General features: G+C 73.1%; 45 protein-coding genes (2 of these 45 only partly in view). 34 read left to right on the top strand and 11 right to left on the bottom strand.

Features of this window, described 5'->3' with window-relative positions:
- The 4 genes from FRADC12_RS08485 to FRADC12_RS08470 form a co-directional block, all read left to right on the top strand.
- On the top strand, positions 1-650 hold the 3' portion of the coding sequence (locus FRADC12_RS08485) for an LLM class F420-dependent oxidoreductase (protein ID WP_045876250.1). It extends 223 nt beyond the left edge of the window; only the last 650 of its 873 coding nucleotides appear in the window; its start codon lies off the left edge, out of view; it ends in the stop codon at positions 648-650.
- A 496-nt stretch (positions 651-1,146) separates the two neighbouring features.
- A complete protein-coding gene (locus tag FRADC12_RS08480) occupies positions 1,147-2,139 on the top strand; it encodes a response regulator transcription factor (RefSeq protein WP_045876249.1) in 993 nt (330 codons plus the stop codon).
- 7 nt (positions 2,140-2,146) lie between these two features.
- The gene (locus FRADC12_RS08475; protein ID WP_045876248.1) at positions 2,147-3,565 is read left to right on the top strand and encodes a sensor histidine kinase; all 1,419 of its coding nucleotides are present in this window, start codon (positions 2,147-2,149) and stop codon (positions 3,563-3,565) included.
- Positions 3,566-3,627: 62 nt separating this feature from the next.
- Positions 3,628-4,650, top strand: coding sequence for a TAXI family TRAP transporter solute-binding subunit (locus FRADC12_RS08470; RefSeq protein ID WP_052710766.1), 1,023 nt, complete (start codon positions 3,628-3,630; stop codon positions 4,648-4,650).
- A gap of 48 nt (positions 4,651-4,698) precedes the next feature.
- On the opposite strand, the gene FRADC12_RS08465 is transcribed toward FRADC12_RS08470, so the two are convergent.
- Complete coding sequence (locus tag FRADC12_RS08465; RefSeq protein WP_045876247.1) at positions 4,699-5,949, bottom strand: multidrug effflux MFS transporter; 1,251 nt, start codon at positions 5,947-5,949, stop codon at positions 4,699-4,701.
- Between the two features lie 391 nt (positions 5,950-6,340).
- On the opposite strand from FRADC12_RS08465, the gene FRADC12_RS29380 reads away from it, so the two are divergent.
- The gene (locus FRADC12_RS29380) at positions 6,341-6,955 is read left to right on the top strand and encodes a 3'-5' exonuclease family protein (protein ID WP_198152831.1); all 615 of its coding nucleotides are present in this window, start codon (positions 6,341-6,343) and stop codon (positions 6,953-6,955) included.
- On the opposite strand, the gene FRADC12_RS29375 is transcribed toward FRADC12_RS29380, so the two are convergent.
- The 6 genes from FRADC12_RS29375 to FRADC12_RS08435 all read right to left on the bottom strand — a co-directional run bounded on the left by FRADC12_RS29375 (position 6,931) and on the right by FRADC12_RS08435 (position 16,449).
- Positions 6,931-7,776 (bottom strand): hypothetical protein, encoded by an 846-nt coding sequence (locus FRADC12_RS29375; RefSeq protein ID WP_232303677.1) that lies wholly within the window; start codon positions 7,774-7,776, stop codon positions 6,931-6,933. The genes FRADC12_RS29380 and FRADC12_RS29375 overlap by 25 nt on opposite strands.
- 454 nt (positions 7,777-8,230) lie before the next feature.
- Positions 8,231-8,689, bottom strand: coding sequence for a hypothetical protein (locus tag FRADC12_RS08455; RefSeq protein WP_045876245.1), 459 nt, complete (start codon positions 8,687-8,689; stop codon positions 8,231-8,233).
- Positions 8,690-8,706: 17 nt separating this feature from the next.
- The gene (locus FRADC12_RS08450; RefSeq protein WP_045876244.1) at positions 8,707-9,933 is read right to left on the bottom strand and encodes a hypothetical protein; all 1,227 of its coding nucleotides are present in this window, start codon (positions 9,931-9,933) and stop codon (positions 8,707-8,709) included.
- The gene (locus FRADC12_RS08445; protein WP_045879265.1) at positions 9,930-13,277 is read right to left on the bottom strand and encodes an AAA family ATPase; all 3,348 of its coding nucleotides are present in this window, start codon (positions 13,275-13,277) and stop codon (positions 9,930-9,932) included. Before FRADC12_RS08445 ends, FRADC12_RS08450 begins: the two co-directional genes overlap by 4 nt.
- 63 nt (positions 13,278-13,340) lie before the next feature.
- Entirely contained in the window at positions 13,341-14,522 is a 1,182-nt protein-coding gene (locus FRADC12_RS08440) for an exonuclease SbcCD subunit D (protein ID WP_045876243.1), read from the bottom strand.
- A gap of 85 nt (positions 14,523-14,607) precedes the next feature.
- Entirely contained in the window at positions 14,608-16,449 is a 1,842-nt protein-coding gene (locus FRADC12_RS08435; RefSeq protein WP_157488744.1) for an ATP-binding protein, read from the bottom strand.
- Between the two features lie 814 nt (positions 16,450-17,263).
- On the opposite strand from FRADC12_RS08435, the gene FRADC12_RS08430 reads away from it, so the two are divergent.
- Positions 17,264-17,860 (top strand): ATP-binding protein, encoded by a 597-nt coding sequence (locus FRADC12_RS08430; protein WP_084010522.1) that lies wholly within the window; start codon positions 17,264-17,266, stop codon positions 17,858-17,860.
- Positions 17,861-18,229: 369 nt separating this feature from the next.
- Here the strand turns inward: FRADC12_RS08430 and FRADC12_RS34010 are convergent, their stop codons facing one another.
- A complete protein-coding gene (locus FRADC12_RS34010) occupies positions 18,230-19,321 on the bottom strand; it encodes a Rieske 2Fe-2S domain-containing protein (protein ID WP_283215117.1) in 1,092 nt (363 codons plus the stop codon).
- Between the two features lie 289 nt (positions 19,322-19,610).
- Entirely contained in the window at positions 19,611-20,495 is an 885-nt protein-coding gene (locus FRADC12_RS08420) for a ZIP family metal transporter (RefSeq protein ID WP_045876242.1), read from the bottom strand.
- Between the two features lie 748 nt (positions 20,496-21,243).
- Here FRADC12_RS08420 and FRADC12_RS08410 point away from each other — a divergent pair.
- The 25 genes from FRADC12_RS08410 to FRADC12_RS08290 all read left to right on the top strand — a co-directional run bounded on the left by FRADC12_RS08410 (position 21,244) and on the right by FRADC12_RS08290 (position 52,500).
- Positions 21,244-22,713 (top strand): aldehyde dehydrogenase family protein, encoded by a 1,470-nt coding sequence (locus FRADC12_RS08410; RefSeq protein ID WP_198152830.1) that lies wholly within the window; start codon positions 21,244-21,246, stop codon positions 22,711-22,713.
- Positions 22,714-22,734: 21 nt separating this feature from the next.
- Positions 22,735-23,937, top strand: coding sequence for a cytochrome P450 (locus tag FRADC12_RS08405; RefSeq protein WP_052710763.1), 1,203 nt, complete (start codon positions 22,735-22,737; stop codon positions 23,935-23,937).
- Positions 23,938-24,036: 99 nt separating this feature from the next.
- Positions 24,037-25,134: an NAD(P)-dependent alcohol dehydrogenase gene (locus FRADC12_RS08400; RefSeq protein WP_045876239.1), complete on the top strand. Its 1,098-nt coding sequence runs from the start codon at positions 24,037-24,039 to the stop codon at positions 25,132-25,134.
- A gap of 16 nt (positions 25,135-25,150) precedes the next feature.
- Positions 25,151-26,395 (top strand): cytochrome P450, encoded by a 1,245-nt coding sequence (locus tag FRADC12_RS08395; RefSeq protein ID WP_157488743.1) that lies wholly within the window; start codon positions 25,151-25,153, stop codon positions 26,393-26,395.
- Between the two features lie 48 nt (positions 26,396-26,443).
- Positions 26,444-27,181 (top strand): SDR family NAD(P)-dependent oxidoreductase, encoded by a 738-nt coding sequence (locus FRADC12_RS08390; protein ID WP_045876238.1) that lies wholly within the window; start codon positions 26,444-26,446, stop codon positions 27,179-27,181.
- 27 nt (positions 27,182-27,208) lie between these two features.
- Complete coding sequence (locus FRADC12_RS08385) at positions 27,209-27,613, top strand: nuclear transport factor 2 family protein (RefSeq protein ID WP_045876237.1); 405 nt, start codon at positions 27,209-27,211, stop codon at positions 27,611-27,613.
- Between the two features lie 116 nt (positions 27,614-27,729).
- Positions 27,730-28,557, top strand: a complete 828-nt coding sequence (locus tag FRADC12_RS08380) for an IclR family transcriptional regulator (RefSeq protein ID WP_198152829.1) — start codon at positions 27,730-27,732, stop codon at positions 28,555-28,557.
- A 340-nt stretch (positions 28,558-28,897) separates the two neighbouring features.
- Positions 28,898-31,216 carry a CoA transferase gene (locus tag FRADC12_RS28195; protein WP_157488742.1) on the top strand — a complete coding sequence of 773 codons (2,319 nt, stop codon included), beginning with the start codon at positions 28,898-28,900 and terminating at the stop codon, positions 31,214-31,216.
- A 9-nt stretch (positions 31,217-31,225) separates the two neighbouring features.
- A complete protein-coding gene (locus tag FRADC12_RS08370; protein WP_045876235.1) occupies positions 31,226-32,056 on the top strand; it encodes an enoyl-CoA hydratase/isomerase family protein in 831 nt (276 codons plus the stop codon).
- Positions 32,057-32,072: 16 nt separating this feature from the next.
- A complete protein-coding gene (locus FRADC12_RS08365; RefSeq protein ID WP_045876234.1) occupies positions 32,073-34,316 on the top strand; it encodes a CoA transferase in 2,244 nt (747 codons plus the stop codon).
- A 25-nt stretch (positions 34,317-34,341) separates the two neighbouring features.
- Complete coding sequence (locus tag FRADC12_RS08360; protein WP_045876233.1) at positions 34,342-35,523, top strand: acyl-CoA dehydrogenase family protein; 1,182 nt, start codon at positions 34,342-34,344, stop codon at positions 35,521-35,523.
- 258 nt (positions 35,524-35,781) lie between these two features.
- Complete coding sequence (locus FRADC12_RS08355; protein ID WP_045876232.1) at positions 35,782-37,890, top strand: acetate--CoA ligase family protein; 2,109 nt, start codon at positions 35,782-35,784, stop codon at positions 37,888-37,890.
- Entirely contained in the window at positions 37,887-38,678 is a 792-nt protein-coding gene (locus FRADC12_RS08350; protein WP_045876231.1) for a citryl-CoA lyase, read from the top strand. Before FRADC12_RS08355 ends, FRADC12_RS08350 begins: the two co-directional genes overlap by 4 nt.
- Positions 38,665-40,014 (top strand): Rieske 2Fe-2S domain-containing protein, encoded by a 1,350-nt coding sequence (locus FRADC12_RS08345; protein ID WP_052710760.1) that lies wholly within the window; start codon positions 38,665-38,667, stop codon positions 40,012-40,014. The genes FRADC12_RS08350 and FRADC12_RS08345 overlap by 14 nt, the downstream gene beginning before the upstream one ends.
- A gap of 7 nt (positions 40,015-40,021) precedes the next feature.
- On the top strand, positions 40,022-41,215 hold the full coding sequence (locus FRADC12_RS08340) for a Gfo/Idh/MocA family oxidoreductase (RefSeq protein ID WP_045879257.1): 1,194 nt from the start codon (positions 40,022-40,024) through the stop codon (positions 41,213-41,215).
- Positions 41,199-42,167, top strand: a complete 969-nt coding sequence (locus tag FRADC12_RS08335; RefSeq protein ID WP_045876230.1) for a PDR/VanB family oxidoreductase — start codon at positions 41,199-41,201, stop codon at positions 42,165-42,167. Before FRADC12_RS08340 ends, FRADC12_RS08335 begins: the two co-directional genes overlap by 17 nt.
- A gap of 78 nt (positions 42,168-42,245) precedes the next feature.
- Positions 42,246-43,250, top strand: coding sequence for a DODA-type extradiol aromatic ring-opening family dioxygenase (locus FRADC12_RS08330; protein WP_045876229.1), 1,005 nt, complete (start codon positions 42,246-42,248; stop codon positions 43,248-43,250).
- Between the two features lie 14 nt (positions 43,251-43,264).
- Complete coding sequence (locus FRADC12_RS08325; RefSeq protein ID WP_045876228.1) at positions 43,265-44,344, top strand: amidohydrolase family protein; 1,080 nt, start codon at positions 43,265-43,267, stop codon at positions 44,342-44,344.
- A complete protein-coding gene (locus tag FRADC12_RS08320) occupies positions 44,341-45,015 on the top strand; it encodes an RraA family protein (RefSeq protein WP_232303676.1) in 675 nt (224 codons plus the stop codon). Before FRADC12_RS08325 ends, FRADC12_RS08320 begins: the two co-directional genes overlap by 4 nt.
- A gap of 81 nt (positions 45,016-45,096) precedes the next feature.
- Positions 45,097-45,759 (top strand): RraA family protein, encoded by a 663-nt coding sequence (locus tag FRADC12_RS08315; RefSeq protein WP_198152828.1) that lies wholly within the window; start codon positions 45,097-45,099, stop codon positions 45,757-45,759.
- Positions 45,756-46,436, top strand: coding sequence for an RraA family protein (locus FRADC12_RS08310; RefSeq protein WP_198152827.1), 681 nt, complete (start codon positions 45,756-45,758; stop codon positions 46,434-46,436). The genes FRADC12_RS08315 and FRADC12_RS08310 overlap by 4 nt, the downstream gene beginning before the upstream one ends.
- Before the next feature lie 42 nt (positions 46,437-46,478).
- Positions 46,479-47,276: an SDR family NAD(P)-dependent oxidoreductase gene (locus tag FRADC12_RS08305; RefSeq protein WP_052710758.1), complete on the top strand. Its 798-nt coding sequence runs from the start codon at positions 46,479-46,481 to the stop codon at positions 47,274-47,276.
- A gap of 453 nt (positions 47,277-47,729) precedes the next feature.
- On the top strand, positions 47,730-48,968 hold the full coding sequence (locus FRADC12_RS28190) for an ABC transporter substrate-binding protein (RefSeq protein ID WP_084010519.1): 1,239 nt from the start codon (positions 47,730-47,732) through the stop codon (positions 48,966-48,968).
- 33 nt (positions 48,969-49,001) lie between these two features.
- Entirely contained in the window at positions 49,002-49,709 is a 708-nt protein-coding gene (locus FRADC12_RS08295; protein WP_045876226.1) for an ABC transporter ATP-binding protein, read from the top strand.
- Positions 49,710-49,734: 25 nt separating this feature from the next.
- Positions 49,735-52,500, top strand: coding sequence for a branched-chain amino acid ABC transporter permease/ATP-binding protein (locus tag FRADC12_RS08290; RefSeq protein WP_052710756.1), 2,766 nt, complete (start codon positions 49,735-49,737; stop codon positions 52,498-52,500).
- An 82-nt stretch (positions 52,501-52,582) separates the two neighbouring features.
- On the opposite strand, the gene FRADC12_RS08285 is transcribed toward FRADC12_RS08290, so the two are convergent.
- Complete coding sequence (locus FRADC12_RS08285; protein ID WP_045876224.1) at positions 52,583-53,821, bottom strand: hypothetical protein; 1,239 nt, start codon at positions 53,819-53,821, stop codon at positions 52,583-52,585.
- A gap of 74 nt (positions 53,822-53,895) precedes the next feature.
- Between FRADC12_RS08285 and FRADC12_RS08280 the strand changes: the two genes are divergently transcribed.
- The 3 genes from FRADC12_RS08280 to FRADC12_RS08270 all read left to right on the top strand — a co-directional run bounded on the left by FRADC12_RS08280 (position 53,896) and on the right by FRADC12_RS08270 (position 57,028).
- Positions 53,896-54,651 carry a glycosyltransferase gene (locus tag FRADC12_RS08280; RefSeq protein WP_045876223.1) on the top strand — a complete coding sequence of 252 codons (756 nt, stop codon included), beginning with the start codon at positions 53,896-53,898 and terminating at the stop codon, positions 54,649-54,651.
- A 2-nt stretch (positions 54,652-54,653) separates the two neighbouring features.
- Positions 54,654-55,022, top strand: coding sequence for a hypothetical protein (locus FRADC12_RS34820; protein WP_232303675.1), 369 nt, complete (start codon positions 54,654-54,656; stop codon positions 55,020-55,022).
- A 797-nt stretch (positions 55,023-55,819) separates the two neighbouring features.
- The gene (locus FRADC12_RS08270) at positions 55,820-57,028 is read left to right on the top strand and encodes an MFS transporter (RefSeq protein ID WP_198152826.1); all 1,209 of its coding nucleotides are present in this window, start codon (positions 55,820-55,822) and stop codon (positions 57,026-57,028) included.
- A gap of 93 nt (positions 57,029-57,121) precedes the next feature.
- Here the strand turns inward: FRADC12_RS08270 and FRADC12_RS08265 are convergent, their stop codons facing one another.
- A protein-coding gene (locus tag FRADC12_RS08265; protein WP_198152825.1) for a class I SAM-dependent methyltransferase crosses the window boundary here: on the bottom strand, positions 57,122-57,671 show its 3' portion. It continues 110 nt past the right edge of the window; 550 of the gene's 660 nt are visible here — the last part of the coding sequence; its start codon lies off the right edge, out of view; it ends in the stop codon at positions 57,122-57,124.

The following is a 57,671-nucleotide window of genomic DNA, read 5'->3' as shown; positions in this document are numbered from 1 at the left end:
AGCTGCTCACCCTGGTGACCGGCGCCGTCTACCGCCATCCCGGCGTGCTGGCGAAGACGATCACGACGCTGGACGTGCTGTCCGGCGGCCGGGCCTGGCTCGGCGTCGGCGCGGCCTGGAACGACGAGGAGTCCACGGCCCTCGGCATCCCGTTCCCACCGGTCTCCGAGCGGTTCGAGCGGCTGGAGGAGACCCTCCAGATCTGCCTGAAGATGTGGTCCGACGACGACAGCCCCTACACCGGCACGCACTACCAGCTCGGCCGCCCGTTGAACTCCCCGCAGAACCTCACCCGCCCGCACCCGCCGATCATGATCGGTGGTGGCGGTGAGAAGAAGACGCTGCGGCTGGTGGCCAAGTACGCCCAGGCCTGCAACCTCTTCGCCGGCCCGGACCTCGCCCACAAGCTCGACGTGCTGCGCGCGCACTGCGAGCGCGAGGGCCGGGACTACGACGAGATCACCAAGACGTCGTACTTCGAGTTCGACCCGGGCGAGGACGGCCAGAACGTCGGCGCGATCCTCGCCGAGCTGGAGCGGCTCGCCTCCCTCGGGATCCAGGAGGTCATCGGCCGGGTGGTCGACGTCTCGAAGATCCGGCCGCTGGAGATCATCGGCTCGCAGGTGATCCCACAGATAACCGACCTCTAAGGCGAGCAGCCGGGGGCGCCCACTACACCGCGGCCTGGTAAGGCGCGGCCTTCCTGTGCCTGCTGGCGGCCTTCCTGTCGGCCACCGTCCCCACCGCCCGCTCCACCACCCCGCGCCCTCGCCGCCGAGGCCCGTTCGCCGCCGACGCGCCCCTGGCTGCCCCCGGCACCTGACGTTCACCTTGTGGATCACGGGCCAGCCCTGATTCCAGGCCCACCAGCTCTCGGTGGGCTGGTCGCATGGGCGTTGCCGGGTGCGGGGCACCGGTGTGCGCAGGTGGTCGGCGGGCAGGTAGTACTCGGGTCGCTCAGTGTGGAGCCGGTTGACCACTCAGGGCGTGGGAACTGTGCGTGAAATTTGGGCGATCCGGAGCGGACCGGGCCGGAGTGCTAGCTTGTCGGGCGAGACGGGCGGCGCGACGGTGGGTCGGCCGGTGGGGTGATGCCAGGAGGTTGACCGCGCCACGAGGGCGCGTCGCAGCCGGACGGGAGTGCCCATGCGGCTGTTGATCGTGGAGGACGACGACCGGGTCGCCGCGGCCCTGTCCGGCGTGCTCGGTCGCCACGGCTTCGACATCGTGCGAGCCAGGACCGCCGCCCGCGCGCTGGACCTGATGCACACCCGGCCCGACCTGGTGCTGCTCGACCTGGGCCTGCCCGACCGGGACGGGTTCGAGGTGTGCGGCCGGATCCGCAAGGTGTCCAACACGCCGGTGATCATGGTGACGGCCCGCGCCGACCTCTCGGCCCGCATCCACGGCCTCTACCTCGGTGCCGACGACTACATCGTCAAGCCCTACGACCTGCGGGAGCTGATCGCCCGCATCCACGCGGTCGTCCGCCGCTCCCGGCCGGACCCGCTCGCCGCCGCCGACGGGGAGGCCGGTTCGGCCGGCGGCGGCCGGGCGGACGGGCTCGCGGGGGACGGCGTCGGCGACCTCCCGAACGCCGCCACGGCTGTGGGCCGCGTGGTCGAGACCCGTGGCCTGCGCATCCACCTGGACAGCCGGGAGGTGACCGCCGGCGACGGGCGGGTGCTCGCGCTGACCCGCAAGGAGTTCGACCTGCTCGCCGAGCTGGCCCGGGCGCCGGGCGTGGTTTTCCGGCGCGAGCAGCTGATCAGCGAGGTGTGGGGCTCGTCGGTGCAGTCGGCCTCGCGCACCCTGGAGGTTCACGTCGCCTCGCTGCGCGCGAAGCTCGGCGATCCGTTCGTCGTCCAGACGGTGCGTGGGGTGGGGTACCGGCTGTCGGCGGCGGGAGCTCCCCCGCCGCCGCCCGTCAGGACGGGCGACGACGCGGCGCGTCAGTCGGGTGACACTGCGGGCTACGGCCTGCCCGGCGCTCCCGTCGAACGGCTGGTCCGGGACGCGGGCGCCGCGGCCGGCGTCGTGGACGGCGGCGCCGGAGCGGACCACGGCGTGGATGACGGCGGCGTGGACGCGAGCGTGACCGGGCTCGCCACCGCGGCGAAACGACCGCGGCGAGCCTGAGCGACCGGTGCGTGCCCGGCTGCTCGTGATCCTCCTGGCGCTGATGGCGACGGCGTTGGTCGTGCTCGGCGTCCCCCTCGCGCGCAGCGTGGCCGAGGGCCTGCAGCAGACGATGTTCTTCGACCGGCTCGGCGACACCAGCCGGTTCGCCGGCCTGGCCGGGCAGAATCCCGGCCCGGACGGCAACCGGACGCTGACCGACGAGCTGGTGCGCTACGACCAGGTCTACGGCATCACCGCGGCCGTCTACGGCCGTGACTCGTCGGTCCGGGCCGCGTCCCGCCCCACCGTCCTGGCGACCGACCCGCGGGTGCGCCAGCAGCTGAACGCGGCGCTGCGCGGGCGCAGCGGCGAGGATCCCGCGCAGATCTGGCCCTGGCAGCAACGCCCCCTGGTGATCGCCGAGCCCGTGCTGTCCGGTGGCGACGTGATCGGCGCGGCGCTGACCGTCTCGCCGACCGACCGGCTGCGGGGTGAGGTACTGCGCCGCTGGCTGCTGCTCGGGCTGGGCGAGCTGGCGGCGCTGCTGCTCTGCGTCGCGGTCGCGCTGCGGCTGACCCGCTGGGTGCTGGCGCCGATCAACAGCCTGGACGCGGTGACGCACGCGATCGCCACGGGCCAGCTGTCGACCCGCGTCTCCGACCGGGTCGGACCACCTGAGCTGCGCCGGCTGGCCACGTCGTTCAACGAGATGGCCGACCACGTCCAGGAGGTCATCTCCCAGCAGCGGGCGTTCGTCGCGGATGCCTCCCATCAGCTGCGCAACCCGCTGTCCGCGCTGCTGCTGCGGATCGAGAACATCGGGCTCGGCCTGCCGGCCGAGTGGCTCGACGAGCTGGAGGAGACGCGGACCGAGGGCAGGCGGCTGACCGAGGTGCTGGACGAGTTGCTCGCGCTGGCCCAGGCCGAGCACGCGGCGGCCCGGCCGGCGGTGTTCGACGTCGTCTCGATGACCAGGGACCGGCTCGCCGCCTGGCGGCTGGTCGCGGCGACCCGGCAGATCTCCCTCGCCCAGACCGGCCTGTCCGAGGCGATGGGCTACGCCGACCGCACGGCTCTCGGCAGCGCGCTGGACGCCGTCGTCGACAACGCGATCAAGTTCTCGCCGACCGCGTCCACCGTCGAGGTCGGGGTCACCCGCGCCGCCGACGCGATCAGGATCGTGGTGCGCGACGAGGGCCCCGGCGTCGCCGAGGACGAGCTCTCCGTCGTCGGCCGCCGGTTCTGGCGCAGCCCGCGCAACGTGAACGTCGGCGGCTCCGGCCTGGGGCTCAGCATCGCCAGCACGCTGCTGGGCGCCTCCGGCGGCGCCCTCTCGGTGGCCCTCGCCGAGCCGACCGGTCTCGCGGTGACGCTGAGCGTGCCGCGGCGCCCGGCCGACGACCTCGCCGCGTCACCGCAGCCGGCGAAGGTGCCAGCCTCCTGAGCCGGTCGCCCGGACGGCCGGGCCAGCCGCCGGGCGCGGGCAGCGGGTATGGTCGGGCGGTCATGCGGCGGTTGCGACGCCCGCGCCCGGGCGGCTGGTGGTCGCGCCGCCGTCTGCTCGTCGCACTTTCCGCGGCCCTCGTCGTGGTCGTCGCCGCCACCCTCGGGTCCGTGGCGGTGAGCCGTAACGGCCAGCAGCGCCAGTATCGGCGCGGGAGCATCGTCATCCTGACCGGTGCCACCAAGGGCATCTACTACTCGTACGGTGTCGCGCTCGCCGCCGCGATCAACCGTCGGCTCGACGGTGTCGAGGCGGAGGCAATGGCGACCACCGCCTCCGTCGACAACGTCCGGCAGGTGGCGCTCTCGCCCAACGTGTTCGCGTTCACGGCGGCCGACGCGGCCTCGGCCGCGGTCGCCGGGCGCGCCCCGTTCGACCGGCCCGAGCCGATCCGGGCGCTGGCCCGGATCTACGACGACTACATGCACCTGGTCGTCCGCGCCGACGGCCCGATCCACACCCTCGCGGACCTGCGGGGCCGGCGCGTCTCGATCGGCTCGGACGGCTCCGGCACGGAGCTGATCGCCGAGCGGATGCTGTCCGTCGCGGGCATCCCGGACAAGTCGATGGCCGTGAGCCGGCTCGGTTTCAACGAGTCGGTGGCCGCGCTGGAGAACGGCGGCCTCGACGCGTTCTTCTGGTCGGGCGGGCTGCCGACCGGGGGCATCACGGACCTGGCCGCCGTTACGCAGATCCGGCTGGTCTCGCTCGGCTCGCTGGCCGAGCAGCTCCATTCCCGGTCCGACCCGGCTTACCGCCCGGGCACCATCCTGGCCGACACCTACCGGCTGGCCGGCCCGCCGACCGACACCACCACCGTCGCCGTCCCCGACCTGCTCGTCACCCGGGCCGACACCGACGCGGGCCTCGTCGAGGAGGTCACCCGCATCCTGTTCGACGCGCGGGCCGAGATCGCCGCGCAGATACCGGTCGCCAACGCGCTCGACCGCCGCAGCGCGATCGCCACCTTCCCGATCCCGCTGGCCGACGGCGCGCTGCGGTACTACCGCTCCACGAAGGACTGAGCCCGCTGAGCCCGCTCCAGCCAGACCGCAGCCGCGCCGGCCCGTGGCTCAGGAGGCCGGGCGGCCGAGCCCGCCCGAGGGCAGCGGCGGCGGTGTGGCGTCGGCCTCCGAGCTCTCACGGGCCGGGACGCGGGCGATGGCATGGCGGACCAGCAGCGCGGTGGTGGCGGTGACGGCCATCGTCCCGGCCATCACGAGCGTGGTCACGCCGCCCAGCGAGACCAGCGGGCCGATCAGGCCGCCGAGGCCGAACTGGGACAGGCCGAGCAGGCCGGACACCGCGCCGGCCCGGGCGCCGTGCCGCTCCATCGCCAGCGCCGTGGTGCTCGGCATGATCATCGACACCGAGGCGACGGTGATGCCCAGCAGCACCAGCAGCACGGCCAGGGGCAGCCGCAACGAGGCGGCGAGGGTCATCGCCCAGGTGCCGGCCACCGCGGCCGCCAGCCCGACCGACAGCATCCGGCCCGGCCCCAGCCGGCTGACCAGCAGCATGTTCAGCCGGCTCGCCGCCGCGAGCCCGAGGGCGTTGGCCGCGAAGACGAACGAGAACGCCTGCGGCGACAGCCCGTGCCCGTTCTGCAGCACGAACGGGCCCATCGAGATGTAGGTGAACAGCATGCCGCCGCCGAGGCCGAGCACGGCGGTGTAGCCGACGGCCCGCCGGTCGCGCAGCACGGTCACCAGCTGGCCGGCGGTGGCGCGAGCCCCGCCGCGCACCCGGCGCGCGGGCGGCAGCGTCTCCGGGATCCCGAGCGCCGCCGCCGCGAGCAGCGCGCAGCCGATGAGCGTCAACGCGAGGAAGAGCCCGCGCCAGGACGTCACGTGCATCAGCTGCGCCCCGAGCAGCGGCGCGAGCACCGGCGCCATCGCCATGACCAGTAGCAGCAGCGAGAACACCCGGGCCGCTGCCGCGGTGTCGAACAGGTCGCGCACGACGGCCCGGGCCACCACGACTCCGGCGCCGCCGGCCAGTCCCTGCACCAGCCGCAGCGCCGCCAGCGTCCCGACATCCGGCGCGAGGGCGCACGCCACGGACATCAGGGCCCAGCAGGTCACGCCGGCCAGCAGTGGCCGGCGCCGCCCGAACGCGTCGCTGACCGGGCCGGCGACCAGCTGCCCCACGGCGAGCCCGACCATGCAGGACGTCATCGTCAGCTGGCCCAGCGAGGCGCTGATGCCCAGGTCCCGGGTCAGCGCGGGCAGGGCGGGCAGGTAGAGGTCCATCGACAACGGCCCGAACGCGGTGAGCGCGCCCAGGATGACCAGGGTGCGCAGTGGGACGGTACGGTCGGCCATTCTGAGCACCCTCCGGCGCGGGCTGGAACGGTTGGGCGCCTCAGCCTCACCCGCCCCGCGCGTGCCCGCGACCCGTTCCGCCCGCCTGGCCGGCCGCTGCGCACCCCTCGGCCCACGGCGGCCAGCCCCGCACAGGATGCGCGCAATCGGCTGGTATTGGGAGCGTGCCTAGCAGGACTGCCGGCCCAGCGGCACGCCAGTTCTACCGGCCGCTGGCGCCGCACGGATCGCCGTCTGGCAACGGCTGTACACCCGGCGTTCCCGCGCCAGCGCCTGCCTGCGTAGATCGCGGTGGCGTGGAACGCCTCTGCGCAACGCGGCCCTGGTCGGGACTGGGTCGGCGGCGCGATAGGTTCGTGGAAACAGTATTCTGGCGGATTTGGATGACGGTGTGACCACTTTTGAGGAAGACATACCCGGCTCATTGGCCAACGATCTTGGCGCTGCCGGACTTGTCGCGTGGGACATCGAGACGTCAGGACTTTCCTGGCAAACTGACAGGATTGGCACCTGCCAGCTATTCGCCGAGGGGTTTCCGCCTGCTGTGGTTCAGGTTGGGCTTCGCCGGCCGGAACGACTCATGGGTCTGCTGGCTGACCCGAATGTCGAGAAAGTCCTTCATCATGCTCCGTTCGACCTCCGCTTTATGATCTCGCAATGGAAGGTGAGTCCCGCATCGATTTCCTGTACGAAAGTGGCCTCCAAGATTTTGGAGCCGTCCGTCGGGAACGAGCAGCACAGCCTCCAGGCGCTGCTGCGGGAGAATTTTTCCGTTGATATTCTCAAGGGCGCGATCCGAGTGAGTGACTGGACTGCCAATGCTCTAAGTGATGATCAGCTTGAATATGCCGTAACGGACGTTATCTACCTTCCGGCGCTGCTGCGGGTACTTCGGCAGAGGCTTGTCACCGCCGGCCTCGCGGACCTCTACGCGCGCTGCTGCGAGTTCCTGCCTTCAAGAGTGTTTCTTGAGATCGGAGGCTACCCGGACGTCTTCTCGTACTGAGACCTCGGGGAAGGTCCCCCGGAGTAGGGTCGCCAGGACGATGATGAGAAGGGGATGTGCCCAGGAGGAACCGGCACCGCGAGCCTAGCGAGGATGCGTAGGTGCCACAGTGCCTCTGGGCCGTTTACTCGATCCACGGTCACCCTGGCGCGGCTGAAGTCCTGGCTGCGCACGTCGTCGACCAGAAGGTCTGGCAGCCACCCCAGCGGGAAGCCGGACTCCGTGGTCGTGAGCAGAGCTCGAGCATTGACCGGGTTGTCTGGTTCCTCCTCTAGGAGCAGGGAGCTTCCCGATCCGATATCGGCCAGGACTTGCTTGAGGTCATTTCGGTGAACTATTGCCCCCGAGAGGTGTCGGCCGATGATGTGGCGTACGCCGTGAACAAGAAAAGCGCATTCCATGAGGCCCGATGGATTGACGATGGGCTCTGGGAAGAGCTGTAGCGTGTCGCCCTCGCGGCGCCCTTCCGACCGGGATATCTGCTCCCATGGGGTTGCGTCGGCGTTGAGTCCGAGGCGGGTGACGTATCGCTGGTAATCAGGTCTGGCGGGATCCATGACGCGTTGTGAAAACAGTGGAAAAAGGCGTGTGGATGTGTAGGTGTCGCGAAGGTCCGCGAACCCGAGAAGAGGTCGAAATCCATCGACGTTTTTCACGTCTTCCAGATAGTGGAAGCCATAGCGCTGGCCGTCGAACGACAGGATTCCGATCGGCTGGATCAGGCGTCTTCCTGGGTGCTGCCAGGTCACCGCGAGACGGCGGGTGGAGGGCGTCGCGGCTTCCCCATCGCGGCGTGCGACTGTCGCACTACTGATAATCACGGAGCGGCCTCCCTCGGTTGATCTGCAGGACCTTGGTCGCGAATGTAGCGGCTGGGTGTGACAGTTTTGCCGCGCCCGTGACGATCGTGGTCTCGACGGTTGAGGTCACGGCAGACAGCTTGCCCAACCAGTGGTTCCGTACCTGCGGGCTGACCATCCGTAGCCCCGTCTGGGCGAGCTGGACCAGCGTGAGGGGCTGACCTGGTACGTGTTCGAATCGCCAGGCTGTGCCGCGCTCGACCCATCGCTCGACCCCGCCCGGTTGGAGTAGGTAGGTGGTCCTGCGAGAGTCCTGGAGGTTGTATCCGAGGCATCCCGCCTGGTCGTACGCTCCGCAGAGCCTTCGAGGCTCGTCCAGGGGAAACGGTGCTGTCGGAATGAGAACTCACAGTTCTCATCGTGCCGGTCCCGATTGGCGATCCACGCATCGAGAACCAGATAGCCGGCAAAAACATCAAATGCGGTGAAAGTGGACGGGCATGGCGAGTCTGGTGGGCAAAGTGCCCCCCTCGAGCGCCAATTTGATGTTGGTCAGTGAGTGTCCAGGACGGCCTTTGATCCCCTCCGCACCTGGCCTGTAGTCCGGCAGCAGCTCAGAGAGCAGCACCGCGCCCCCCTGCATCTCATAGGAGGGCGGACGAAGGTTCCGTGAGATGCAACCCGGCGCGCCATCGCGGACCGCTAGTTCGACCTCGGCGCAGGGGACTGTCAGGAGCCTTGCCAGGCGGCTCGCGACTTTCTCGCCCCAGTCCTCCCCATGAACGTGCCCATCCTTGATCGTGGGCGGCTTGTAAAGCCAACGGTCATCGGTTTCAGGGTGCCGTAGCCAGATCTTTTCGTCCTGACCGCCCGGCTCGTCCGCGACGGCATCCCACGACGTGACGTGGATGACGGGGTATTTGTCGCGGATCACGGTCGGAAGATTACATCCTAGTTTCGGCGCACTGGCCCGGCGGCGCGGCGCAGCGAGCGGTACATGAGCTGGCGGTCGCCCAGGCGGCGGCGCAGCGCTCGTTCGAGGCCCGCGATGGGGTAGAGGTTCTGCGGGGCTCGGCCGTCTTTGAACTCGTGCGAGGCGAAGCGCGGGAGCACGACCTGGCTGAGGTCGGCCAGCCCGATCGCGTCGGCCGCGGGCAGGCTCGCCGGGCACTCGACCCGGGCGACGCCGGCCCAGGGCGCCCCGGGCCTGCTCGGCAGGCGCAGGTACCAGGTGAAGCGGTCCCAGTTGGTGCCCATCATGAAGACCGGTGTGCGTTCGCCCGGTTCGAGCCTGCCAACCACCTCATGCTGGGGCGCTTCCAGGTACCGCGAGTGGTGCGTCTTGATGAAGCCGAGCGTGCGCGGCATGTGCGTCCTGCCCCGCAACGGGCCGTCGACGACAAGCAGGGCGCTCCGATCCGGGGCCGCGTCGCCGGGCTGGTCCGTCGGGTGCTCGGCGAGCCGCTGCCGGGGCCACGGCCCGGTCGGCCCGGCAGCGAACGGGTCGCCCCATGCCGGTTGGGCCTCGGTGTCGGAAGGCCACGCCGGCCCGTCGGCGAAGGAGTCATCCGGCGCTGGTCCGGCGCCGCCGTCCGGCCCGGGCCAGACTCGGCCGTCGGCGCCCGGGACCGTGGCGTGGCCGTGGCGCGCGCCGGCGGCGGTGGAGATCTCCAAGGTCGTCATGGCCTGTTGGATGGCGAGGTTCAGGCCGTTGGGGCCGTCGTCGGTGACCGGCCTGAACCGGTAGGTGCCACCCTGCGTGGCGATGTCACCGGCATGGCGCGCCGGGGTGAACAGGCCGCGTTCCACCCGCGCGGTCAGCAGGTGGGCGCCGAGCGCGCAGCTGCAGACGACGCCGCTGGCGAACGACGCGCAGACCGCCGGGACGGCCGAGGTCGCCCGGGTGTCGGCCGGCGCCAGGTCATGGATCCAGCCGCGGGCGTCCTCCCGGCGGACCCCGTCGACGAACAACACCGCCTCGGGCGCCGCGACGAGGCGGCCCCGGGCCGCCGGCAGCGGCACCGGCCGCCAGGCGGACGGAGCCTCCTCGACCCCGGCCTCGATCTTCGCCGTGGACTCCTTGAAGTCGTCCGTGACCGAGGTGCCGTAGCTCGGGTCCCAGGGGTCGATGCTGAACTGCATCCCACCCCTGGCGGCGACCGCCGCGAGGGCGCTCATGCTGTCTCCCGGATGACGGTGGAGGTGCGTTCGTCGCGGCTCACGGCGAACCGGACGGGGACCCGTTCGGCCAGCGCCTGGACGTGGGTCACGATCCCGACCATCCGGCCACCGCCGACACCGGCGCCGCCCGCGAGGTTCTCCAGCGTGCTCGCGACGGTGTCGAGGGTCGCGTCGTCGAGGGTGCCGAAGCCTTCGTCCAGGAAGATCGAGTCGAGCCGGGCGGCGCCGGCCGCGGCCATCGTCGTGAGCTGGGCGGACAGCGCCAGCGCGAGCGCGAGGCTCGCCTGGAAGGTCTCGCCGCCGGAAAGCGTCCGCACCGGGCGCTGGGAGTCGGCGTCGGCGTGGTCGACGACGATGAAGTCCCCGTCGTCGTGGGTGAGCTCGAACTGGCCGTTGGACAGCTCCAGCAGGGTCCGCGACGCGTCCTCGACCAGCAGGTCGAGCGCGGCGGCGACCAGCCAGCGCTGGAAGCGGTCCGAGCGCAGCAGCACGCCGAGCTGGTGGGCGATTTGCTCGGCCTCGCGGGTCTTCGCGAGCTCGGCGCGTACCCCGGCCGCCTCGGCGCGCCGCTCGGCGACCCGGTCGCGCTGCGCGCGGGCCCGTTCGAGCGCCGCCGACGCCGCCCGCGCCGCTGACTCGGTGACGAGGCCGGCTGTCGGAATGCTCTGCGCGGTGAGCAGCTCGACGAGCGCCTGGGCCGTCTCGTCCCTGGCCTGCCCGGCCCGGGTGACGGCGTCCGCGAGCGCGGGAAGGTGGTCGTCCCGGGTGGTCGCCTCGGCGGCCGCCCAGCGGGTCAGGGCCGTCCAGTCAGCCAGCAGGTCCTGGCCGCCGAGCGCGGGTGCGCCGAGCGCGACCACGGTGTCCCGGGTGCTGGCGAGCGCGGACTGGGCGGCGCGCAGCGCGTCCTGGGCGGCGCGCAGCGCTGCGTCGGCGGCGTCAGCCTCGGCCCGAGCGGCGCGCAGGCCCTCGTCGGCGGCCTTGGCGTTCGCCCCGAGCCGGTCCAGCTCGGTGAGGGTCGCCGTCACGTCCGCGGCCGACGGGAGACCGGTGAGGGTCTCGCGCAGCTGGGTGACCCGGGTGGTCAGCGACTCCAGCCGGCTCGCGGCGGTGCGCTCGTCGTGCAGGGCCGCGACCTGGTCGCGTTCCGCCCGCTCCGCGGTGCTCGCGGCCTGGGCGTGGGCGGCGGTGGTGGCGCTCAGCGCGTCGCGGGCGGCGGCGTCTCGGGCCGCGGCGGCGCCCAGCTCCGCGGATCGTCGCCCGGCGAGCTCGCCGGCCCAGCCGACGAGCCGTGCCCAGCTCGCGGCCAGGTCGACACCGAGCCCGTCCCCGCCCTCGGCCATGTCGCCGTCGACCAGGCCGGGCGCGCCGAGGCCGACCAGCGGGTCGCGGGCCTCGACCAGCTGGGCGCGAGCCCGGGAGCCGGCCGTCACCAGCGTGGCCGCGGCGTGGTCGGCGGCGTCCGCGTCGACCCGGGTGGCCGCCAGCTCGCGCGCCGCCCTGGCCGCCTCGTGCTTGCACCGGGTGACCTCGGCGAGCTGCGCGGCCACCTCGGCGGCGTCCTGGGCCGCGAGTGAGCGGCGCAGCTCGTCGACCCGGTCCACCAGCTGCCGCTGCCGCAGCCGGGTCTCGTACTCGGCGCGGCCCGCGTCCGCGGACCGGCGCTCCCGCGCGTCGAGGTCCTTGGCGGCGCGGTCCAGAGCGGACCGCGCGGCGGCGAGCGCCACCGGATGGCCGGCGGCCGCGGGCAGCGTGGCGACCGCCTGCTCACACACCGGGCACGGCTCACCCGCGACGAGGTGGGGGCGCAGGGCCGCCGCCAGGTCGGCGGTCTGTGCCTGCTCCAGCGCGGCCGCCGCCGCGGCGCGGGCGTGGCGGGCCGCCTCGACGGCGGCCACCGCCGCGCCGAGCCCGCGCCGGGCGTCGGCGTGCGCCGTGTCGGCCGCGGCCCGGGCCGGCGCTAGCCGGGTGAGCTCGTCGTGACCATCGCGGGCGCGTTCCAGGGCCGCCCGGTTGGGTGCCGCGTCGAGGGCGGCTCTCGCGTCGGTGTCGGCCTGCTCCGCCGCTCGCCGCAGCGCGCCGGACTCCGCGGCGGCACGCTGGGCGGCGCGCAGCCGCGTGGCCAGCTCGACGAGGCCCGGCGGCGTGCGGACGGCGGCCAGCCGGTCGCGCTCGGCGCGCAGCCGCGCGACCTCGTCGGCGACGGCCTGGGCCGCGCGGGCGGCCTCGTCGCGGGTGGCGGCACCCGCGTCCCGGGCCGCGCGGGTCTCGGTGACGGCCGCGGTGAGCCGGTCGAGGGTGGTCCGGGCGGCGGTGTGGGTCGCCTGTGCCCCGGGCTGGGCGGCCGCGAGGCGGGCCAGCTCGGCGTGGTCGCGGCGGGCCTGCTCCAGTGGGGCGCGGTCAGGCGCCGCAGCCAGGTCCGACCGGGCCGCGCTGTCGACCCGCTCGGCGGCCAGGCGGGCCGCGGCCACCGTGGCGGCGGTCGCGGCGGTAGCGGCTAGCCGGGTCGTCAGCGTGACCACGTCAGCCGGCATCCGGACCGCCGCGAGCAGGTCCCGCTCGTTCTGGACCCGGGCCAGCTCGGCCGTCGCCAGCTCGGCCGTCGCGGCCCGGGTGGCAATCTCGCCGAGCGCCGTGTCGACGCGGGCCACCACCTCGGCCAACGTGTCCACCCGGGCGGCGGCGGCCCGCTCCGCGTCCTCGGTGGCGTCCTGGTAGCCGGCGAGCTGCTTGTCGAGCGCCTTGGCGCCGTGCCCGCTGGCCCTGGCCTGGTCGTTCGCCGCCGCCCGGATCTCGTCGTAGACGCCGAGGCCGAGCAGCCTGGTGAGGATCTTCTGGCGGTCGGCCGGCTTGGCGTGCAGGAACTCGGCGAACTCGCCCTGCGGGAGTACGACGCAGGCGCAGAAGTGTTCGAAGCTGAGCCCGAGCAGGGTCTCGACCGCCCGGCTGACCTCGGAGTCCGCCGCCACGACCTCGGTCGGCGCGCCGGGAGCGGCCAGGCCGGCGGGGTCGGCCAGCCGCTCCAGCCGCGCGTTGCGCACCGTCACGCTGCCGTTGCCGAGCCGGCGTAGCTCCCGCGCGACGACATACCGGTCGCCGGCCGCGTCGAACACCAGGCGCACGGTGCCGCGCGCGACCGTCGGCGCCAGCGCCAGCGAGACCAGCCCGCGGTGGTTCCATCGGGGCACGGACCCGAACAGCGCGAAGGTCATCGCGTCGAAGACCGTCGACTTTCCCGACCCGGTCGGCCCGACCAGCGCGAAGTAGTCCGCGTCCGCGAAGTCCACCGCCGCCGCGTCCCGGAACGAGCCGAACCCGGCTATCTCCAGCAGTACCGGCCGCATCAGTGCCCCACCCCCGCCCAGCCCGGCCGGCACGCCGCCGCCACCAGCGGCGCGGTGTTCGGGCTAACCATCCCGCTCGGCTCCGACAGTTTCGTCGTGCAGCCGGGCGAACAGCCGCTCGACCCGGTCGTCGGCCACGTTCTGGCTGCCCAGGTACTCGTGGAACAGCTCGCCCGGTCCGCGCTGGCCGGTGGACGGGCGGCTCGGCCGGCCGCCGGCCGCCGCGGCCACCTCGGCGGCGAACTCGGGGTCGATCCGGACCTCGAGCGCGTTCGGCAGCACCTCCTGGACCTGCTCGCGCAGCCCGGCCCGCGCCGGCTCCCGCACCCAGACCCGCAGGTAGGCGTCGCCGTACTCGGCGGCCCGGTCGGCCAGCTCGGCCACCGTGCCGCGCACGGTCCGCAGCCGCCGGCCCGTCGTCACCGGGACGTCGACGCCGCTGGCCGGCGTGCCCGGCGAGGCGGTGACGACGCGGACGACGGGGGTGTTGTCCTGCTCGCCGAAGTCGACCGCGAGCGGCGAGCCGCAGTACTCGACCGGACAGGGCGCCGGCAGGGTCTGGCGGCGGTGCAGGTGGCCGAGCGCGACGTAGTGCGCGTCGGCGGGGAACGCGGTCGCCGGCACGTAGTAGTCGAAGATCGACTGGGCCAGCCGTTCGCCGCCGCCGAGCTGCCCGCCGGTGACGGTCAGGTGCGCGAGGACCAGGTTGACGGCCTCGTCGGAGAACCCGGACTGCAGGGCGGTGAGCAGGTCGCGGACCACCTGGTCGTAGCGGGCCGCGTTCTGGGCCGGGGTCTGGGTGACCAGCTCGGCGGCCCGGATCGCGAAGCGCTGCGAGAGGAACGGGAGCACCGCGACCCGGACCGGCTCGCCGGTGCCGCGGGCGTTGAACGCGATCACGCCGCCCTTGTCCGCCCGCCGGGGCGTGCCGACCATCGTGATCCCGGCCGCCCCCATCAGCGGCCGGTAGGCCTCGAACGCGCGCGGGTGGTCGTGGTTCCCGGCGATCACGATGACCTCGGCGCCGGTGCGCTGGAAACCGAGCAGTGTCTGGACGGCGAGCCGCTGCGCCTCGGCCGACGGGGCGGCCGAGTCGTAGACGTCTCCCGCGACCAGCACCGCGTCGACCTCGTGGTCCCGGGCGATGCCGACGACTTCGCGCAGCACCGCCTCCTGGTCGTCGAGCCGGCTGCGGCCCTTGAGGGACTTGCCGATATGCCAGTCGGACGTGTGCAGGAACTTCATGGCGACCGGTCCTTCGTGGCGCGGGTCAGAACGGTGCTCGTCGGAACGGTGCTGGTCAGATCGGTGCTGGTCAGATCGGTGCCGGTCAGAAGGGCGGCGGGTCGTCGTCGGGGTCGGGCAGCAGGGTGAACGGGTCGGGCCGGGCGGGTGTCGCCGGGCTCGCCGATCCCGTCGCGGTGGGGGAGCCGGCGGCCCCGCCGTCCGCGCTCTCCGACGGGCGGGTCGCCCAGGCGGGGAACGGGAAGGTCACCGCCAGCGGCACCGGGATCTCCGGCTGGGTGACGAACATCGTTCCGGGTTTCGCCAACGTGGCTCTGGCCCGCTGCCCGGGTGGCAGGAAGCCGTACTCCGGCCGGGACGCCTCGGCCGGGTCCAGCCGGCCGACCACCCGGATCGCGCTGTTGGCGATGATGCGCCGCTCGACCTCGCTCGCGGTCTGCTGCGCCCCGATCAGGATGATGCCCAGCGACCGGCCGCGTTCCGCGATGTCGAGCAGCACCTCCTTGATCGGGCTGGTCCCGTCGCGCGGCGCGTACTTGTTGAGCTCGTCCAGCATCGTGAACAGCAGGCCGCCGGGCCCGGCCTCCTCCTTGCGCCGGGTCTCCGCCGCCAGCACGACGCCGACGACGAAACGCTGGGCCCGTTCCGGCAGGTTGTGCAGGTCCACGACCGTCACCTGGTGATCGGCCGTGCTGACCCGCCGGCCGGGCGCGTCCGTGATGTCGGCCCGGATCAGCGGCCGCAGTGCCCGAAGGGACGATCGCAGCCGGCGCACGAACGCGTTCACGGTCCCGGCTCCGGTCGCCTGACCGGCCCAGCGGACCCGGGCGTCCTCGTCGTTGACGCGCTCGATGATGAAGTCGACGAGGTTCTCGTACGTCTTGAGAACCTCGCCCTCCAGCTTCACCGCGCCGTCGTCGCCGTAAGGCACCGCGTCCTGCCGCAGCCGGTTCGTCACCTGGTGGACGACCATCGTGTACTGCTGGCGGTCGTCCTCCGCGTCGGCGAAGACGTAGGGGAGCAGCTCGCCCTGGCAGAACTCCAGCGGCGTCCACCAGAACGCGCTCACCCCGGAGGTCCGCGTCGCCACGTTCGGCCGGCCGGTGGTGTCGGCGGGCATCGGCGGGGCGTAGAAGCCGGCGGACGCGAACGGCTCGGCCGGCAGGCCGAGCCGGTCGTAGACGTTGCGGATCTCGTCGGTCAGCCGGTTGTTCGGGTGGTCGAGGAACAGCAGGTCCTCGCCCTTGACCGAGAAGACCAGCGCCTTCGCGTTCACCGCGGCCCGGCCGAGCACCCCGCACCGGAAGATCGAGTAGAGCAGGAACAGCGCGAAGCTCGTCTTCGTCGCGACGCCGGAGATTCCGCTGATCGAGACGTGCGCGCCGCGGGTGCCGTCGAGGAACTCGAGGTTGACGTAGATCGGCGTGCCGTCGCGGCCGAGGCCGACCGGGACGCGCCGGTCCATCTGGTCGAAGTACAGTGCGGTCGCCCGCTCGTCCCCGGTCGCCCGGCGGACCAGCGCGCCGGGCCGCGGCGGGACGTAGATCTCTGGCTCGACCCGGGTCGTCGTCACCTCGGCGATCTCCTGCACCTGCGCGGGCAGCACGCCCTCGGCGATCAGGAAGACGTCCGAGTCGAAGCTAGCCCCCTCGTGCCGCGCCTCCACCTGGGTGACGACGCCGGCGGTCATCACCGGCCCGATGCCGGGAACCTGCCGGACCGTGACGACCACGTCGTCGAGCTGCAGGTAGCTGTCCCCGTCGAGCGCGACGTGGAACAGCAGCGGGGTGGTCTCCTCGGTGCCCATCACCCGGCCGACCGGAGGGCTCGACAGCGTGTCGGCACCTGGGGCGGCCGCCGCCGCGGCCCCGGGCGCGGCCCCGTTCGGCGTGGCGCCGCCCCGACCGCCGGTCTCTGTCACCGTCACCGGGACCGCACCTCCACCCCTGCTCGCTCGCCAGGCCACGCCGGTCGAATTATCCGGCTCGCGGGAGGACGCGCCCGATCTGCCTCGCTTCGGCGTGTCTCGACCCGCGCCGGCAGGGCGCGGACACGCTATGTCTCCCGCAGGCGGCCTTGCCTGGCGCGGGCGGCCTTGCCTGGCGCGGCGGCTCGTCGCTGCCCGCGAACGTCTTCCCTTGCCGAGTTCGACCGGGCAGCGGCCGACTGGCCAGGCGGCGCGACGGAGCTGCTGCGGCACCTCGCCGCAGCGGCATCCCCTGGCTCCCGCGACGTCCTGCGCATGCTCAGCAGCCGCCACCCGGACGCCACCGTCGCCCGAGCCAGCCGTACCGCGCTCCGCACCGGTCCCAGGCCGACGGCTGGGCGCGAGACGGGTCCTGCCCCGGAAGGGCGGACACCAGCACGCAGCCCGGCAAAGCGGCGACGCCGCTGAACCCACGCTCGGCGGATCGTGCGTCGCCGCCAGGCGCCATCGCGAGATTCGTGCCAGAACCGGCCCGAATTGGTCAGAGCGGCGCTGGCGCTGAAGGCCGCCGAGCCCGTGATCCTCGGCGGGTACGGCAGAGTCGGTCGGTGCGGGCGATCAATGCGCTGGGTCTCGACGCACGTAGCCGACCGCGCGATTCGCCAGATCACGGCTGTAGACATTTCTAGATCACGGGCGTCCGATTAGCTAGATCACGTCTGTGGAAATTTCTAGTCGAGGCAAAGTCGCGGTCACGGCGGTCCCGTTCCGTGATCTGGTGGCGCGGCGGTTGGCGGGCGTTGTCGAGGCCAGGATGGTCGACGAGCCGGTCATCCTCCTGCAGGGCCCGCGTGCGGTTGGTAAGTCCACGCTGTTGCGCGAGCTCGCTGCGGCCGTGGGCGCCGAGGTCATCGATCTGGACGACCTCGCCGTCCGGGACGCGGTCGGGCGGGATCCCGGGCTCTTCGTCGGTGGCGATCGGCCCACCTTCATCGACGAGTACCAGCGTGCTCCGATCGTGCTGGAAGCGATCAAAGCCGAGCTCAACAGGGACAGCAGACCCGGCAGATTCGTCCTGACCGGTTCCGCCCGCCACGAATCGCTGCCCACGGTCGCCCAGGCGCTCACGGGGCGCCTCCACCGTCTCCCGGTCTACCCGCTCTCCCAGGGGGAGATCGGCCAGGTCCACGAACGGCTGCTCGACAATCTGTTCGCGGACGCCACGTCCGTCGTGCGTGCCGGTGCGCCCTCTTCGGCGACGCGCGCCGACTACATCTCCCGGGTCGTCGCTGGCGGCTTCCCGCTCGCGCTCGCCCGTGGCAGCGCCACCGCCCGTAACCGCTGGTTCGACAAAAGCGATCTTCACGAGGGGCGCTCCGAGGTCATGGCAACGTTGCCGAACTCACGCTAACCGAGATCGTAACGGAAACCATTTTCATTGGAGGCGCCACGCCGGGCACTCAGACCGGAGGCCGCCGGGAACGGAGGGCCGGTCATCGCGGTGTATGCCGCGCGGGAATCCAGCCCGGAGTTGAGTGACCAGCGCGCGTGCCCGGCGGGAGCCAACGTGGAGACGTTCTCCCAGGGTTTCGGCGGAGATCGGGCGGTGGTGGTGCTGTCGGTGCAGCACATCCTCGGCAGCGCGGCACTTGATCGCCAGCGTCCCCCACGTAGACGCCCCCGGCGCGGACACGGCCGGGGCGGTCCTGGTGCTGATCTTGAGACCGTTGACGGCGCGGCGAACCGGGGGCGGTCAGCACCGTGAGGCACATCCCGCCGGCTATCCGAAGCTGCGTGGTCCGCCGACCCGGACGATATCGCCATCCAGGCGTACCGGGAGCCGGGTGAGGGGCGCGGGGGCTGGTCCGCTGATGACGGCTCCGCTAGCCGCGGAGTACACGGCGCCGTGGCAGGGGCAATCGAACCCCTGGTCTGGGGCGTTGAACTCGACAGCGCACCCCGCGTGGGTACACACGGCTGAGAAGGCGGCGAACCCGCCGGCCGCGAGGTGGATCAGCCAGGCCGGCTCGCCGGTACGGGCGATGGTGAACCGTCTCGCCGATCCCTGGTCGATCTCGTCGGTACGCGCCACCGGAATGTCGCCGGAGTCGTCGGACGATCCCGGCGGGCCGTCGGTACGGGCATCAGTATGCGTGCGCGCACCGGCGCCGGACTGGCGGCCCACCGGCGGTCCGCCGGGCACGCGTTGACCACCGGCCGTGCGCCCGATCCAGGCGGCCAGCCCCGCGGTACCCAGTGTCACGACAGCGGCGCACCCGGTCGTGACCGTGCGCCGCAGCCAGACACGGCGACCCGCATCAAGGTCGTGGGACGGGCGGGGTCCATGGGGTTGGAAGGCTGCACCGGGTCCGCGGGCCTGCCCCAGCCAGGCGTCCAGGGACAGCACTCCGGCAGAGCCCACCGCTGTGAACGGCAGCCACATGACGGTGAAGACGACGTCGGAGCCGTAGTAGTACGGCCTGGTCTGCCAGCTCACGATGAGCAGGAAGGCCAGGGACAGCAACAGGCCGCCGACTGCGGCGAGCCGTGCCCACAGCCCGAGCAGGGTTCCGGCTCCCACCGCGACCTCACCCAGGGCGATCAGCACGCCGACGGCACCCGCGTGGGACCGCAGCGGGCCGAGCAACGCCCCGATCGGGCTGGTGTGCTCGAAGGCCGCAAGTTGGTGCCCGATCGAGGTCGGTGCGGCAGGGTCGAGGAAAGCCGGGTCGGCGAGTTTCTGCAACCCGGCAAAGGCGAACGTGACGCCCAGAAACAGCCGCAACGGCAGAAACAGCCAGCCCGGCTCGGTCAACCGGGCTCTCCAGCCCTGCGCCGCCAGCAGGACCAGCTGCGCCCGTCGCCAGGACACCACCGACCCCGCCGAGCGCCCGACGATCCGCAACAACTTCCGCCACCCATCCGAGTCGATCGCCCGGAACCGCACCCGACCGACACACCACGATCATTGAGCAGATGGGTGCGTGGGTGCGAGATCGACGCCCGGCGCGCCGCTCGGAGGGTTTCCGGCCAGTGACGCGAACCCGACAGGATGACGCTCGACCTGACGTATCGCTGCGTCACTATACCGACGACCTACGCTCTGGAGATCTCGATGGATGGCCTGATCGCGGTTACTGCTGGGACCTGTGAGCTGGTGGTCAGGCGCCGCCCGCGGTGACGACGGCGTCGGTGAGGAATCCGGCGGTGAGGCCGGCGAGAAGCCCGACGTAGAGCAGATCACGGCGCCCCGCTCGTGTAGCCACCGCGATGAGCTGGACGACGACGTAGAGGATGGAACCCGCGGCCAGCGACAGGAATATCACGCTCAGTGGCTCGCTGGTGAACTGCCGGCCGATGGCGGTGCCCACGACGGTGGGGCCGCCACCGATGAGCCCGGCCAGCAGGAGGAATCCCCAGCTGGGCCGGTCGTCTTCGGAGGCGAGCGGTGCGACGATCCCGAATCCTTCGGTCGCGTTGTGTAGTGCAAAGCCGATCACGAGGATGGTGGCGAGACCGATCTCACCGCGGCCGGCGCTGCCGCCGATGGCCAGTCCCTCGCCGAAGTTGTGCAGGCCGATACCCACGGCGATGGTCAACGCCAGCCGTCGTGCCGGAGAAGGGCCCGGTTGGACGGGTGGGTTGAGGGCGGTGAGCTCCTCGGCGGCCATGGCGCCCGGCCCGAAGCGGCGCGGCTGCCCGCCCGGGCTGGCGGGTCGCGGCCGCCCGGAGCGGTGCGCGAGCGCGCGTTCGTAGCCGAGCAGGCCCAGCAGCCCGAGGGAAAGGCCGCCGAGGAACAACGCGCCGTAGCCGACCACCGGGCCGAGTCCGCCGCTGTGGTCGTGGACCTTGCCCAGCGCGGTGTCGAGGGGCTCCCAGGCGTGAGCGAGCACGTCCCACACGAGGAAGATCAGGATGCCGACCGCGGTCGCGTTGAGGAACTGGCTCACGCCCGGCCTGGGACGGCGTAGCCGGCCCAGCGGAAGTCCAAGCAGGATCGTCGCGCCCGCGATGAACCCCAGGATCAGTGTCCGCGTCTCGCTCACATCAGCCCCTATGTCATCCGATCCCCGACGTGGGCAAAGCTTAGGTAAACCTCAGCTCCACGGGCAAGTGAGAAGTCCGGCACGCGCTCCGCCCGGGGGGTGCCCAGCTGGTCGGTCTGACAGGCGGACGTCACGGGCCTCACGTCAATCCAGATCTTGCGCAGCCCCGCGGACCGCTCGAAGCTCGTCACGCCGCGGCCGGGAACGAGGGGAAGCGACGCCAGCCGCCCCCGTCACCCGGCGGGCCGCAACTGCCGTCAATGGCGCAGCCATTAGTTACGAAATATCGTAAGTCGTATCGATGGGACGGCACTTGGTGCCGCGGCGTGGCCAGGCGGGGGCGGGCTTCTGGCTCCAGGGCCGGAGCCGAGTCCTCGCGCCTGGGCGATGGTTGGGGCAGGTAGACAGCCCCGGATCGCGTCTCTGCCTGTCGTCGGCGGGTCCTCGCGTGGGCGGCCAGGGACGGCCGGCGCTGCGGCGGTTGACGGCAATGACGAAATATCGTATCGTCTCGCGGTATGGCGTACTTGAGCGATCTGGGTCGCGGTGGGCGTCCAGTCCGTCGCCGATGGGCAGCGCCGATGTTGCCGGCAACGCCGTTGATCACTACGGGCTGGTGTCCTTCAGGTGCCCGTGACCGGATCGAGGCCGTCGGCGGAGCCGCGAGGGAGATCGCTGGGGCTGAGGTGCGCACTCGCTTGACGGCCATCAGCGGATGGCCCTCGCGACAGGCGCGCGAGGAGTGTTCGTGGCAGCTGTCGCGGACCACCAGAACGGGAATCTCGTTATGACGGACTATTACTTTGTCGCCGGCATTGGGTTACCAGTCCGCGGCCGGCTCGACGTGCGCAACCCAGCTGATCACGACGACGTGGTCGGTACGATCCCAGAGCTGACCGCCGCGGACGTCGCCCGGGTGGTGCGGGCCGCCGACCGCGCGCAGAAGGGCTGGGGCGCGAGGACGCCACGCGCGCGCTACGACCTGCTTGCCGCGGCGCTGGCCGGGGCCGACGTCACCGGCGCCGACGTACTGCTGACCCGGGAGAACGGCAAGGTCCTCGCTGACTCCACCCGCGAGCTGGGCTATCTGGACTTCCCGGTGAGGTTCCTGGCCGAGCACCTCGACTGGCTCGCCGACGGCGACGACCTCGGCGACTCGGGCCGGCACCGGACCCGCGTCCTGCGCCGGCCCTTCGGGGTCGTCGGCATCCTGACGCCGTGGAACGTCCCGATCGGCATGAGCGTCGTGACCATCGCCCCGGCGCTGCTCGCTGGGAACGCGGTCGTCGCCCATATCCCGCCGACCTGTCCGCTCACGGTCCTGCGGGTCTTCGGCCAGCTGGCCGGGGCGCTGCCGCCCGGCGTCCTGTCGCTGATCTGCGCGCCGGACCCCACGATCGCCCAGGCACTGGTCGAGCACCCGCTGGTGCGCAACGTCCACTTCACGGGCAGCACCGCGGTCGGTGCGCTGGTGGCCAGGGAGGCCGCTGGCACGATGGCGACGGTCACCCTCGAGCTCGGTGGCAACGACCCGGCCATCGTCCTCGACGACGCGTTCGATGACGGCGCGCTCTACCAGCGGCTGGCCGCCTCTGCCTTCGGCTTCGGCGGGCAGGCGTGTGTCGCGTTGAAACGGCTTTATGTCCCCCGGTCGAGGGTCGCCGAGGTGGTCGACGGGCTGGGGTCGGTCCTGTCGTCGACCGTGGTCGGGGACGGCCTCGACCCCGCCACGACGCTCGGCCCGCTGCACACCGCGCGGGGACGCGCGCGGGTGCGCGGGCTCGTCCAGCGTTCCGGTGGTGACGTCCACGAGTTCGGCAAGCTGGCCGGCGACCCGGCGAAGGGGAACTTCCTCCTGCCGGTGGTCGTGTCCGGCCTGGACAACACGGCGCCGCTGGTGCGCGAGGAGCAGTTCGGTCCGGCGCTGCCGGTGGTCGCCTACGACTCGGTCGACGAGGCGGTGGCCATGGCCAACGACTCCGAGTTCGGGCTCGCCAGCTCGGTGTGGTCCGCCGACCAGGAGGCCGCCGCTCAGGTGGCGGGCGCGCTGGAGGCCGGGATGACCTGGATCAACATGCACGCGGGCGCGGCGATCGACGGCCGCGCGCCCTGGGGCGGCGTCAAGCTCAGCGGGGTCGGCCGGGGCGGCGCGAACCGCGCCGGTCTGGAGGGCTTCACCGAGCCGCACGCCATCACCTGGCCCGGCTCGGCCGCCTGACCCGGGAGGAACGAGGCACTCATGTCAAGGACGCAGATCCCCCTCCTGGACCTCGTCGAGGTGACGAGGTCGGACGACCTCAGCGCGTGCTACGAACAGCTGCACGCCGGTGGCGCCGTCGTCGCCCGCGGCGAGAAGCTCGGCGGCTACGACTACCTGGCGGCGATCGGCTACCAGGCCGTCCGGCGGGCGGCCGGCGATGCCACGAACCTCATCTCCGCGCAGGGCTCGACCATTCCGCCGCTGAAGACGGCGATCCCGCCGATCCCGGTCGAGGTCGACCCGCCGGACCACATGAAATACCGCCGCCTGCTGGTGCCCGAGCTTCGCCCGGACCGGGTCGACAACTGGTCGGGAACCATCCGCGCCGCGGTGGACCACGCGCTGGACCAGTTCATCGAGGCCGGTGCCGGGGATCTCGTCGACGTCGCCCAGTACGTTCCGCCGGCCGTGATCGCTGTGATCCTCGGGGTCCCGGACGACGCGCTGGTCATGGTCGACATCACCGGGCGGCTGAACGAGAACACCGGCCAGGGCGACGCCGAAGCCCGCGCGGCCGCGAACCGGGACCTGATGGCCTACCTGGAGAAGGTCGTCACCGCGGCCGAGGGCACCGATCGCACCGACCTGCTCGGGCTGGTCGCGAACGCGGTCATCGACGGCGCGCCGATCGGGCACACCGCCGCGCTGGCGACGGCGATGACCTTCGTCATCGCCGGTCAGGAGACCACCGTCAACGGCATCGCGAACCTGCTCGGCCTGCTCGTGACGGTGCCAGGCCTCAAGGAGCGGCTCCTCGACGAGCCGGCGCTGGTCCCGGTCGCCGTCGAGGAGGCGCTGCGGCTGGAGTCGCCGGTGCAGATGATGGGCCGCACCGCCGCGGTCGACACGGATGTCGAGGGCTGTCCGGTGCGGGCCGGCGAGAAGGTCGGGCTCGGCCTGGGCGCGGCGAACCTCGACCCGGCGAAGTTCGACCAGCCCGGGCGGTTCCGGCTCGACCGCGGGGCCAACCCGCACGTGGCCTTCGGGTACGGGATCCACCGCTGCGTCGGCGAGCACGTGGCACGCGCCGAGATGACGATCGCGGCCGAGCAGGTGCTGGCGCGGATGCCCGACGTCACGCTCGCCGGTCCGCTCACACGGGGCGCGAACATCCCGATCAGCCGGGGCACCAAGGCCATCCCGGTCCGGTTCACGCCGGGGCCCCGCGTCCTCGCGCGCTGACCGCCGCCGGAGATCGGCACGACGGCCGCGCCGGCGCGGCCGGCCGCCTCCCCGAAGATCTGGCCCAGGCGCCGCGCGCAGCAAGGAGCAGTGAACAGCATGAAAGCTACCGCCGCGGTGTTTCCGGCGACGGGGGCCCCGGTCGCGTTCCACGAGGTCGAGGTGGCCGAGCCACGCGACTCGGAGGTCCTGGTCCGGATGACCGCCACCGGTATCTGCCACACCGACCTGTCAGTACGGGATGGGATCATTCCGTTCCCGCTGCCAGCCGTGGCCGGTCACGAGGGCGCGGGTGTCGTCGAGGCGGCCGGACGGGCTGTGCGGACCGTCGAGCCAGGAGACAAGGTCCTGCTCGTCCCGCCGTCGTGCGGGGTCTGCGGGCCGTGCGGCACCGGCCACCCGTCGCTGTGCGAGGTGTCCGCGCTGCGCTGGTCCGGCCGGCGGCTCGACGGCACGCCCGTCCTGGCCCTCGACGGCGCGCCGCTGGCCGCGCGCTTCCTCGGCCAGTCGTCGTTCTGCTCGCACGCCCTGGTCGAGGAGCGGACGGTCCTGCGGGCACCGCGGGACGTGGCCGACACGACCCTCGCCCCGTTCGGCTGCGGGGTCGTGACCGGCGCCGGAGCGGTGCTGCGGGTGCTGCGGCCGGGGCCCGGCTCCAGCGTCGTCGTGCTCGGGGCCGGCGCCGTCGGGCTGTCCGCGGTCATGGCCGCGGCCGTCACCGCCGCGACCCGGATCGTCGCCGTGGACCTGGTCCCGTCCCGGCTGGAACTCGCCCGCGAGCTGGGCGCGACCGGCACGATCAACGGCCGGGAGGCCGGCGACCTGGGCGCGGCGATCCGGGAGCTCACCGGTGGCGGCGCCGACTTCGTCGTCGAGACCACCGCGAGCACCCAGGTCCTGCGGGCAGCGCTGTCCGGTCTCGCCCGCGGCGGGACGGTCGGCCTCGTGGGGGCGGCGGCGCCCACCGAGCAGCTCGCGCTGCCGCTCGTCCAGCTCGTCTCGGGCGCCATGGGGCTGCGCGGCGTCGTGATGGGCGACGGCAGCCCCGCGTTCCTGCGCGCGCTGATCGGGCTGCACCGGCAGGGCCGGCTCCCCGTGGACCGGCTTGTCCAGGTCTACCCGTTCGAGCGGATCGACGCGGCCATGGCCGACGCGGCCGGCGGGCGCACGATCAAGCCGGTGCTCACCTTCGGCTGAGGAGGCCTTGAACCACATGACAGCTGACGTGGACCTGCGGCACCACCACTGGACGATCGACGAGGAGGTGGCCCAGTACCTGAACGCGGACCACCCCGACCGGGCCGAGATCACCCGGGACCCGTACCCCTTCTTCGACCGCCTGCGCGCGCACGCGCCGGTCTACCGGACCGCGTCCGGACCGGTTCTCGTCACGTCGTACCAGGCCACGCAGGGGCTGGTCCGGGACCGGCGGTGGAGCCGGGAGGAGATGTCCGGCGCGCCGGGCGTCACCCCCACCCAGCGCGTCTTTCTCGAGAGCCTGGCCTTCCGGGACCCGCCGAAGCACACCGTGCTCCGCGGGCTGCTGGCCGGCCTGTTCACCCCGAAGTCACTGGAGGCGAGCCGGGCGGACGTCCGCGACATCGTGCGGGGCCTGCTGGCCGAGCTGCGCGGGCGGGACCACTTCGACTTCATCCAGGACTTCTCGTACCTGGTCCCGCTGCGGCTGATCTGCCGGCTCGTCGGTGTCCCGCTGAGCCTGGAAAGCGAGTTCATCGCCTGGGGCGACGCGTTGATCGGGTCGCTGGAGCCGCTGCCGCAGGCCGCGGAGGTGGCCGCCCGGCGGGAGACGACCGCACGGGAGTGCTTCGCGTTCTTCACCGAGCTCATCCGGGAGCGCCGGGCGCGTCCCGGCGGGTCCGACATCATCTCGCAGCTGCTGGCGGCCAGGGACGAGGAAGGGCGGTTCCTGACGGACGAGGAGATCATCGCGAACTGCATGCTGCTGCATTCCGCGGGGTTCAGCACCACCAGGAACCTGATCTCCAACGGCATGTACCTGCTGCTGCGGAACCCCGCGTCCTACGCCGAGCTGCGGTCCGACCCGGGCGTCATCCCGTCGGCGGTCGAGGAGATGCTGCGGTGCGAGGGCCCCGCGCGCAACAGCCTGCGCCGGACCGCGCCCGAGGACACCGGGCTCGGCGGGCTGCCGATCCAGGCGGGCGAGTCCGTCTACGCGATCCTCGCGGCCGCGAACCGGGATCCGGCGGCGTTCGACGACCCGCACACGTTCAACATCCGGCGTGCGGGCCCGCGCCAGGTGGCCTTCGGCGGCGGAATCCATCTGTGCCTCGGGCAGAGCCTCGCCCGCCTCGAGGCCACCATTGCCTTCGCCCACCTGGCCGAGGCGCCCAGGCTGGAAGCGGACGTCGACGCGCTCGAGTGGATCCCGTCGTTCCTGACCCGCGGGCTCGCCTCGTTCCCGGTGCGGTGGGCGTAGGCGTGCCCGGGCCAGCGGTCCCGCCCCGGCCAGGTGAAGAGGGTGCGTATGTCTGAACCGTTGAAGGCCGCGATGCTGGTGACGGGGGCCGGGCGCGGCATCGGCATGGCCGTCGCCCGGGAGCTGGCCACCCTCGGCGGCCCGCTGGTCCTGGCCGATGTCGACCTGGACAACGCCAGGGCCGTCGCGGCCGGCTGCGAACGCGAGCTCGGCGTGCCCGCGACGCCGGTGAAGGTTGACGTGACCAGGCTGGACGACGTGCGCGCGCTGGTCCGGCTCGCCGTCGTCGAATACGGCCGGATCGGCGTCGTCGTCAACTGCGCGGGGATCTTTCCGTTCGCCCCGGCGGTGGACACCGCCGAGGAGATGTGGAAGCGCGTCCTGGACGTCAACCTCACCGGGACGTTCCTCGTCTGCCGCGAGGCCGGGGCCAGCATGATGGCGACCGGGGGCGGCGCCATCGTCAACATCTCCTCCGGCGCCGGGTCGATGGCCAACCCGAACCTCGTCGCCTACTCGGCGAGCAAGGCGGGGGTCGTGGGCATGAGCCGGACGCTCGCGCACGAGTGGGCCCCGACGGTGCGGGTCAACGTCGTGGCGCCGGGGCCCACCCGGACGGAGGGCACCGCGCGGGCCCGCGCCCCGCTGGACACCTCCCGCATCCCGATGGGCCGGGCCGGGGAGGCGGCCGAGACCGCCCGCGCCGTCCGGTTCCTCGCCTCCCCGGAGGCCAGCTTCATCACCGGTCAGACGCTGCACGTCAACGGCGGGAAGTTCATGCCGTGACGGCGGCCGGCAGAGCCTAGGAGTGACATGAGCGGCTACCCCGACCGGGCCAGGATCCACGCGGCGGTGCTGGGCTACGTCAAGGGCCTCGAACGGGGCGACTTCGACGCCGTGGCGGACCTCTTCACGGAAGACGCCTTTTACTCCCACCCGCCGTTCGACCCGGACAGCCCGAAACGGGCCGAGGTGCGGGGACGCGAGGCGGTGCGCGCGCTGCTGAAGGAGCGGCGCGGCTCGCGGTCGTGGTTCCACGAGATCCAGCTGCTGCACGTGGCCGACGACCGGTCCGTGGTCGAGGGCATCGTCCGGGAGCACGAGGGCGGGCCGGTCCGCTCCTCGTTCGCGGGGCTGGGCACGTTCGACGCCGAGGCTCGGATCACCCGGTGGGTGACCTACCGCAGCGTGCCCGCGGTGGGGGAGTCGCTCGGCTGACGCGGACCGGCCACCAGCACCCGACGCGCGACCATTCGGCATGTCGTGGATTTCTCCGATATGCTGGGAGTAATTCGTTGGTGCCAGGTCTCCGACGCGAAGGATGGGCAGCGGCCGTGGCTAGGCAAGTCGAGAGCCTGCAGGAGGGCACGCCGCGACCCGCCGGGCGCGGCGGTGGGCACTCCGGCGGGGGTGCGCCGGCCGCTGGCCGTCCCACGGTACCGGCGGCCGCGCGCGCGATGGCGCTGTTCGAGGTGTTCGCCCGGGAGCAGCGGGAGCTCACGAAGTCCGAGGTCGCCCGGCTGCTCGACCTGGCCGAGAGCAGCAGCTCGGACCTGCTGAACACCCTCTACGAGCTCGGGTACGTCAGCCGGACCGCTACGTCCAAGCGGTTCTACCCGACCGGACGGCTGCTGGCGGTCGCCTCCATGATCGCCGCGAACGACGGGCTCGCGGCCTTCGGCAACGAGGCGACCAGCCTGCTCGCCCAGCGTTCGGGGGAGACGTCCTGTTGCGCGGTGCTTGCCGGCGAGCAGATCAAGGTCGTGGCGGTCTCCGAGGGCCGGCATCGGCTGCGGTACATGCTCAACGTCGGGGACTTCTTCAGCGTCCACGGCACGTCGATCGGCAAGGCGCTGCTCGGCGAGCTCGACGACGAGACGATGGGGCGGCTGCTGCGCCTCAAGCCGCTGGCGCAGCTGACCCCGAAGACCATCGTCGAGCCGCGCGCGTTCGAGGCGGAGATCAGGAAGCACCGGGAGCTGGGCTGGTACCGCGCCAGTGACGAAGGCACCACGGGTGTCAGCTCGTTCGCGGTAGCCGGCCGGATCGGCGACCAGCCGGTCGGGCTGAGCCTGATCGGTCCGACGGGCCGCGTCGCCGCGCGGCCCGACCAGATGCGCGACATCATCCTCGAGGTCCGCGGCGCCGTCTTCGACGGCTGACGCCTACCGGGCCGGCCACGGCGGCGTGCCAGGACCGCCTGGCTCGCCGCGGCGGCGACGGGGCCGTCCGCGTCGCCGCCGGTGACCCGAGGCGGGCTGGCTCGATCTCCACGCGCCGTGCGGGCGCGCAGCCTCGCGACGGTGGCGAGCCGCCCGGCGGTGGTGGCGCCTCCCGCCGCCGGGCATCACTGTCCGAGGGGTGGGCAAAGTCTTGCCCGGGTGCCACGGCATGTCGTAATGTCTTCCGAAATACCGCAAAGTGGTGAGGCTGACCTGAGCCCGCCTGGGCGGGGACGTCGCTCCTAGACATGCCGCCGGGACGGGACCTGGAAGGGTGGTCGTGGACGGATCACCTCGGCACGCCGTGGAAAGCCGGCGACACGCGCCTGACGACGGCCGGGTGCCGGCGGCCGCCCGGCTCCGCGTGCTCAACGCCGGCAGCGGCCTGCCGACCGCCGTCGTGGCCCGGCTGCTGCGGGACGCCGGCGCCACGGTGCTCCAGCTCACCGAGCCGGGGCACTCCCCCTTCACCGACGAGTACCCGGCCGCGCCGCTGTGGGCACGGGACTGGGCCCCGGTCCGCCGGCAGGACCTGCCCACTATCCTCCCGTCGCTGGACGTGCTCCTCGTCGGCGGGGAGGACCATCCCGAGGCCGCCGCGCCGCCGCGCCTGACTGGCGTCGAGGACCGGCACCCGCGGCTCGTCGTCCTGGAGGTCGGCGGCTACGTGCCCGGCTGGGAGCAGCCGACGCCCGCGACCGACCTGCTGGTGCAGGCCCGGACGGGGTTCGTGTTCGAGCAGTTCCGCGACCAGCCCACCCAGTTCGCGTTCGCGCCGACGCTGTACGGCGCGGCCCTGCTCGGCACCCTGGGCGGGTGGGCGGCGCTGCTCCAGCGGCGCCGGACCGGGCGTGGCCAGCGCGTCCGGGTGTCCCTCCAGCAGGGCCTGGCGTTGTTCTGGCCACACCTGTGGCTGAGCGCCGAACGGCCCGACGAAGCGTTCGACGCCGTGCCACCGCGGGACGTCCAGCATCTGGCCTTCCGGTGCGCGGACGGCGGGTTCGTCCAGATCGTGCTGGGAGTGCCGCGGGCGCTGGCCAAGGTGTACCGGGTGCTCGGGATCCCCGGGCCGGTGGACCCGGTGGACCGTGGCGCGGCGAACCCCGCCCGTGGCCCCGAGAACTACTTCGCCGACCGCGAGCTGCTCGCACCCTACTTCGCGAAGATGCCCCGCGCTGAGCTGGTCGAGGCGTTCGCCGCCGTCGGGATCGCGGCGGAGCCGGTGCTGGAGCCGGGGGAGTGCTTCGACGACCCGCAGGTGCGGGCGGCCGGGCTGGTCACGGTCGACCCGGCCGGGTACGCGTGGCCGTCGGGCGCGGTCACCCTCACCTGGTGCCCCGGCGACGCCGGCCCGGCCCGGCCGGCGCCGCCGGTGGCGGCGGTAGCGGCGAACAGCCCGGTGGCGGCGGCCGACGGGGATCCGCCGCTGGCCGGGATCCGGGTGGTGGACCTGGGGAACTGGGTGGCCGGGCCGTACGCGTCGAAGCTGCTGGCCGACCTCGGCGCCGACGTGATCAAAGTCGAGCCGCCGGCCGGGCTGTCGAATCTGACCGGCCTGCGCAACACCCTGGCCTCGAACCGGGGCAAGCGGGCCATCGTGCTGGACCTCAAGACGACAGCCGGCCTGGACACCATGCGGCGCCTGGTCGCGACGGCCGACGCCGTGCACCACAACTTCCGGCTGGGTGTGGCCGAACGGCTCGGCGTCGACGCCGCGACGCTGCGGGCCACCCGCCCCGACCTGGTGTACCTGCACACCACGGCCTACGGCCGCGCCGGCCCGCGTGCCGGGCGCAGCGGCTTCGACATGGTGATGCAGGCACTGGGCGGCCACGAGGCGCGCGCCGGCGGGGCCGGCAACGGGCCGCTGTGGTACCGGTCGCCGTACCTCGACTACGCGGCCGGCGCGCTCGGCGCGATCGGCCTGCTCGCCGGCCTGTACGAGCGGGCGGAGTCCGGAGCCGGCGTGGACGTGCACACCAGTCTGCTGTCCGCCGCGCTGTTCCTGCGCGGCGAGGTGGCCCGCCGGCCGGACGGCTCGCTGGCCGGCCGAGCCCGGCTGGCGGCGGACCGGCTTGGCTTCCACCCCGCGGAGGCGCTGTACCGCGCGGCCGACGGCTGGGTCGCCATCGACGCGCGCGGAGAGCGGATGAGCCAGGCCCTGGCGGCCGCGCTCGGCCTCGACGGCCTCGGGGCACGCGCCCGGTGGGGGGCCGGGGCGCGCGCGGTGGTCGCGGCCGCCGTCGCCACCCGGCCCGTGGACGCGCTCCTGCGGCTGCTCGCCGACGCCGGCGTGTGGGCCACCCGCTGCGCCGACGACGCGTTCGCCGCCCTGCTCGCGGACGACGCGGCCTGGCAGGCCGCTCTGGTGATCAGCGTGCCGGACCTCCGGTTCGGCCGGGTCACCGGCTGCTTCGGTCCGCTCGTCGACGTCGGGGAGCGGACCGGGCGGCAGGGCACGCACCGCTCGGCGCCGCTGCCAGGGGAACACGCGCACGAGGTGCTCGCCGAGCTGGGGCTCGCGCCGGACGAGCCGGCGCGCCCGGCCGGCGGTGGCGTGCGCGGATCCGGCGAGCCCCCGTTCGTCACTACTAGCTGAGGAACCGGCATGACCTACAAGACGATCGAGTTCACCACGGACGGGCGTCTCGCCTACCTGATGCTGAACCGGCCCGAGCGGCTCAACGCGCTCAACGACGACCTGGAGTCGGAGATCCGGGCGGCCCTGGTCGCGTTCGACCTCGACGACGACCTGTGGGTGCTCATCATCCACGGCGCCGGCCGGGCCTTCTGCGCCGGGCTCGACGTGAAGGAGCACAGCTCGTTCTCCTTCGGCTCCGACGACGCGACCCGCGGGGCGAAGGCTCTGGCCGCGGTGCGCAGCGGGCATGTCGGCGGCGCCCAGCACCTGCGCGGCACCGGCGGCGAGGGCTGGCTCGGGCGGACGGCGAACTACAAGCCGGTGATCGCCGCGGTGCACGGCTACGTGCTTGGCGGTGGGGCGCACCTCGCCGCCGAGTGCGACCTCGTGGTCGCCGCCGAGGACGCCAGGTTCGCGATCAGCGAGACCACGACGGGCATGTCCGGCTCGCGCACCTGGGCAAAGATCAATACCTTCATGCCTTCGAAGATCGCCTCCGAGATGCTCATCACCGGCCGGCGGATCGAGGCCGCGGAGCTGTACCGGCTCGGCCTGGTCAACCGGCTGGTGCCGGCCGGCGAGCACCTGCGCGCCGCCGAGGAGCTGGCCCACGAGGTGCTCAAGGTCCCGCCGCTGGCGGCGCGGGACTCGGTCCGGGTGACCCGCAAGCAGTGGGTCCCGCTCGCCACCCAGCTCGACGAGCAGATGCAGCTGTCCCGCCTCGACCTGACCGAGGATTTCCGGGAGGCCAACCGTGCCTTCGCCGAGCGGCGCGCACCCGTGTTCCGCGCGCGCTGACCAGGGGAGGACGGCGGTGACCCGCGAGGGGGACGACCAGGCCGAGGCCGGCTTCGCGGCCGGACGCGGCCTGCGGGTCGTCGACCTCGGCGCCGGCATGGCGGCGGCCATGGTGAGTGCCCTGCTCGCCGACAGCGGCGCGCTGGTCCAGCGCGTCGCCCCGACCGGCGACGGCGTGTTCGACGAGATCTATCCGGCGCACCGCGCCTGGCGCGCCGCCGCCGTCCCCGCGACGGCGGACGGCCTTGACGAGCTGCTGAGCCGGGCCGACGTGTGCCTGGTTGGCGGCGAGGACCACCCGGCGGTGGCGACCCGCCATGACGCCGCCGCCCTCGCCGCCCGTTTCCCACGGCTCGTGGTGCTCGACCTGACCGGCTACGTCGACGGCCACGCGCCCGGCGCGCCCGCGGTCGACCTGCTGGCGCAGGCGCGCACCGGGCTCGTCGCGGAGCACTACAGCGACCGGCCGCTGTTCTTCGCCGTGCCGTTCCCCACCTACGGCCAGGCCCTCCTCGGCACGCTCGGGGTGTGGGCCGCCCTCGTGGACCTGGCCGGCGGAGGCCGCGGCCAGGTGGTGACGGCGTCGCTGCAGCAGGGCACCGCGCTGTTCATGATGCCGCTGTGGATGTCGGCGGAGCGCGCCGACGCCGAGTTCCACAAGGTGACGCCCAAGGATGTCGAGCACCTGATCTTCCGGTGTGCGGACGGGACGTACGTCCAGTTCGCGATGGGGGTCGAGTCGGCGGTCGCGAAGCTGTACCGGATCCTCGACATCGACGTGCCGGTCGATCCGGCCGACCGCGGGATTCCCAGGCTGGGCGCGACGGCGCAGACCTACTTCGGTGACCGGCCGCTGATCGCCCGGCACGTCGCCCGCAAGCGCCGCGCCGGCATCCTCGCCGCGGCCCGCAGCGTCGGCCTGCCCGCGGCCCCGGTGCTCGAGCCTGGGCAGTTCTGGGCCGACGAGCAGACCGCCGCCAACGGCCTGCTGGTGGAGCGCGCGGGCGCCACCGTGGTCGGCGGCCCGATCAGGCTGACGGGCGCGCGGGAGCGCCCCGGCGGGCGCGCCGCCCCGGCCGCCCCGGCCGCCCGCGGTGGCGGCCCGCTGGCGGGGGTGCGGGTCCTCGACTTCGGCAGCTACGTCGCCGGCCCGTTCGCCTCCAGGCTGCTGGGCGACCTCGGCGCGTCCGTGACCAAGGTCGAGGCGCTGTCCCGGGATCCGAACCGCGGCCTGCAGCGGCACTTCATCGCCTGCCAGTCGGGGAAGCGGGCCATCGCCGTGGACCTGAAGTCCCCGGCCGGCCGGGAGGTGGTGCGTCGGCTGCTGCGCGACGCCGACGTGGTCACCCACAACCTGCGCCCCGCCGCCGCCGCGCGGCTGGGCCTGTCCCCTGAGATGGTGCGCGCGGTCAACCCGGACGCCGTGATGCTGCGGACCTTCGCCTTCGGGCCCACCGGGCCGCGCGTGGACGACCCCGGGTTCGACATGATCATCCAGGCGCTCGTCGGGCTCGAGCGGCGGGCCGGCGGCGCGCAGGGGCCGCCGCTGTGGTATCGGACGCCGTACCTCGACTACGCCGTCGGCGCGATGGGGGCCATCGGGGTCCTGATGGCCTGGCACGAGCGCCTGGTGGCGGGCCGGGTCGGGAACGCCTGGGTCAGCCTGCTCAACGCGGGGATGTTCCTGCTCTCCGACCTGTGCCGCACCTCCGGGGGTGAGCTGCGCGGCGCGCCGGGGCCGGACCCGACCCTGCGCGGCGCGCACCCGGCCGAGCACCTGTACGGCACGGCCGACGGGTGGGTGGCCGTCGCCGCGCGCGACGAGGCTCAGGCACGCGCGCTCTGGGGAGTGCTGCTGCCCGGCGAGCAGCCGCCGCCGCGGGCCGCATGGGACGCCGCGGTGACCGCGCGCTTCGACGCGGCGGCCGCCCGGTGGGAGACCGGCGAGCTGCTCGCGGCGCTCGCCGCGGCGGGCGTCTGGGTTGAGCGGTGCCGGTGCGACGGCCTGGCCGCGCTCACCGCGAGCCCGGCCGCGGCCGCCGCGCACCTGGTCGTGGACCGCGTCGACGACCGGCTCGGGCGCGTCACCGGCAGCCTGGGACCGCTGGTCACCTTCTCGCGGACCGCGCTCGACACCCGGGACCGGCCGGCCGCGCCCGGGTTCGGCGCGCACACGCGGCCGGTCCTCGCCGAGCTCGGCTACCCGGAGCCAGCGATCGACGTGCTGCTGGCGGCGGGCGTCGTCCGCGCCGAACCCTGAACCGCACTTCGTGAGGAGTACCCACATGGCTGGTGACGACGCTGCCCGCGGCGGCACGGTTCCCCCCGAGCTGGCCTACCACTCGCCGTTCAGCGTGGAGGAGGAGCTGTACCGCCAGACCGTGCGCACCTTCCTGGACAAGGAGATCGAGCCGGCCTACCACGAGCTGGGCACCGACAGCGCCGCCCGGCACGAGGCCTGGGCGAAGGCCGGCCGCGCCGGGATCCTGGGCGCGCAGATCCCGGAGGAGTATGGCGGCCCCGGGGGCAGCCCCATCGCGAACGTGCTGCTGTCCTATGAGATCGCCAAGTCGCACTGCTACGGCACCGTCGGCAGCCTGTTCTGCACCGACATCTCCGTCGGCGCGCTACTGGAAGGCGGATCCCCTGAGCTGATCCGCGCGTGGGCGCCGGGCGTCTGCTCCGGCGCGGCGATCCAGGCGATGGCCATCACGGAGCCGGACGCCGGCAGCGACGTGCTGGGCATGCGCTCCTTCGCGGAGCGGGACGGCGACCACTACGTGCTGTCCGGCACCAAGGCCTACATCACCAACGGCGACATCGCCGACGTCCTCTACGTCGTGGCCAGGACCAGCCGGGAACGGCGCGGCCGGAGCCTGTCGATGTTCCTGGTCGATCCGGCTACGGCCGGGGTGAGCAGGCGCAAGATGAAGACGCTGGGCTTCCCCGCTGGCAACACCGCGGAGCTGGCCTTCGACAACGTCCGGGTGCCGGCGGCGCACCGCCTCGGCGCCGAGGGCGACGCGATGAAGATCATGATGAACGCGCTGGGCTACGACCGGCTGCAGATCGGGTTCCGCGCGCTCGGCCAGGCCGAGCTGGCCTTCCGGATGACGCTGGAGTTCACCAGGCGGCGCACCGCGTTCGGCCGGGCCGTCTTCGACTTCCAGAACAGCCAGTTCGCCCTGGCGAGCATGAGGACCGAGATCGAGGTGGGGCGGTCCTGCCTGCACGAGCTGGTACGCAGGACCCGGTCGGGAGTCGCCGAGCCCATCGAGGGCTCCATCGCGAAGCTTTACCTGTGCGAGATGTCCAGCCGGGTGGTCGACGGCTGCATGCAGCTGTTCGGGGCGATGGGCTACATGGACGAGACCCCGCTCGCGCGTATCTACACGTCGAACCGGGTCCTGCGGATCTACGCAGGAACGTCGGAGATCATGCGCCAGACCATCGCGAGGTCGCTGTGAGCGCCGGGGACGGCCCGGTAGCGCGGTGCCCCAGCCACTGACCTTCTGCGCGACATTCCGTTCCTAGGCGCGAGTCCTCGTCAGGCCTCCCGCGGGGTGAAGAGCCACCTGAGTTCCGATTGGTGAGCCGCCGTCGGACCCGGGTGGCCGGTCGTGGGTCGGTCGAGCCCGCCAGGCGCGTGCCTGCGTGATGCCGAAGGCTTGGCAGGTTTCACGAAATATCGTAGACTCTTACGAAATAGCGATGAAGGAGTGCACATGGGCGGCGGCGCGGACCTGTCCCGGCTCGTGGACCCCGCGTCCGTCGTGGTGGTCGGAGCGTCGGACCGGGCTGGCAGCCTCGGCGCCAGGGCGGTGGAGAACCTGCTCGACCACTCCGACTTCACCGGGCGGCCATACCTGGTCAGCCGGACCAGGCAGACCGTGCACGGTCTGGCCTGCTACCCGAGCGTGCTTGACCTGCCCGAGGCGCCCGACGCGGCGATGCTGCTCGTCCCGGCCGCCCAGACGCTCCCGGTGCTGCGCGAGTGCGCCGATCGTGGCGTGAGGTACGCGATCGTCTTCACGTCCGGCTTCGGCGAGACCGGCCCCGAGGGCAGAGCCGCCGAGGCCGAGATGGCGCGGATCGGCCGCGCGGCCGGGATGCGCCTGTACGGGCCGAACTCGCCCGGACTGTGCAACCTCAACAAGCGCATCGGGTTCATGTTCTCCCCGTCCTTCCACCTCGACCAGCGTCCTGGCCCGATCGGCCTGGCCACCCAGGGCGGGGGAATCGGCCGCTGCTTCCTGCAGGCGATGGAGCGCGGCGTCGGCGTGGGGCTGTGGGCGTCCACCGGGAACGAGGTGGACCTGACGGTCGCCGATTTCGTCCGCTACCTCGCCGACGCCGACGACATCAGCGTGATCGCCACGGCCATAGAGGGCGTCCGCAACGGCCCGGCCTTCGTCGACGCCGCGCTGTACGCGGCGGAACGGGGCAAGCCGGTGGTGGCGCTGAAGGTGGGGCGTTCGGACTACGGCGCGCGCGCCGTCGCCTCGCACACCGGCTCGCTGTCCGGGGCCGCCGCGGTGAACAGCGCGGTGCTGCGCCAGATCGGGGTCGTCGAGGTGGACGACATGGACGAGCTGATCGAGTCCGCGGCCCTGTTCGCGCGCAGGCGGCCCACCGGCGGCGAGCGGGTGGCCGTCTACGGGTTCTCCGGCGGGGGGTGTGCGCTGTCGGCCGACGCGGTCGGCCAGGCCGGGCTCGAGCTGGCGACGTTCACCTCGGCAACCGACACGACGCTGCGCGCGGTGCTGCCGGACTACGCCGCGGTCGGCAACCCGGTGGACGCCACCTCGGACATCCTCACTCGCCCGGAGATCGGCCACGCGAGCCTCCAGGCGGTCGCCGACGACCCGGACGTCGGCGTCGTGCTGTACCCCTTCCCGTGCGACTACGCGGAGCTGACTGGCACGATCGCGGCGTCGATCGCCGCCGTGCAGCGGCAGACCGACACCCCGATCCTCCCGGTCTGGATGAGCGACCGGCTCGGGCCCGGCTACGCCGAGCTGGTCGACGGCGGCCTGGTACCCGTCCGCAGCGTGCGCAACGGCGTGGCCGCGCTGCGACGCTGGGTGTGGCGCGGCCAGTGGCGGCCGGCGGACGGGTGGCGGCCGCTGGGCACGCCCGCCTCGGGCGAGGGCCGGGTGACCCTGACCGAGCCGGCGGCCAAGGAGCTGCTCGGCCGCCACGGCGTGGCGGTGCCGGTCTCGGGGGTCGCGGGCTGCGCGGACGAGGCCGTCGCGATCGCCGGACGAGTGGGCTATCCGGTGGTCGTCAAGGTGGTGAGCGAGCAGATCACCCACAAGTCCGACGTCGGCGGCGTGGCGCTGGGACTGGAGGACGCGGCGCAGGTGCGGGCCGGCCACGAGCGGGTCCTGGCCGCCGCGCGGGCGGCCCGGCCCGACGCCGGCCTGCTGGGGACCCTCGTCGAGCCGATGGCGCCGGCGGGCCTCGACGTGCTGGTGGGCGTGACCGGGGATCCCGTCTTCGGGCCGGTCCTCACCTTTGGCCTCGGCGGCGTTCTCGTGGAGCTGTTCGACGACGCCGCGCGCAGGCTGCTCCCGCTGGACCTCGCGCAGGCCCGCGCGCTCATCGACGAGCCGCGCTGCGCGGCGCTGCTGCGCGGGGTGCGGGGAGCCGGGCCGTACGACGTGGACGCGCTCGCGGCGCTGCTGGTGGCGGTGTCCCGGGTGGTGGAGCGGTACCCCAGCCAGGTGGTCGAGCTTGAGCTGAACCCGGTCCGCGTGCTGCCCGCCGGCCAGGGCGTGCTCGCCCTCGACGCTGTGCTGGTGGTCACGGGCGAGCTGGAGGGAGAGTTTTGATCAAAACCGAGATCGGCCAGACGACCCCCGAGCGGATCACGGTTCGCGGGCACGACCTGGCCAACGAACTGATCGGGCAGATCGACTTCGTCGACATGCTGATGCTTGTCGTCGTCGGGCGCCGGTGTCAGGGCAACGAGAAAGAAATGATCAACACGATCCTGGTGACGGTCACCGACCACGGGCTCACCCCGAGCGCGCTCGCGGCCCGGCTGACCTTCACCGGCGCCCCCGAGGCCCCGCAGGCGGCCGTGGCGGCCGGCCTGCTCGGCGCCGGCAGCGTCCTGCTCGGCGCCATGCAGGACGCCGCGGTCATGCTGCGCGCGGCGGCGGCGGGGCTCACCTGGGACAGCCCGGACGGCGAGATCGCCGGCGTGGCCAAGCGGTACGTGGCCGAGCGCCGGGCCGCCCGCCAGCCGCTGTACGGCCTCGGGCACAACATCCACGTCAACGGGGACCCGCGGGTGCCGGTGCTGCGGGCGGTGTCGGAACGCAACGGGTACTTCGGCCACCACTGGCGCCTGCTGCTGGCGATGGACGAGGCGAGCCGCGCGGCGTACGGGCGGCGGCTGCCCGCCAATACCGCCGGGGCCGTCGGGGCGATGATCTTGAGCATGGGCCTGCCGCTGCACCTGGCCCGCGGGCTCAGCCTGGTCGGCCGGTGCGCCGGCCTCGTCGGCCACCTCGTCGAAGAAGAACAGCACCCGACCGGGTCGGAGCTGTGGAGCCTCGTGCTGCGCCAGGACGAGCGCAACGTTCTGCCGGAGGATCGCCATGCTGCGCGGTGAGGCCAATGAGGAGCTGTCCCGGGTGGGCAAGGGCACGCCGATGGGCGAGCTCTTCCGGCGGTTCTGGCTGCCCGCCCTGCTCACCTCCGAGGTCGAGGCCCCGGACGGCCCCCCGGTGCGGCTGCGCATCCTCGGCGAGGACCTGGTCGCCTTCCGTGACAGCAGCGGACGGGTCGGCCTCGTCAGCGCCTACTGCTCGCACCGGCTCGCCCCGTTGTTCTTCGGCCGCAACGAGGACGGCGGAATCCGGTGTGTCTACCACGGCTGGAAGTTCGACGCCGAGGGCCGGTGCCTGGAGACCCCGAACGTCCCGGCGGGCGCCCCGGACATCCGCGACAGGGTCGGTATCACCGCCTACCCGGTGCGCGAGGCCGGCGGAGTCGTCTGGGCCTACCTGGGGCCGAAGGAGCACGAGCCGCGGTTCCCCGGCCTCGAGTACGCGCACGTGCCGCCGGGGCACGCGTTCGCCGCGCGGTGGCTGCAGCGGACCAACTGGTCCCAGGGGCTGGAAGGCGAGATCGACAGCTCGCACATCAGCTGGCTGCACCGGGACTTCGACCGCGACACCACGAAGCAGAAGGTCACCGGGGCGCAGCTGTCGGCTGACGCCGCGCCACACATCGAGCTGCGGCAGACCGACTACGGCCTCGTCTACGGCGCCCGGCGTGACCACGAGGGCCAGTACCTCTGGCGGGTCACCCAGCTCATCCTGCCGATGTTCAGCCTGATCCCGCGCGGCCCCGGCGCTTTCGCCGCCGGTGGTGGGCGCGCCTGGGTGCCGGTGGATGACAACTGCACGACGGTGTTCACCTTCGGCTACCGCGTCGACCACCCGATCGACGAGGACGAGCTGGCCTCGTACTACCGCAGCGGCGCGCTCTTCCCGCCGCGTACGCAGCCGGGGCGGTACCAGCTCCCGGACGGCTACGTGATCGACACCTGGCTGCCGGTCGCGAACAAGGAGAACGACTACCTGATCGACCGGGAGATGCAGCGGACCGCCAACTTCACCGGGATCTGGGGCGTGCACGACCAGGACCGGGCGCTGGCGGAGAACTCCCGCGGCATTGGCGGCACCAGCCCCGGGGTCGCCGACCGGTCGTTCGAGCACCTGGTCAGCTCGGACCGCGCGGTCGTGACCGTCCGCCGGATCCTGCTCAACCTCGCCGACGCGTTGCGCAAGGGCGTCGAGCCCGCCATCGTCGCGGACCCGGAGCTGTTCGCCGTCCGGGCGATCAGCAAGCTCAGCCCGCTCGCGGCCTTCGACGCGTTCATGGCCGAGTACGGCCACGAGATGCGGGCGTCGGGTGCCCGCGCGCCGGTCCCGGCGGAGTGAGGCGGGAATGACGCACCGTCCGCTCGGTCTCGGGCTGATCGGCCTCGGCCTCGCCGGGGGCGTGATGGCCGCCGCCGCGCGCACCCACCCTGGCGTCCAGCTCGTCGGCGCCGCCGAGCCCAGCCCCGAGCTGCGCCGGCGGTTCGAGGCCGGCGAAGGCCTGCCCACCTACGCCGACATCGACGGCCTGCTCACCAGGCCCGAGGTCGACGCGGTGTACGTCGCGACCCCGCACCAGCTGCACCGGGAGCACACCCTCGCCGCCGCCGCGGCCGGCAAGCATGTCATCGTCGAGAAGCCCATGGCCCTGGACGCCGCCCACTGCGACGAGATGATCGCCGCTGCCGCCGCGGCCGGGACCATGCTGGTCGTGGGCCACACCCACGGGTTCGACCCCGCGGTTCTGGTCATCCGGGACCTGGTGGCCTCGGGGAGCTACGGCCCGCTCGGCATGGTCGCGCTGTGGAACTACACCGACTTCCTGTACCGGCCACGGCGGCCGGAGGAGCTGGACAGCGCCCGCGGCGGCGGGATCCTGTACAACCAGGTGCCGCACCAGATCGACGTCGCCCGCACGATCGCGGCCCAGCCGGTGCGGGCGGTCCGGGCCGTCGCGTCGGTGCTCGACCCGGCCCGGCCCGTGGAGGGCGCCTGCGCCGCGCTGGTCGAGTTCGCCGACCACGGGGCGGCGAGCCTGGTCTACAGCGGCTACGACCACTTCGACAGCGACGAGCTGCACGGCTGGGTCGCCGAGGGCGGCGGCCGCCGGTCGCCGGCGCACGGCTCGGCCCGCCGCGCGCTGCGTGGGATGTCGGCCAGCGCGGAGGCGCGGGCGCGGGCCCGGCACCTCGGGTACGGCGCCCGCCCGGCCGTGCCCCCGGCGCACCAGCCGCACTTCGGCGAGCTGGTGGTCACCTGCGCGCACGCGGACTTCCGCTGCGGCACGGATGAGGTGACCGCCTACACCGAGCGCGGCGTCGAGCGGGTCGCGGTGCCGGGCCGGCCCTGGTGGCCGGGGCGCGGAGACGTCCTGCAGGAGCTGGTCGACGCCGTGGTCCATGGCCGCCCCGCGTTCCATGACGGCTCCTTCGGCCGGGAGACCGTCCGTACGGCGCTCGCCATCGCACAGTCCGCCCGTGAGCGACGCGAAGTGTTGCTCGATCCGAGGGAGGTGACGGCTCCACATGAGCGGGTCCACTGAGAACCTGGAACTGCGCGTCCGGACGGTCCGGTGGGAGGCGGACGGCGTGCTGTCCTGCGAGCTCGTGCGCCCCGACGGATCCGCTCTGCCGCCGTTCACCGCCGGGGCGCACGTCGACCTGAGCCTGCCGAACGGCCTGGTCCGCGGCTATTCGCTGTGCGGCGACCAGGGGGACTGGTACCGGTACGTCGTCGCGGTCAACCGGGACGCGCACAGCCGCGGCGGCTCGGCGTGGATCCACGACAGCCTCCGTCCGGGACAGCTCCTCGAGGTGTCCGCGCCGCGCAACAACTTCCCGCTCGTCGAGGACGCCGCGGACAGCGTGCTCATCGCGGGCGGGATCGGGGTCACCCCGCTGCTGGGCATGGCGCGCCGGCTGGCCGCCCTCGGCCGCGAGTGGACCCTGCACCTGGCCGTGCGGACCAGGGGACAGGCTGCCTTCCTGGAGGAGCTACGCGCGCTCGCCGGTGACCGGCCCGACCGGGTGCGCCTGCACGTCGACGAGGAGGACGGCGGCAAGGTGCTCGACCTCGCCGGCGTGCTGGCCGGGCTGGGCGACGCAACGCACGTCTACTGCTGCGGGCCGCTGCCGATGCTGGAGGCATTCGAGAAGCAGGCCGCCGGCGTGCCCGCCGAGCGCCGGCACGTCGAGTACTTCGCCGCGGCCCAGGCGCCGGCTACCGAGGGCGGCTTCGAGGTGGAGCTGGCGCGCACCGGGCGGACGGTCCGGGTGCCCGCGGGCCGGACCATCCTGGAGACGCTGCTCGAAGCCGGGATCGCCTGCTACTACTCGTGCACCGAAGGCGTCTGCGGCTCCTGCGAGACGCCGGTCCTCGGCGGCGAGCCTGACCACCGCGACGAGGTGCTCACCGACCAGGAGAAGGAAGCCGGCGGCACCATGATGATCTGCTGCTCCGGTTCCAGGAGCGCCCGGCTGGTGCTCGACCTCTGATGGACGTTCACGCTGGCTCGGGACGCGCGGGCGGCCGCTCGCCGCTGCCCGGCGGATTCCGCGCGCGGAGGGACAGGCATGGCTGAGATCGTGCTGGGGATCGGGACGTCGCACAGCCCGCTGCTGGCGATCGGCCCCGCGCTGTGGGCGGACCGGGCCAGGGACGACTACCGCAAGCAAAAGCTGTTCCTGGCGGACGGCCGGGTGGTGTCCTATCCCGAGCTGGAGCACGAGGCCGGCGGCCGGTACCAGGACAGCGCGACCGCGCAGCGGTTCGCCGTGCAGGCGAGCCGGGCCCGGCAGGCGCTGGACCGGCTCGCGCGGGCCATCGAGGCCGCCGCGCCGGACGCGCTGGTCATCATCGGCGACGACCAGGAGGAGCTGTTCAGCCGGGCGCACCTGCCGGCCATCGCCGTCTACACCGGGCCGGAGCTCGTCATGCACCCGAAGAACGAGGTCAGCCCGGGCCTGCCGGCCTGGTACCGCGAGGCGAACAAGGGCTACAAGATGGACGCCGTCCACCGGCACCCGGTCGCCCGGGAGCTGTCCGACAGCCTGGTCGACGGGCTGGTCGGGGCGGGCGTGGACGTCGCGGTCGCCAGCGAGGTCCGCGACCCCTACCAGGCCGGCTTCGGCCACGCCTACGGGTTCGTCCTGCACCGCCTGTGCGGTGATCGCCCGATCCCGGTCCTGCCGGTGCTGCTCAACACCTACTACCCGCCGAACGTTCCCCGGCCCAGCCGCTGCTACGACGTCGGCACGGTCATCGGCCAGGTGCTGGCCGCCCGGCCGGGCGCCGAACGGGTCGCGATCGTGGCCTCCGGCGGCCTGAGCCACTTCGCCGTGGACGAGGAGCTCGACCGCAGGGTGATCCGCGCCCTGGAGACTGGCGATGCCGAGGCGCTGCGGGCGCTGCCGCCAAGCGGCCTGCGCTCCGGCAACTCGGAGATCCTCAACTGGGTCATGGCCGCGGGCGCGCTGGCCGGGCTCACCGTCACCGACACCGAGTACATCCCCGTGCGCCGCACGCCGGCCGGAACGGGGATCGGGCTCGCCTTCCTTGCCTGGCACCCCGCCGCCTGAGACGGAGCCTCAACATGATCATCGACATCCACGGGCATCTCATCACTCCGCCGGCCGTCTTCGCCGTGCGGACCGTGCTGCAGGCGTCGAACGGCCAGCACTCGAAGGAGTGGTACGTCGACCGGTACATCAAGGACGCGGAGATCGAGGCGGCCGCGCACCGCGGGGTGACCCTGATGGACCAGGTGGGCACCGACGTCCAGTTCCTCTCGCCCCGGCCGTTCGCGCTCATGCACTCCCACCCGGTCGCGCGCGACGTGCGGCTGTGGGTCGAGCTGCAGAACGACCTGATCCACCGCACCGTCTGCCTGCACCCCGACCGCTACCGCGGGATGGCCGGCCTGCCCCAGGTCGCGGGGGAGCCGGTCGACATCGTCTTCCCCGAGCTGGACCGCACCGTCGGCGAGCTCGGCTTCGTCGGGGTGCTGCTGAACCCGGACCCCGACGAGGGCGGCGGCCGGTCGCCGCGGTTGTCCGACCCGTACTGGTACCCGCTCTGGGCGAAGCTGGTCGAGCTGGACGCGCCGGCCCTCGTGCACAGCGCCGGCTGCCGCGGCCGGGAGACCTACGACGAGCACTTCGCCACCGAGGAGAGCCTGGCGGTCACCTCGCTCACCCATTCCGAGGTGTTCGACCGGTTCCCCGACCTGAAGATCATCATCAGTCACGGCGGCGGGTCCATCCCCTACCAGATCGGCCGCTGGCGGGCGCACTTCTGGCTGGACCTGGCGACCAGGAAGAAGCACATCGCGCAGTACTTCCGCGACCTTGAGCTCGCCGGCCTGGAGGGCACCGAGCTGCCGGAGCCGCCGGCGGACCTCGCCAGCTACGACGACGCGCTGCGCCAGCTGTGGTTCGACACGGACGTCCACAGCGAGCACTCCCTCGAGCTGTTGTTCAGGACGGTCGGGCCGGACCGGTGCCTGTTCGGCACGGAGCGGCCGGGCAGCGGCGGCGCCGTCAACCCGCGGACGGGACGGTCGTTCGAGGACTTCAAGTACACGATCGACCGCATCGGCGCCCTGACCGACGACGACCGCGCCCAGATCTACGAGCACAACGCGCGCCGGGTGTTCACGAGGCTGGGCTCGTGACCGCCCGCGGGAGCACCGTCGCCGGGACCATGGCGGCGGGCCTGGTGCGTGCCGCCGCCGAGCTGCCCGCCGCGACCCTGCACGAGGCGGCCGGGAAGGCAGGCGCGCTGCCCGCCGGGCTCGGCCCGGTCCGGCCGGGGATGCGGCTCGCCGGCCGCGCGCTGCCGGTGCTGTCCCCGCCGGGGGACAACCTCTGGCTGCACCGCGCGATCTACACGGCCGAGCCGGGCGACGTGCTGGTCGTCGGCTTCGGGCCGGGCGGTGACCCCCGGCAGCACGGGCACTGGGGCGAGGTGATGGCGGCCGCCGCGCTGCGGCGTGGCATCACCGGGCTTGTCATCGACGGCGGCGTCCGCGACGCCGAGGCGCTCGAGCGCCGGGGCTTCCCGACGTTCGCCGCCTCGCTGTGCATCCGCGGCACCACGAAGGACCCGGACGGGCGCGGCGCCGTCGGCGCGCCGGTGCGGATCGGCGCGGTGACGGTGTGCCGGGGCGACCTGGTCGTGGCCGACGCCGACGGCGTCGTCGTGCTGCCGGCCGCCACCGCCGCGGCGGCCGTGCGCGCCGCCCAGGATCGGGAGGCCGCCGAGCAGGCCATCTTCGCCCGGCTCGCGGCCGGCGAGTCGACGATCGACATCTACCGGCTGCCGGCCGGGGGAGGCCAGCAGTGATCCGCCGCTTCGTCGCCGTGCCCGGCGAGGACGAGCGGCCCGCCCAGAACGACAAGCAGGCTGACCGGGATGAGGAGCACGATGGCTGACGACCTGACCGAGCAGCTCGCGGCGCTCGACACCTGCGCCGTCTCGGACGCGCTCGACCAGCTTGGCCTGACCGGCGTGGCGCTCGGCTTGTCCTGCCTGACCGGCCCGGCCCGGGCCGCCGGCCGGGTTCTCACGGTGCGCCTGATCGAGGCCGCCGGCGCCGGGCCGAGCCGCCAGCACCTGGGCACCGCGGCGGTCGAGGCCGCAGGGCCCGGTGACGTGATCGTCGTGGACAACGGAGGCCGCGCGGGGGTGTCGGGCTGGGGCGGGACTCTCGCGCTCGCCGCGGTGCGGCGCGGGGTGCGCGCCGTCATCGTGGACGGTGCGTGCCGCGACGTCGACGAGAGCCGGGAGCTGGGCCTGCCGGTGTTCGCCAGGGCCGCGGTGCCGCTGACCGCGCGGGGCCGGGTCGCCGAGGAGGACTGGAACGTCCCGGTACGGATCTGCGGCGTCGCAGTGACGCCGGGCGACTATGTGATCGCCGATGGCAGTGGCGTCGTGTTCGTCCCGGCCGCGCGGGCCGAGGAGGTCGTCGCCGCCGCCAGCCGGATCGCCGAGCGCGAGCGGCTGATGGCCGACCAGGTCAGGCAGGGAGTCCCCGTGTCGCAGGTGATGGGCGCCAGCTACGAGACGATGTTGCGGGAACGGTCGTGACAACCATCGAGAGCACCGAGGCGGCGCGGACCGCCGCCGCCCTGGCCGAGCTCAGCTGCACCGACGTCAGCGACGCGCTGGACCGGCTTGGCCTCACCGGGCAGTGTCTGGGAATCAGGCCGCTGGACCGGTCGTTCCGGCTGCTGGGGCAGGCCTGGACCCTGCGCTACGGGCCGGTCGGGACCGACCCCGGCACGGTCGGGGACTACATCGACGATCTCGGCCCCGGCCAGGTCGTCGTCCTGGACAACCAGGGGCGCCTCGACGTGACCGTGTGGGGCGACCTGCTGACCGCGGCCGCCGCGCGGGCCGGGATCGCCGGCACGGTTATCGACGGCGTCTGCCGGGACGTCGACCGGTCGATCACCCTCGGCTACCCCATCTTCGCGCGCGGGAACTGGATGCGGACCGGCAAGGACCGGGTGCGGGTCGAGGCGACCGGCGAGCCGGTCTGCGTCGGCGGGGTGCGCGTCGAGCCCGGCGACTGGCTGCTCGGTGACGGCGACGGCGTCGTCGTTATCCCGGCCGCCAAGGCCGGCGAAGTGGTCGCGGCCGCCCGGGAGATCCACGATGCGGAGGAACGGATCCGCGCGGCCGTCGAAGCCGGGGCGACCCTGCGCGCGGCACGTGAGCAGTTCGGCTACCACCGGCTGCAGACCAGGCACCGGCCGTCGTGAGCAGGCGGCTGGGCGGACCACGAGGTCGACAAGAGGACGCAGATGGCACCGACGGATGAGGCACAGCGGTTCACGGGCTGGCCGGTGCTGGGCGGCCCGCCGCCGGCCGGCGGCGTGGCGTGGGTGATCGGGGTCGGCGCGCGCCAGGGGACCGGCGCGGCGATCGCGCGGCGGCTCGCGGCCGGCGGCATGCACGTCCTGGTGACCGGGCGGACCGAGGAGAAGCTCGCCGCCGTCGTCGCGGACATCGAGGACAAGGGCGGCACGGCGGCCAGCGCCGTCGCCGACGCCGGCACCGAGGCGGGGCTCGCCGGCCCGCTCGCCAAGCTCGACGAGCTCGGCCCGCCCCTGGTCTGCGTCTACAATGCGGGCGGCTCGCAGTGGCGGCCCAGCATCCTGGACATGGACGCCCAGTTCTTCGAGAGCGTCTGGCGGACGAACTGCCTCGGCAGCTTCCTGGTCGCCAGGGAGGCGGCCCGGCGGATGACGGCCCGCGGCGGCGGGGCGATCCTGTTCACCGGGTCGGTCTCCGGCCTGGTCGGGCGGCCGAAGCTGGCCGCCTACGCGTCGGCGAAGTTCGGGCAGCGCGCGCTCGTGCAGGCGCTCGCCCGGGAGTTCGCGCCGCGCAACATCCACGTCGCCAACGTGATCCCGCACGGCCCGATCGACGGCGACCGGCTCAACAGCCAGTTCCCGGACGCGAAGGACCGGCGCCCGGTCGACGGCATGATCGGCATCGACGCGATTGCCGAGACGTTCTGGCAGCTGCTCGTGCAGCCGCGCAGCGCCTGGACTCTGGAGATCGACCTGCGGCCCTACTGCGAGCCGTTCTCGGTCTGACGGGCTGCATCCCCGGACCTCGGCATGCGACGTGTCGTGGTTAGCCACGAGACTTCGGTGATCGTGCCGGGCGGCCCGCGAGCGCGCGGGCGTGGCCAGTCCTGGAGCGCGCCGTCATTCAGCCGCTGGGACCTTGGCTTTCTGTTCGTGGCTGTCCCACCGGGGGCCCCGGCCGGGTCCCGCGCGTGTTCGCCCAGTCGCTCTTGACGCAGATTACGAGGGAACGTAAAGTCCATCGAAATCCCGTCATCTGACCCGATGGGCGCCGAGCGGTCGACCAGGCGGCTGGCCGCACGCACCGCATCAGCTCACGCGACCGAGCCGGCTGTGCCCGACGGTCGCCTCGTGTCATGAAGATCGGCCGTCGCCGGCCGTCACGGGACAGGGCTGTCGACGAGTTCCGTCGAACCACTCTCATCGCCTCATCCACTTTCATGCCTTTAGGAGGCATTCATGGAGGTTGCCTTACTGTCGTTCCGCCGTCGGCGGATGTTGGTCGCTCTTGCCGCCACAGCAGCCGTGACGCTCGCTGGGTGCGGCGGCGGAGGCGGCAGCAGCGGCGGCGGCGGCGGCACGCCGTCCTCGAGCGAGCCGATCAAGGTCATGTCCTGGGCGCCGCTCGCGAACCCGAAGGTCGCGTTCCCGCAGGTCAAGGCCGCGGCCGAGGCCCGGGTAAGGGCGATCAACGACGCGGGCGGCATCCGGGGCCACCGGCTTGAGCTGGTCTTCTGCGACACGAACTACGACCCGAACACCGAGGCCGGGTGTGCGCGGCAGGCGCAGCAGGAGAAGGCCGCCGCGGTGGTCGGCGCCTTCACGTCCTTCCCCGGCACCTACTCCGTCCTCGAACGGGCCGGCATCCCGGCCATCGGGACTATCGGGCTGTTCTCGCAGGAGCTGAGCAGCCCGGTGTCGTACCCGCTCGCTGGCGGTGTTCCCGCCTGGTACACCGGCGCGGTCACCGAGCTGCGCGACGCGGGAGCCAAGACGCTGGGCCTGGTCGTCTGCAACAGCCCCGCCTGCTCCTACGCCGGTAAGATCGTTGAGGATGTGGTACCCCGGGCCGGGCTGCGGCTGACCGCCGTGGGGACCGTGCCGACCGGTACTCCCGACCCGTCCGCCGCGGTCGCCCAGGCCATCGCCGGCACCCCGGACGGCGTCGTCCTCGCGCTGCCGCCCAGCAGCATCCCGAAGGTCGTCCAGGCGCTCCGGGCGGCCCACTACGGCGGCAAGATCGCGTCTGTGAGCAGCGTCTTCCCGTCGGCGATCCTGCGGGCACTGGGCTCCGCCGCCGACGGCATCCTGCTGACCAGCCAGGTCAAGCCGCTCAGCGAGACCAGCGACCCGGCGATCGCGCAGTTCGGCAAGGAGCTCAGCGCGGCCAGCCCCAGCACCGGGAAGGACGAGTCCGCCGAGATCGCCTGGGGCGCCTTCGTGCTGTTCGAGAAGCTCGCCGGCAAGCTCGGCACGGTAAACGCGAGCACCGTCCAGGCCGCACTGCGCGGCCTGGACAAGCCGATCGGCATCGGCATCACCGCGCCGTACTCGACAGTGGGGAAGACCTCCCCGGTGGCGGACGCGCCGCGGCTGTTCAACCCGACCGTCTACTACAACCACATCGAGAACGGCGTGATCGTCGCCTCCTCGGACACCGCGGTGAACCCGTTCGCCGGCCTGGCAGCCGGGTCCTGACGGCCGGCCAGGCGAAGACCGGGAGCAGATCACATGCCCACTGGTGACGGGCCGCCGCCCGTGCTCGAAGCGCGCGGGCTGACCGCAGGCTACGGAGATCTGGCGGCGGTCCGCGGCATCGCCCTGCGGGTCGCCCCTGGCGAGATCGTCGCACTGTTCGGCGCGAACGGCGCCGGCAAGACGACCACGCTGCTGGCGCTGGTCGGTGAGCTGCCCCGCGGCGCGGGGGAGGTGCGCTGGCTGGGCCGGCCCACCAGGTCCGCACTGCACCAGCTGGCCCGCGACGGCCTGGCTTTTGTCCCCGAGCAGCGGTCCGTGCTGGCGAGCATGTCGGTACGGGACAACCTGCTGCTCGGGCGGGGCGGGGTCGACGCCGCGGTGGAGATCTTCCCGGAGCTGCGTCCGCTGCTCGGCCGCCGGGCAGGCCTGCTGTCCGGCGGCGAGCAGCAGATGCTGACCCTGGCCAGGGCGCTCGCCGCGCGGCCGGCGGCGCTGCTGGTCGACGAGCTGTCGCTCGGCCTCGCCCCGATCGTGGTGGAGCGGCTCTTCGCGGCGCTGCAGGACGCGGCGCGCGTCCAGCGGGTCGCGGTGCTGCTGGTCGAGCAGGAGGCCCGCCGCGCGCTGGGCGTCGCCGACCGCTGGTACCTGCTGCGCGGCGGCGAGGTCGTCGCTTCCGGCGACGCGGCGGGGGCGGACCGGCTGGAGCGCGAGTACCTGGCCGGTATCTCCCCGGCGACCTGAGCTGGAACGGAGAACTCGACAACTGATGGACGTCTTACGGTTCGCTCTGCTCGGGCTGGCCTCGGGGGCGGTCTTCGCCTTGGTCGCGCAGGCTCTGGTCCTGACCTACCGGGCCTCGGGCATCCTCAACCTGGCCCAGGGCGCCTTCACGATGGTGGGCGCGTACAGCTACTACCAGCTCGCGGACTGGGGAGCGCCGCTGGCGGCCGCGGTGGTGGGCGCCGTGCTCCTCAGCGGCCTGCTGGGAATCGGCGTGTTCACGGCCGTCATCCGGCCGTTGCGCCGCTCCTCGGGCCTGACCAGGGTCGTCGCCACGCTCGGGGTGCTCATGGTCCTGCAGTCGGTGGTGATCCTCTGCTACGGGATCGACGTCCGGCCGGCACCGTCGTGGCTGCCGACCCGGACCATCGAGATCGTCAAGGGCACCCCGGTCGGCCTGGACCGCTACGCGATCGTGCTGATCGGCTGCGCGGCCACCGCGGGCCTCTGGGCCGTCTACCGGCACACCCGGTTCGGGCGGGTCACCTCGGCGGTCGCCGAGAACCCCCAGGCGGCGGCGAGCCTGGGCCACTCCCCTGGCCGGGTCGCCGCGCTGAACTGGGGGCTGGGCTCGGCGCTGGCCGGGATCGCCGGCACGATGATCGGCCCGATCATCTACCTCGAGCCGACCCAGCTCGTGCTGCTGGTGCTGCCGGCGCTGGCCGCCGCGATGATCGGTGGCTTCGCGTCGTTCCCGCTGGCGTTCGCGGCGGCGCTGGGCATCGGGGTGGCGCAGGGCTGGCTGCAGCGGTACGTCGACAACCCGGGCTGGTCGACCGCGGTGCCGTTCCTGGCGGTCATCGGCTGGCTGGTGCTGCGGGGGCGAGGACTGCCGCTGCGCAGCCATCTCCTCGACCGGCTGCCCGCGGCCGGGAGCGGGCGGCTGCGCCCGGGCGCGCTGGCTGTCCTGCTCGGAGGGCTGTGCGTGCTGGTGCTGTTCGGCCTGTCCGCGCAGTGGTCGGCCGCGTTCAGCTCCACCGTCCTGACGGCGGTCGTGTGCCTCTCGGTCGTCGTCGTGACCGGGTTCGCCGGGCAGCTCTCCCTCGCCCAGTACGTCCTGGCCGGTGTCGGGGCGCTGGTCGCGGCAAAGCTCTCCGCAACCGTGCCGTTCGCGCTCGCCGTGCCGCTGGCCGTGCTGGCCACCGCCGCGATCGGCGCGGTCATCGGGCTGCCCTCACTGCGCACCAGGGGGGTGACACTGGCCGTCGTCACCCTGGGCCTCGCCGACGTGCTCTACCAGCTCGTGCTGGACAACAACGATGTCAACGGGGGCACCGCCGGGCTGCCCGTCGCCGCGCCGACGCTGTTCGGCTGGAACATCGACCCGCTGGCGCACCCGGAACGTTACGCGCTGGTCGCCCTGGGGGCGCTGGTCGTGGTCGCGGTCGCAGTGTCCAACCTGCGGCGCGGCGCCGTGGGGCGGCGGCTGCTCGCGGTGCGCTCGAACGAGCGGGCGGCGGCGGCGCTCGGCATCGGAGTCTACGGCGCCAAGCTCTACGCGTTCACGGTCGCGGCGGCGATAGCGGCCCTCGGCGGGGTGCTGCTGGCCTACCAGCAGTTCGTGGTGCTCACCCCGCAGTTCGCGGTGTTCACCTCGCTGGTCGTGGTCGGCGTGACCGTGGCCGGGGGCGTCGGGATGATCGGCGGCGCGCTGGTCGGCTCGCTGCTGATGCCGGGCGGGGTGACCAGCCAGCTGCTGCACGGAGTGCCGGACATCAACGTCTATCTTCCGCTGGCCGGCGGGCTGTTCCTGTTGGCCGGCCTGCGGATGGCGCCGGACGGGCTGGTCGAGCTGAACCGGCGGACGCTGGCACGCCTGCGCCGCCGGGCCGGCGCGGCCGGCGTGCCGGCTGCCGCGGAGCCGGCCGAGCGGCGGGACCGGGCGCAGCGGCGGCGCTTCGAGGGACGCGCGCTGCGCATCGACGGGCTGTGCGTCGGCTTCGGTGGCGTACACGCGCTCACGGATGTCTCGCTGCGGGTCGGGCCGGGGCAGGTGCACGGCCTCATCGGGCCGAACGGCGCCGGCAAGACCACCCTCATCGACGCCGTCACGGGGTTCGTCAGCCCGTCCGCGGGCTCTGTCTGGCTCGGGGACACCGCGGTCGACGGCTGGAGCGCGCGCCGCCGGGCCCGCGGTGGCCTGGTCCGCTCGTTCCAGTCCCTTGAGCTCTTCTCCGACCTGACGGTGCGGGAGAACCTCGCCGTCTCCTGCGACGACGGCCGGCGCCTGCGCTACCTCACCGACCTCGTGTACCCGGGGCGGGTCCGCCTGAGCGCGGACGCGCTGGACGCGGTCGAGCAGTGCGGCCTCGCCGCCGACCTCGGCCTCGCTCCCGAGGCGCTGCCGTTCGGCCGCCGCAGACTGGTGGCGATCGCGCGGGCCATCGCCGCCGGGCCGTCCGTGCTGCTCCTCGACGAGCCGGCCGCGGGCCTGGACACCAACGAGGCGGCTGAGCTGGGCCGGCTGATCCGGTCGGTCGCCGATCGCGGTGTGGCGGTGCTGCTCGTCGAGCACCGTGTGGACCTCATCGCTTCCTGTTGCGACGTCGTCACCGTGCTGCGGTCCGGCCAGGTCCTCTCAACCGGGGAGCCGGGCGACGTCCTGACCCGGCCCGAGGTGCTGGACGCCTACCTGGGCACCCGCCCGTCCCCGAAGCCAGCGGAGGTGGAGCGGGAAGAAGCTGGAACGTCCGCCGTATCCGGCACCGGTCAGGCTGTCGGCGGGCCGGAACGCGCTGACCTGCTCGGCTGACAGCATGAGCGGTCTTGCCGAAGCCCTCCGGACCACCGGGTTCGGTACGTCCACAACTAGTCAGCCGCGCGCCGGTCCGGGCCTAGGCCTGGCCGTGCCTGTCCGGCGCTGTGGGGCCGGGGTGGTGGCGGCCGGTGATGATCCAGGTGCCGGCGACGATGACGGCGGCGAACAGGAGGAGCCCGGCGCCGAGGATGGCGAGCAGGACCGCGCGGTCGCGCAGCGGCATGGTGCCGGTGAGGGTGATCTGGAGGGAGCCGATGGCGAACGCGATGGCGGCGGTGAAGATGGTGACGAGTTCGACGGCGCGGACCGCGGAGGCCTGGAGGGTTCGGCGCAGGTCGCGGTTGGCGGTGTCCTGGTCGCGCCAGCGGGTCTGCTGGTGGCGGGTCCAGGTGGCGCGGTCGAGTCCTTCCTGGGCCATCTCGCGTTCCCGCAGGTACTGCCCTTGCAGGAGTTCGTGGCTGATCCGGGAGCCGATCGCGGGCAGCAGGCGCAGCGCGGTGTCGATGGTGGCGAGCGCGTCGGTGTAGTCGGCGCACAGGCGCTGTCCCCTGGCGAGGCGGAAGTGGAACAGGTGGTCGTCGGGGTACTCGGCGACGGCGTTGGTGGCGCGGCGGCGGAGCTGTTCGCCCTGGCCGGGGAACGGTGGGGCGGCCGACAGGGCGTTGAGGCAGACATCGACGACGGCGCGCGACCGGCTCGTGGCGTCCCAGGCGGTGTCGAGAAGGTTCAGGGCATGGCTGGTGGTGATGGTGCGGCTGCCGAACGCGGCGAACGCCCGCAGCGCTGTGAACAGCGGGTCGTCGCGGTGCCCGCCGGCGGCGACGGCGAGCAGAGAGGACTCAAGGAACTGGTGGAGCTCGTCGAACCAGAAGTTCGAACGCAGCTTGCCGGCGTGATACAGCGTGGCGAAATAGCAGATGTCCGCGGAGCCCTGGTAGGCCTCGACGATCCGGCCGGTGGCGAGGGTGAGGTCGTGGCGGGACTCGACACTGTCCTTCGTGATGAAGGCGTACCCCAGCGCCCACTTCTCGACGATGTCCGCGCGGGCAGCCGCCTCGGTCTGCTCGTGCAGCCAGCGGGCGCAGCGGGCGGCGACCTCGACGGTGGGTTCGGCGAGCAGCCGGCGGCGCCAGTACCGGTCGGCGCAGATCAGCCAGGGATCGGTGACGAAGTCCGCGGACGCGATGCGGAACGGAGGTTCGAGGTTCGCCTCGACCAGTTCAGCGGCCACGGTCTCACAGACCCGGTCCAGCTCGCGGGAGTCGGCCGCCGAGACCGCCTGACCGAGCCGCGCGTCGATGGATGCAACGTCCACGTGGCCCCCTCCGCCGGATCTTCCTGGCATATCTACCACAACGGAATCGGGTCGGGCCGGTACATACTGCGAACATGTGGGTGGACGTGGTCACCGCGGTGCACGCGCAGTACGCGGCCTACCTGCCAGCGGCGTGGGACTCGCTGCGCCGCCAGCGCCATCCCCACTGGACTTGGCGGGTCCAGATCGACGGCCCACCCGCCGAGGTCCTGGCTGCTCTGGCCGGCTGCGGAGCGTCCTGCGACGGCCGGGTCCGGATCGCCGCGCACGGCACCATCGAAGGGCCCGCGGTCGCCCGCAACATCGCCCTCGGCGAGTGCACCGCGCCGCTAGTCCAGAACCTCGACGCCGACGACGAGCTCGAACCCGGCGCGCTCGCCGCCCTCAGCGGTGCGCTCGCCGCTCATCCCACGGCCGGCTATGCGGTCGGCCATGCCCGCGACCTGCACCCGGACGGCAGCCTGCACACGGCCTCACTGGCCGTGCCCGCGGGGCCGTTGGCCCGCGGAGCGCTTGCCGTCGCCTGGGCCGCCGCGCTTCCCGACCGGGCCCTGCCACCCGTACATCCGGCAGGCGTGATGTGGCGGCGAACCCTGCTCCTCGCGGTCGGGGGCTGGGCCGCGCTGCGCGGCGTCGAGGACACCGCGGCCCTCATCGCCGGATCGGCGCTCGCCACCGGAATCCTGCTCGACGTCCCCACCCTGCGCTACCGCCGCCATGACGCACAGCTTTCCCGCCACAACGACAAATTTTCGGGGGGGGGGAGTCAGTATTTGCTTATCTGGCAGCGCGCCTCCCTGCTCGCCGCCGGGCCCCCCTGGAAAGAATGAAGATGGCGGAGCGGGTAGGCGGCCTGCCGGTGGTCTTCTGGTCGTCGTGGATCTTCTTCGACGGTGCAATGCGGGCGGTGCGGGCTCGGACGTTGGACATGATGGTGCTGGTCGCGATCGGCACGGGCTGGGTCTATTCGCTGGTCGTCACGCTGACGGGCGGGGGTGAGGTCTTCTACGAGGCCGCGGCGCTGCTCGCCGCGTTCGTGCTGCTCGCCGCTTTGGCCATGTCCGGCTCCAGCGTCCTCGTCGCCGTCAACGCCGTCCTGCTCAAGCGCCTGCGCCTGCCCCACACCGTCACTGCGCCCGGGCCGACGACGGTGGTCTCCGCCCGCACCGCCGACCTCCCACCGGTTCTCCCAGCGAGGTAAGTCCTTCGACCGGTTGCCCACCGGCGAAGGAGAGACGTCTTCGGCGCTTCTCGCCGGTGAGGTGTCGGGTAGCCCCAGCGCATTGCTGCGCCGGGGCCCCCTCAGATCCGGACGTGCGGGTCATCCCCGCATCCGGCTCAAGCAGCCGTCAAGGGCGGTCGGGTCTCTGGATGGGCTGATCCGCGCCGATCTGTGCCGCGTCGTGGTGACGGTGGGCGCAGTCGGCATGCACGAGGCGGGGTGTCGTCCGATTGTCGCTGCTGGTGCGGGTGACCTGGTAGGTCATTTTCCTGCGGACGGCGGCGTACCACTGCTCCCACTGGCTGGGGGAGTCGGGCGGGTCGCTGTCGAAAAGCAGCGGCTCCCTGCACAGCGGGCATTGTCGTGCCTGCGCGCGTAAGTGACCACCCGTCGCGGGACCTTCCGTTTTCGCGTCAGCGTTACCCGGGAAAGTCCCTCGTCATCCCCCTGGCCAGCGACCAAAACCCCGGAGTTTGGGGAGAGCGGCTGATGCGCAGAGCGCGCCGGGTAGCAGTGGCAGCCCTCGCCTGCGTGATCCTTTGCCGATCCCGGGGACCGCCGCCGGCTCCCCGGCCCTGCCTCGGCGGGCCAGCCAGCGTCCTGTGCTCCTGTAGGAGCCGGCGCTCCCGTAGAGGGGGAAGCGAGCCTGGCCATTCGGCCAGCAGCGGGGTGGCGGTGAGGCGCTCCGGAGTCGACCGAGGCCAGCCGTCAGCTGAGGGGGTGCGCGCGGTGCGCGAGGTCTACACCGAGGGCGTCTTGCGCGCGCCGCGTGACCGATGACCCGGTCAGCGTCGGCGCCCGCGGCGCCGGCCGGGCAGATGTGGCCGCTGTATGCGGCCGGTTTCACCACCGCGTTCGGCGCGCATGGCATCGCCGCGAACCTTGGCGCGGCCTCGGGGCACGCCGTCAGGTCGCTTTTGGTGCTCGGTGGGCTGCTTGCTCTGTATGACGGGGCTGAGGTGCTGCTCAAACCGGTGTTCGGTGGTCTCGCGGACCGCGTCGGTGCCCGGCCGGTTCTTCTCGGTGGGCTGATGGCCTCTGCTCTCGCGTCTGCGCTGTATGCGGTGGCGGACAGTCCTGGCTGGCTGTGGGCCGCGCGTCTTGGCCAGGGCGCCGCGGCGTCGGCCTTTTCCCCGTCGGCCTCGGCGCTGGTCGCCCGGCTGAACCCGGCGGCGAAACACGGCCGGGCGTTCGGCTCCTATGGGTTCTACAAGTCGATCGGCTATACCCTCGGGCCGCTGCTGGGCGGGGTGCTGGTGTGGGCGGGGGGTATGCGGCTGCTGTTCACGGTGCTGGCCGTCCTCGGCGTCACGGTCGCCGGGTGGGCGGCGCTGGCCGTGCCGGTCGTGGCGCCGCTGCCGAGGTCTCGGCAGACCGTGGCGGATCTGGCCCGGCGGTTGGCTGACACGGGCTTCCTCGCGCCGACCGCCGCGCTGGCCGGCGCGACGGCGGCCCTTTCCGTCGGGGTCGGTTTCCTGCCGGTTTCAGGTCGGGCGGCCGGGCTGGGCGCGCCGGCTACCGGCGCGGCCGTCTCTGTGCTCGCCGCCTGCGCGGCCGTCGTCCAGCCGCGGGCCGGGCGTGCCCTCGATCAGCGGCGTCTGACGGCCTGTTCCGGTCTGGCCGCGGGCCTGGCGGTCACCGCCGCAGGGCTGACCGGCGCGACGCTGCCGGGCCTGACGGGAGTGCTTGTCGGCGCCGCGCTGATCGGCGTGGGGGTTGGTCTGATCACGCCGCTGGGTTTCGCGGCGCTGGCCGCGAGCACCGCTCCCGCACGTCTGGGCCAGACCATGGGCGCCGCCGAGCTCGGCCGTGAACTCGGCGACGCGGGCGGTCCGCTGCTCGTCGCGACCGTCGCCTCCCTCACCACGCTCGCCTTCGGTTTCGCGGCGCTCGCGGCACTGCTCGCCGCCGGTGCGGCTCTCGCGTTCGCGCGCCGTGGCCGTGCGCCAGGGCGCGGGAGCACCGAGTCCGGTCTGGGTGCCTGACCGCTCCGGCCGGACCCCCTCGGAGCCGTTGTGTGCCCTGCCGGTGTCCCTTCTGCGTGATCGAGTTCCAGAGCGCTGGCGTGGCCTGGGCGGCTATCGGGGCAGTGTCTGGGTGATGCGCCACAGCCGCCGGGGCAGGCCGCCTTCCTCGAAGGCGTGTACCTCGTTCAGGGCCCAGCCGGTCGCGAGGTCGTCGATCAGGTCGCGGGGGAAGAAGTGGACGGCGAAGCCGCCGTGTTCCCAGATGTCGTCGCCGTGGCTGGTCCCGGCCCGGTAGTGGGCGTCGCCGGTGTGGCGCACGGTGTAGACGAGGACGCCGCCCGGTCGTAGCACCCGGCGTACCTGCACGATCACCGTGTGGATCTGCGCGGTGGTCAGGGCCATGCTCAGCAGCATGTGCGCGAACACCGCGTCCACGGATCCGTCCCTGAGCGGTAGTGGCTCGCGGACGTCCTGGGCGGCCGTGAGGATCCGCTCCGCCGTGCCCTGACTGCCAGCAGCCGAGCGCAACTGCTCCAGGCCCACCACACTGAAGTCGGTGGCCACCACGGTGAAGCCCGCGCGGCCGAGATACAGCGCGTCACGGCCGTGGCCGGCACCCAGCTCCAGCACCCTTCGGGCGCCCGCCGCGCGGAAGACCTGC

Origin of the sequence: Pseudofrankia sp. DC12, from assembly GCF_000966285.1 — a bacterium.
Taxonomy (GTDB): Bacteria; Actinomycetota; Actinomycetes; order Frankiales; family Frankiaceae; genus Pseudofrankia.
Note: the sequence above shows the minus strand (reverse complement) of the source record. Positions and strands in the feature narration are given on the sequence as shown.

Coding starts and splice junctions, on each gene's coding strand:
- FRADC12_RS08480 (WP_045876249.1), top strand. CDS start 1,147: ATGCGGCTGTTGATCGTGGAGGACGACGACCGGGTCGCCGCGGCCCTG.
- FRADC12_RS08470 (WP_052710766.1), top strand. CDS start 3,628: ATGCGGCGGTTGCGACGCCCGCGCCCGGGCGGCTGGTGGTCGCGCCGC.
- FRADC12_RS08465 (WP_045876247.1), bottom strand. CDS start 5,949: ATGGCCGACCGTACCGTCCCACTGCGCACCCTGGTCATCCTGGGCGCG.
- FRADC12_RS08450 (WP_045876244.1), bottom strand. CDS start 9,933: ATGAGCGCCCTCGCGGCGGTCGCCGCCAGGGGTGGGATGCAGTTCAGC.
- FRADC12_RS08445 (WP_045879265.1), bottom strand. CDS start 13,277: ATGCGGCCGGTACTGCTGGAGATAGCCGGGTTCGGCTCGTTCCGGGAC.
- FRADC12_RS08440 (WP_045876243.1), bottom strand. CDS start 14,522: ATGAAGTTCCTGCACACGTCCGACTGGCATATCGGCAAGTCCCTCAAG.
- FRADC12_RS08430 (WP_084010522.1), top strand. CDS start 17,264: ATGGTCGACGAGCCGGTCATCCTCCTGCAGGGCCCGCGTGCGGTTGGT.
- FRADC12_RS08405 (WP_052710763.1), top strand. CDS start 22,735: ATGTCAAGGACGCAGATCCCCCTCCTGGACCTCGTCGAGGTGACGAGG.
- FRADC12_RS08400 (WP_045876239.1), top strand. CDS start 24,037: ATGAAAGCTACCGCCGCGGTGTTTCCGGCGACGGGGGCCCCGGTCGCG.
- FRADC12_RS08395 (WP_157488743.1), top strand. CDS start 25,151: ATGACAGCTGACGTGGACCTGCGGCACCACCACTGGACGATCGACGAG.
- FRADC12_RS08390 (WP_045876238.1), top strand. CDS start 26,444: ATGTCTGAACCGTTGAAGGCCGCGATGCTGGTGACGGGGGCCGGGCGC.
- FRADC12_RS08385 (WP_045876237.1), top strand. CDS start 27,209: ATGAGCGGCTACCCCGACCGGGCCAGGATCCACGCGGCGGTGCTGGGC.
- FRADC12_RS08370 (WP_045876235.1), top strand. CDS start 31,226: ATGACCTACAAGACGATCGAGTTCACCACGGACGGGCGTCTCGCCTAC.
- FRADC12_RS08360 (WP_045876233.1), top strand. CDS start 34,342: ATGGCTGGTGACGACGCTGCCCGCGGCGGCACGGTTCCCCCCGAGCTG.
- FRADC12_RS08355 (WP_045876232.1), top strand. CDS start 35,782: ATGGGCGGCGGCGCGGACCTGTCCCGGCTCGTGGACCCCGCGTCCGTC.
- FRADC12_RS08345 (WP_052710760.1), top strand. CDS start 38,665: ATGCTGCGCGGTGAGGCCAATGAGGAGCTGTCCCGGGTGGGCAAGGGC.
- FRADC12_RS08340 (WP_045879257.1), top strand. CDS start 40,022: ATGACGCACCGTCCGCTCGGTCTCGGGCTGATCGGCCTCGGCCTCGCC.
- FRADC12_RS08335 (WP_045876230.1), top strand. CDS start 41,199: ATGAGCGGGTCCACTGAGAACCTGGAACTGCGCGTCCGGACGGTCCGG.
- FRADC12_RS08330 (WP_045876229.1), top strand. CDS start 42,246: ATGGCTGAGATCGTGCTGGGGATCGGGACGTCGCACAGCCCGCTGCTG.
- FRADC12_RS08325 (WP_045876228.1), top strand. CDS start 43,265: ATGATCATCGACATCCACGGGCATCTCATCACTCCGCCGGCCGTCTTC.
- FRADC12_RS08315 (WP_198152828.1), top strand. CDS start 45,097: ATGGCTGACGACCTGACCGAGCAGCTCGCGGCGCTCGACACCTGCGCC.
- FRADC12_RS08305 (WP_052710758.1), top strand. CDS start 46,479: ATGGCACCGACGGATGAGGCACAGCGGTTCACGGGCTGGCCGGTGCTG.
- FRADC12_RS28190 (WP_084010519.1), top strand. CDS start 47,730: ATGGAGGTTGCCTTACTGTCGTTCCGCCGTCGGCGGATGTTGGTCGCT.
- FRADC12_RS08295 (WP_045876226.1), top strand. CDS start 49,002: ATGCCCACTGGTGACGGGCCGCCGCCCGTGCTCGAAGCGCGCGGGCTG.
- FRADC12_RS08290 (WP_052710756.1), top strand. CDS start 49,735: ATGGACGTCTTACGGTTCGCTCTGCTCGGGCTGGCCTCGGGGGCGGTC.
- FRADC12_RS08280 (WP_045876223.1), top strand. CDS start 53,896: ATGTGGGTGGACGTGGTCACCGCGGTGCACGCGCAGTACGCGGCCTAC.
- FRADC12_RS34820 (WP_232303675.1), top strand. CDS start 54,654: ATGGCGGAGCGGGTAGGCGGCCTGCCGGTGGTCTTCTGGTCGTCGTGG.
- FRADC12_RS08270 (WP_198152826.1), top strand. CDS start 55,820: ATGACCCGGTCAGCGTCGGCGCCCGCGGCGCCGGCCGGGCAGATGTGG.